The organism is Nonomuraea sp. K271, assembly GCF_009908215.1.
GTDB lineage: Bacteria > Actinomycetota > Actinomycetes > Streptosporangiales > Streptosporangiaceae > Nonomuraea > Nonomuraea longispora.
In genome coordinates this window covers 1-48,277 of the sequence record NZ_JAAAHR010000057.1, presented here as the reverse complement: position 1 = coordinate 48,277, position 48,277 = coordinate 1, and the positions used below count along the sequence as shown (strand labels likewise).

45 protein-coding genes are annotated in these 48,277 nt (G+C 71.9%); 22 read left to right on the top strand and 23 right to left on the bottom strand.

The features are described 5' to 3' along the window. The 5 genes from GUY59_RS20905 to GUY59_RS20885 form a co-directional block, all read left to right on the top strand. On the top strand, positions 1–707 hold a 707-nt coding region (locus tag GUY59_RS20905; protein WP_201761129.1), incomplete at its 5' end, for a hypothetical protein. A 59-nt stretch (positions 708–766) separates the two neighbouring features. Beyond that, a complete protein-coding gene (locus GUY59_RS20900; protein ID WP_138201643.1) occupies positions 767–1,876 on the top strand; it encodes a DUF5925 domain-containing protein in 1,110 nt (369 codons plus the stop codon). A 138-nt stretch (positions 1,877–2,014) separates the two neighbouring features. Further along, the gene (locus tag GUY59_RS20895; RefSeq protein ID WP_252374981.1) at positions 2,015–3,064 is read left to right on the top strand and encodes a C39 family peptidase; all 1,050 of its coding nucleotides are present in this window, start codon (positions 2,015–2,017) and stop codon (positions 3,062–3,064) included. 4 nt (positions 3,065–3,068) lie between these two features. Continuing rightward, positions 3,069–4,925 carry a dipeptidyl-peptidase 5 gene (locus GUY59_RS20890; RefSeq protein ID WP_138201644.1) on the top strand — a complete coding sequence of 619 codons (1,857 nt, stop codon included), beginning with the start codon at positions 3,069–3,071 and terminating at the stop codon, positions 4,923–4,925. Further along, positions 4,922–6,184, top strand: coding sequence for a M20/M25/M40 family metallo-hydrolase (locus GUY59_RS20885; protein WP_138201645.1), 1,263 nt, complete (start codon positions 4,922–4,924; stop codon positions 6,182–6,184). The genes GUY59_RS20890 and GUY59_RS20885 overlap by 4 nt, the downstream gene beginning before the upstream one ends. A 53-nt stretch (positions 6,185–6,237) precedes the next feature. On the opposite strand, the gene GUY59_RS20880 is transcribed toward GUY59_RS20885, so the two are convergent. The 3 genes from GUY59_RS20880 to GUY59_RS20870 all read right to left on the bottom strand — a co-directional run bounded on the left by GUY59_RS20880 (position 6,238) and on the right by GUY59_RS20870 (position 8,281). Beyond that, positions 6,238–6,981 carry a DUF427 domain-containing protein gene (locus GUY59_RS20880; protein ID WP_138201646.1) on the bottom strand — a complete coding sequence of 248 codons (744 nt, stop codon included), beginning with the start codon at positions 6,979–6,981 and terminating at the stop codon, positions 6,238–6,240. A 51-nt stretch (positions 6,982–7,032) separates the two neighbouring features. Continuing rightward, on the bottom strand, positions 7,033–7,632 hold the full coding sequence (locus tag GUY59_RS20875; RefSeq protein ID WP_138201647.1) for a hypothetical protein: 600 nt from the start codon (positions 7,630–7,632) through the stop codon (positions 7,033–7,035). Positions 7,633–7,813: 181 nt separating this feature from the next. Further along, on the bottom strand, positions 7,814–8,281 hold the full coding sequence (locus GUY59_RS20870) for an adenylyltransferase/cytidyltransferase family protein (protein WP_132329703.1): 468 nt from the start codon (positions 8,279–8,281) through the stop codon (positions 7,814–7,816). 183 nt (positions 8,282–8,464) lie between these two features. On the opposite strand from GUY59_RS20870, the gene GUY59_RS20865 reads away from it, so the two are divergent. Further along, positions 8,465–8,926, top strand: coding sequence for an ATP-binding protein (locus GUY59_RS20865; protein WP_132329705.1), 462 nt, complete (start codon positions 8,465–8,467; stop codon positions 8,924–8,926). A 22-nt stretch (positions 8,927–8,948) separates the two neighbouring features. Here GUY59_RS20865 and GUY59_RS20860 read toward each other — a convergent pair whose 3' ends face one another. Both GUY59_RS20860 and GUY59_RS20855 read right to left on the bottom strand, forming a co-directional pair. Then, complete coding sequence (locus GUY59_RS20860) at positions 8,949–9,755, bottom strand: class I SAM-dependent methyltransferase (RefSeq protein ID WP_138201648.1); 807 nt, start codon at positions 9,753–9,755, stop codon at positions 8,949–8,951. 5 nt (positions 9,756–9,760) lie between these two features. Continuing rightward, entirely contained in the window at positions 9,761–10,786 is a 1,026-nt protein-coding gene (locus GUY59_RS20855) for a helix-turn-helix transcriptional regulator (RefSeq protein ID WP_138201649.1), read from the bottom strand. Positions 10,787–10,921: 135 nt separating this feature from the next. Here GUY59_RS20855 and thrS point away from each other — a divergent pair, with 135 nt between their 5' ends. From thrS to GUY59_RS20835, 4 genes are all read left to right on the top strand, one after another. Next, a complete protein-coding gene (thrS, locus tag GUY59_RS20850) occupies positions 10,922–12,157 on the top strand; it encodes a threonine--tRNA ligase (protein WP_138201650.1) in 1,236 nt (411 codons plus the stop codon). Positions 12,158–12,245: 88 nt separating this feature from the next. Further along, positions 12,246–14,366 (top strand): TRAP transporter permease, encoded by a 2,121-nt coding sequence (locus GUY59_RS20845; protein ID WP_201761127.1) that lies wholly within the window; start codon positions 12,246–12,248, stop codon positions 14,364–14,366. Beyond that, positions 14,363–15,310, top strand: coding sequence for a TAXI family TRAP transporter solute-binding subunit (locus tag GUY59_RS20840; protein WP_138201651.1), 948 nt, complete (start codon positions 14,363–14,365; stop codon positions 15,308–15,310). Before GUY59_RS20845 ends, GUY59_RS20840 begins: the two co-directional genes overlap by 4 nt. A 26-nt stretch (positions 15,311–15,336) precedes the next feature. Then, on the top strand, positions 15,337–15,804 hold the full coding sequence (locus GUY59_RS20835; RefSeq protein ID WP_161714634.1) for a DUF1850 domain-containing protein: 468 nt from the start codon (positions 15,337–15,339) through the stop codon (positions 15,802–15,804). Here GUY59_RS20835 and GUY59_RS20830 read toward each other — a convergent pair. Both GUY59_RS20830 and GUY59_RS20825 read right to left on the bottom strand, forming a co-directional pair. Beyond that, positions 15,782–16,750 (bottom strand): magnesium transporter CorA family protein, encoded by a 969-nt coding sequence (locus tag GUY59_RS20830; RefSeq protein ID WP_138201653.1) that lies wholly within the window; start codon positions 16,748–16,750, stop codon positions 15,782–15,784. The two genes, GUY59_RS20835 and GUY59_RS20830, sit on opposite strands and share 23 nt — an antisense overlap. Beyond that, positions 16,750–17,445 carry a DUF72 domain-containing protein gene (locus tag GUY59_RS20825; protein WP_252374982.1) on the bottom strand — a complete coding sequence of 232 codons (696 nt, stop codon included), beginning with the start codon at positions 17,443–17,445 and terminating at the stop codon, positions 16,750–16,752. Before GUY59_RS20825 ends, GUY59_RS20830 begins: the two co-directional genes overlap by 1 nt. A gap of 99 nt (positions 17,446–17,544) precedes the next feature. Here GUY59_RS20825 and GUY59_RS20820 point away from each other — a divergent pair, with 99 nt between their 5' ends. Next, complete coding sequence (locus tag GUY59_RS20820) at positions 17,545–18,948, top strand: YibE/F family protein (RefSeq protein ID WP_138201655.1); 1,404 nt, start codon at positions 17,545–17,547, stop codon at positions 18,946–18,948. A gap of 87 nt (positions 18,949–19,035) precedes the next feature. Here the strand turns inward: GUY59_RS20820 and GUY59_RS20815 are convergent, their stop codons facing one another. The 4 genes from GUY59_RS20815 to GUY59_RS20800 form a co-directional block, all read right to left on the bottom strand. Next, positions 19,036–19,893, bottom strand: a complete 858-nt coding sequence (locus GUY59_RS20815) for an NAD(+)/NADH kinase (RefSeq protein WP_138201656.1) — start codon at positions 19,891–19,893, stop codon at positions 19,036–19,038. 14 nt (positions 19,894–19,907) lie between these two features. Then, positions 19,908–21,254, bottom strand: coding sequence for an enolase C-terminal domain-like protein (locus GUY59_RS20810; RefSeq protein WP_252374983.1), 1,347 nt, complete (start codon positions 21,252–21,254; stop codon positions 19,908–19,910). Positions 21,255–21,268: 14 nt separating this feature from the next. Then, a complete protein-coding gene (kdgD, locus tag GUY59_RS20805; RefSeq protein WP_138201657.1) occupies positions 21,269–22,183 on the bottom strand; it encodes a 5-dehydro-4-deoxyglucarate dehydratase in 915 nt (304 codons plus the stop codon). 123 nt (positions 22,184–22,306) lie between these two features. After that, the gene (locus GUY59_RS20800) at positions 22,307–23,245 is read right to left on the bottom strand and encodes a LysR family transcriptional regulator (RefSeq protein WP_138201658.1); all 939 of its coding nucleotides are present in this window, start codon (positions 23,243–23,245) and stop codon (positions 22,307–22,309) included. A gap of 180 nt (positions 23,246–23,425) precedes the next feature. On the opposite strand from GUY59_RS20800, the gene GUY59_RS20795 reads away from it, so the two are divergent. Genes GUY59_RS20795 through GUY59_RS20780 form a run of 4 tightly spaced genes read left to right on the top strand, consistent with a single transcriptional unit; the run spans position 23,426 to position 27,874 of the window. Then, entirely contained in the window at positions 23,426–24,433 is a 1,008-nt protein-coding gene (locus GUY59_RS20795) for a Bug family tripartite tricarboxylate transporter substrate binding protein (RefSeq protein ID WP_138201659.1), read from the top strand. 58 nt (positions 24,434–24,491) lie between these two features. Further along, complete coding sequence (locus GUY59_RS20790) at positions 24,492–25,028, top strand: tripartite tricarboxylate transporter TctB family protein (RefSeq protein ID WP_138201660.1); 537 nt, start codon at positions 24,492–24,494, stop codon at positions 25,026–25,028. A gap of 9 nt (positions 25,029–25,037) precedes the next feature. Continuing rightward, the gene (locus GUY59_RS20785; RefSeq protein WP_138201661.1) at positions 25,038–26,573 is read left to right on the top strand and encodes a tripartite tricarboxylate transporter permease; all 1,536 of its coding nucleotides are present in this window, start codon (positions 25,038–25,040) and stop codon (positions 26,571–26,573) included. After that, complete coding sequence (locus GUY59_RS20780; protein WP_236667343.1) at positions 26,570–27,874, top strand: enolase C-terminal domain-like protein; 1,305 nt, start codon at positions 26,570–26,572, stop codon at positions 27,872–27,874. The genes GUY59_RS20785 and GUY59_RS20780 overlap by 4 nt, the downstream gene beginning before the upstream one ends. On the opposite strand, the gene GUY59_RS20775 is transcribed toward GUY59_RS20780, so the two are convergent. The 3 genes from GUY59_RS20775 to GUY59_RS20765 are packed head-to-tail and all read right to left on the bottom strand — an operon-like array spanning position 27,875 to position 30,913. Next, positions 27,875–28,591: a FadR/GntR family transcriptional regulator gene (locus GUY59_RS20775; RefSeq protein WP_138201662.1), complete on the bottom strand. Its 717-nt coding sequence runs from the start codon at positions 28,589–28,591 to the stop codon at positions 27,875–27,877. 10 nt (positions 28,592–28,601) lie between these two features. Continuing rightward, complete coding sequence (locus GUY59_RS20770) at positions 28,602–29,747, bottom strand: L-talarate/galactarate dehydratase (RefSeq protein ID WP_161714633.1); 1,146 nt, start codon at positions 29,745–29,747, stop codon at positions 28,602–28,604. Beyond that, on the bottom strand, positions 29,744–30,913 hold the full coding sequence (locus GUY59_RS20765; RefSeq protein ID WP_236667342.1) for an L-talarate/galactarate dehydratase: 1,170 nt from the start codon (positions 30,911–30,913) through the stop codon (positions 29,744–29,746). Before GUY59_RS20765 ends, GUY59_RS20770 begins: the two co-directional genes overlap by 4 nt. A 63-nt stretch (positions 30,914–30,976) precedes the next feature. Here GUY59_RS20765 and GUY59_RS20760 point away from each other — a divergent pair, with 63 nt between their 5' ends. After that, a complete protein-coding gene (locus GUY59_RS20760) occupies positions 30,977–31,828 on the top strand; it encodes a DUF72 domain-containing protein (RefSeq protein ID WP_138201664.1) in 852 nt (283 codons plus the stop codon). A gap of 28 nt (positions 31,829–31,856) precedes the next feature. On the opposite strand, the gene GUY59_RS20755 is transcribed toward GUY59_RS20760, so the two are convergent. Further along, entirely contained in the window at positions 31,857–32,111 is a 255-nt protein-coding gene (locus GUY59_RS20755) for a hypothetical protein (RefSeq protein WP_201761124.1), read from the bottom strand. After that, entirely contained in the window at positions 32,104–32,244 is a 141-nt protein-coding gene (locus tag GUY59_RS20750) for a hypothetical protein (RefSeq protein ID WP_161714632.1), read from the bottom strand. Before GUY59_RS20750 ends, GUY59_RS20755 begins: the two co-directional genes overlap by 8 nt. A gap of 151 nt (positions 32,245–32,395) precedes the next feature. Between GUY59_RS20750 and GUY59_RS20745 the strand changes: the two genes are divergently transcribed. Further along, complete coding sequence (locus GUY59_RS20745; RefSeq protein WP_138201665.1) at positions 32,396–33,169, top strand: IclR family transcriptional regulator; 774 nt, start codon at positions 32,396–32,398, stop codon at positions 33,167–33,169. An 11-nt stretch (positions 33,170–33,180) separates the two neighbouring features. On the opposite strand, the gene GUY59_RS20740 is transcribed toward GUY59_RS20745, so the two are convergent. The 6 genes from GUY59_RS20740 to GUY59_RS20715 all read right to left on the bottom strand — a co-directional run bounded on the left by GUY59_RS20740 (position 33,181) and on the right by GUY59_RS20715 (position 39,646). Beyond that, positions 33,181–33,888 carry an alpha/beta fold hydrolase gene (locus tag GUY59_RS20740; RefSeq protein WP_138201666.1) on the bottom strand — a complete coding sequence of 236 codons (708 nt, stop codon included), beginning with the start codon at positions 33,886–33,888 and terminating at the stop codon, positions 33,181–33,183. A 327-nt stretch (positions 33,889–34,215) separates the two neighbouring features. Next, entirely contained in the window at positions 34,216–35,058 is an 843-nt protein-coding gene (locus tag GUY59_RS20735) for a class III extradiol dioxygenase family protein (protein WP_132329747.1), read from the bottom strand. A gap of 3 nt (positions 35,059–35,061) precedes the next feature. Next, positions 35,062–35,409, bottom strand: a complete 348-nt coding sequence (locus GUY59_RS20730; RefSeq protein ID WP_132329749.1) for an extradiol ring-cleavage dioxygenase — start codon at positions 35,407–35,409, stop codon at positions 35,062–35,064. 81 nt (positions 35,410–35,490) lie between these two features. Beyond that, complete coding sequence (gene desA / locus GUY59_RS20725; RefSeq protein WP_138201667.1) at positions 35,491–36,891, bottom strand: syringate O-demethylase; 1,401 nt, start codon at positions 36,889–36,891, stop codon at positions 35,491–35,493. A gap of 274 nt (positions 36,892–37,165) precedes the next feature. Continuing rightward, a complete protein-coding gene (locus GUY59_RS20720) occupies positions 37,166–37,843 on the bottom strand; it encodes a response regulator (RefSeq protein WP_132329753.1) in 678 nt (225 codons plus the stop codon). A gap of 6 nt (positions 37,844–37,849) precedes the next feature. After that, complete coding sequence (locus tag GUY59_RS20715; RefSeq protein ID WP_201761123.1) at positions 37,850–39,646, bottom strand: sensor histidine kinase; 1,797 nt, start codon at positions 39,644–39,646, stop codon at positions 37,850–37,852. Between the two features lie 465 nt (positions 39,647–40,111). Between GUY59_RS20715 and GUY59_RS20710 the strand changes: the two genes are divergently transcribed. Both GUY59_RS20710 and purU read left to right on the top strand, forming a co-directional pair. Then, positions 40,112–40,993 (top strand): methylenetetrahydrofolate reductase, encoded by an 882-nt coding sequence (locus GUY59_RS20710; RefSeq protein WP_201761122.1) that lies wholly within the window; start codon positions 40,112–40,114, stop codon positions 40,991–40,993. A gap of 58 nt (positions 40,994–41,051) precedes the next feature. Next, the gene (purU, locus tag GUY59_RS20705) at positions 41,052–41,933 is read left to right on the top strand and encodes a formyltetrahydrofolate deformylase (protein WP_138201668.1); all 882 of its coding nucleotides are present in this window, start codon (positions 41,052–41,054) and stop codon (positions 41,931–41,933) included. A 31-nt stretch (positions 41,934–41,964) separates the two neighbouring features. Here purU and GUY59_RS20700 read toward each other — a convergent pair whose 3' ends face one another. Further along, positions 41,965–42,945 (bottom strand): acyl-CoA desaturase, encoded by a 981-nt coding sequence (locus tag GUY59_RS20700; protein WP_252374984.1) that lies wholly within the window; start codon positions 42,943–42,945, stop codon positions 41,965–41,967. 205 nt (positions 42,946–43,150) lie between these two features. On the opposite strand from GUY59_RS20700, the gene GUY59_RS20695 reads away from it, so the two are divergent. From GUY59_RS20695 to GUY59_RS20685, 3 genes are all read left to right on the top strand, one after another. Further along, a complete protein-coding gene (locus tag GUY59_RS20695; RefSeq protein ID WP_138201670.1) occupies positions 43,151–44,452 on the top strand; it encodes a cytochrome P450 in 1,302 nt (433 codons plus the stop codon). A 2-nt stretch (positions 44,453–44,454) separates the two neighbouring features. After that, positions 44,455–46,059 (top strand): peroxidase family protein, encoded by a 1,605-nt coding sequence (locus GUY59_RS20690; RefSeq protein WP_138201671.1) that lies wholly within the window; start codon positions 44,455–44,457, stop codon positions 46,057–46,059. Then, positions 46,056–48,277, top strand: a 2,222-nt coding sequence (locus GUY59_RS20685; RefSeq protein WP_201761121.1) for a hypothetical protein, incomplete at its 3' end; no start/stop codon positions are given. The genes GUY59_RS20690 and GUY59_RS20685, both read left to right, overlap by 4 nt.

Genomic DNA, 48,277 nt, shown 5'->3' with positions numbered 1-48,277 from the left:
GCCCCGGACCCTCCGCGGCGTCCGGAGCGCCGTCCGCCGGCCTGGGGCGCGCGGCGCCGTCCGCCGGCTCCACGGGGTCGCGGGGCGGCGAGGAGGAAACCCGCGAGACGCGAGGCACCCGTAAACGCGGGTGGCTGATCGGCGCGACGGCGGTCGTGGTCGCCCTGGCCGCGGGCGCGGCCACGGCCCTGTTCATCGAGGGCGCCCCGTTCGTGACGGGTGACCGCTCGCCCACGGCCGTCCCTCCCACGCGGTCGCAGGCCGCCGGCACACCGTCGCCGACCGGGCAGCCGGACTCGGCGTCGCCGTCCGTTTCCGGCACCGCGTCCGCCGACGCCTCCCCCGCCGGGTCCGAGCCGTCCGCCCGGGAAATGCGGATCCCGGCCCGCTTCGAGGGTGACTGGAGGGGCCGTACCACCAGCACCAACCCGATGGACCCCGACGACAACGAGAACAGGGTGGAGCTGAAGGAGGGCGAGTCCACCGCCAAGTGGTCGGAACGCGACGGCGACGACGACTGCAGGGGCACCATCACGCTGACCGAGGTGGCGCAGACCCGGCTGACGTTCGCCCTCGGCCAGAACGAGGGCGGTTGCGTCCCCGGCACCATCGTGCTGGAGCTGCAGGGCGACTCGCTCACCTATACCTGGCGCGACGTGCCCGGCCTCGGTCTCATCACGCAGACGGGTACCCTCGACAAGGAATGAGCACTGTACCTCCAGGAAACCCTTCGACATCCGACGACCCCGCGGAGATCATTACCGATATGTCTGTGATCAGGGAGGTGCCGTTCCCCAGCCCGGACGCCTCGGCGCTGCCGATGAACATCTGCATCGACGACGCCGACTCCGCCATCGACCTCATCGACGCCCTGGCGCTGTCGCCGTTCGCGACCGGCGCGCAGCCGTGGTCCCGGCTGGCCAACCTGGAGCGCGTACGCCCCGAGGCCACGCTCAGCCCCGCCGAAGGCCGGGTGGTGCGCACGGCGCGGGTCGAGGACGGCCCGGAGTCGCGGCTCATCAGCGGTGACGGCTGGACCCTGCGCGTCGTGCGCCACCGCGACCGCACGGCCACGGTCAGCGTGACGGCGGTGAGCGAGGAACTGGCCAAGTCGGTGCTCCACGAGGCCATCGAGGGCGCGGAAGAGGCCGTGCCGGACGTCGACCACGTCGAGATGGGCTTCTGGTGGCGCGGCACGCACGGCGGCACCCGTTCGGAGCGGCCGATCACGGCCCAGTCGTGGGACGAGATCAGCGGCAACTACTCCGGCCAGGTGCGCGGGTCCCTCGGCAAGCTGATGTCCGTCACGCCCTCCGACGTGAACGGCCGGCTCATCCTCCTGCACGGCCGGCCGGGCACCGGCAAGACCACGCTGCTGCGCACCCTGGCCAAGCAGTGGCGCGACTGGTGCCAGGTCGACTGCGTGCTCGACCCCGAGCGGCTGTTCAACGAGCCCGGCTATCTCATGGAGGTGGCGGTGGGCTACGACACCGACGAGGACGCCCAGCGCTGGCGGCTGCTCGTCCTGGAGGACTGCGACGAGCTGATCAGCGCCGGAGCCAAGGCCCAGGCGGGCCAGGGGCTGTCGCGCCTGCTCAACCTGACGGACGGCCTGCTCGGCCAGGGCCGCGACGTGCTCGTGGCGATCACCACGAACGAGGACCTCGCCCGCCTCCACCCCGCCGTCGTGCGCCCGGGCCGCTGTCTGGCGCAGCTCGAGGTGGGGCCGCTGAGCAGGGACGAGGCGATCGCGTGGCTCGGCACCTCGCAGGGCGTTGGCCCGTCGGGCACGACGCTCGCGGAGCTGTACGCGCTCCGCTCGGGCCGCGAGATTCCCCACTCCTTCGGCAACGACTCGACCGGCCTGTATCTCTGACCACCGGGGCCGCGCGCGCCTGCTCGGCACGGGCGGGCGGCGGGCGTCCCCGGCGCGGATGCCGCCCGTCGTGACGACCCGGGCGGGTACGTAAACCATCCGATGTGCGACACGGGGTGCGAAAGCACAATATGGGTGGTGCTCACCGTCGACCTGTCCCCCGTGGCCTTCGCCCGCTTCGCGGTGCCCGGCGACGGCCCGGGCACCTGGACCGGCGAGGAGCACCCGATCGGCTTCGCCGCCACGCAACTCGTCCCCTCGTGGACGGCCCGCACCCCGCCCGGCGCCTGGATCGAGATCGCGCTGCGCGCCAGGACGGCGTCCGGCGCCCGCACCAAGTGGTACGTCATGGGCCGCTGGTCCGAGCACGGCGATCCGCGCACATCCGTCCCCGGCCAGGGCGACGGGGACGGCGACGTGGCGGTGGACACGTTCGTCGCCCGGCGTCCCGTCGTGACGTGCCAGCTCCGGATCACCCGCCACGGCGAGGGCGCCCGCGTCACCGGCGTGGGCGTGATGGCCTCGGCCCTCCCCCGTCACCCGGCCGCGCCGAGCGCCGCGCGTGCCACCGCGCACGTGGTTGCCGTCGAGCTGGCGGTGCCCCGGTACTCGCAGTACGCGCACACCGGCCACCACCCCCGCTGGGACGGTGGCGGGGCGAACTGGTGCGGCCCCGCTTCGGTGGCCATGGTGCTCGGCTTCTGGGGCCGCGGTCCTGGCCCGGACGAGCTGGCCTGGGTCGGGGCGGACGATCCCGCTCCGATGGTGGATCACGCGGCCATGGGCGTGTACGACGAGAGCTACCAGGGCACCGGCAACTGGCCGTTCAACGTCGCCTACGCGGGCCGGTACGGCCTGGCCGGCTTCGTCACGCGGCTGCGGTCGGCGGCGGAGTTGGAGCGGTTCGTACGGGCCGGCATCCCCGTGATCACGTCGCAGTCGTTCAAGGCGGGCGAGCTGGCCGGCGCCGGCTACTCGACGAACGGGCACATCCTGGTCGTGACGGGTTTCACCGCCGGGGGCGACGTCGTCGTGAACGATCCGGCCACGCCGGTCGGGGCGGAGGTCCGCCGGGTCTATCCGCGGGCGGCGTTCGAGCGTGTGTGGCTCCGGAGCAGCGGCGGGATCGTGTACATCCTTCACCCACCCGAACATCCCCTTCCTCCCTGTACGAATGGCAATTGGTGAATTGATGAGTATTCGACCGATCGACGTAGCCCGTACCGACGGCGGCCCTCAGTGGGTGGAGGCCGTGGCAACGCCCTCAGGCACCGAGGTCTGGTGGGACGAGCCGCGCCCGCACGAGGGCGGCCGGCGCTGCGTGGTGCGCCGCCTCCCCGGCGGCTCCCGCGTGGACGTCCTGCCGCCCGGCTGGAACGCGCGCAACCGGGTGGTCGAGTACGGCGGCCGCTCCTGGCGCCCCCTGCCCGGCGGCGGTCTCGTCTTCACCAACTGGGCCGACCAGCGCCTTTACCGTCTCGACGCGGGAGGCGACCCGGTGGGGATCACTCCTGTGGGTACGTACCGATACGCGGACCTGTACCTGCCCCCGGGACGTGAGGAGGTGTGGGCGGTCAGGGAGACGGACGACGTGCGGGACCTGGTGGCGGTGCCCCTGGACGGCGGCCAGGTCAGGGTCATCGTCAAGGCGCACCATTTCCTGATGAACCCGCGGATCTCACCCGACGGCCGCTCCGTCGCGTGGATCGGCTGGGACCACCCCAACATGCCCTGGGACGGCACCGAGCTGTGCGTGGCCGAGCTGCGGCCGGACGGCACGGCCGGCCCCCACCGGGTGGTGGCGGGCGGCCCGCGCGAGTCGGTCGCCCAGGCCGAGTGGCGCGACGACACCGCGCTGTACGCGGTCACCGACCCCACCGGCTGGTGGAACGTGCACCTCGTGCCCGCCGGCGGCGGGCCGGGCCGCAACCTCACCCCGATGGAGCTGGAGTTCGGCAGCGCGGCGTGGAAACCCGGCATGACGTACATGGCGCTCGCGGACGACGATGACCTGGTCGTCGTGTACGGCACCGCCGACCGCCGCCGCCTCGGCGTGCTGGACCCCGAGACCGGCGACCTGCGCGAGATCGGCGGCACGGCCACCCACTGGTCCTCGACCGTGTCGGTGGCGGACGGCCGGGTGGCGGCGGTGCGCGCGACGCCGTACACACCGCTGGAGGTCGCGCTGGTCGGGCTCGACGGCGCATACGAGATCGTGTCGGAGCCCAAGCCGCTGCCGGACCGGGCCCTGCTGCCCACGCCGGAGGCGATGACCATCGAGGACGTGCACGCGCACCTCTACCCGCCGTCGGGGGCCACCGGCCCGAGCCCATACGTGATCTTCGTGCACGGCGGGCCGACCGGGCACATGCCGATCGTGCTCGACCTGGAGATCGCCTACTTCACCAGCAGGGGCATCGGCGTGGCCGTGGTGAACTACGGCGGCTCGACCGGCTACGGCCGGGCCTACCGGGAACGGCTGCGCCACCAGTGGGGCGTGGTCGACGTGCAGGACTGCGCAAAGGTCGCCCGCGGCCTGGTGGAGCTGGGCCGGGCCGACGCGTCGAGGATCGCCGTGCGCGGCGGCAGCGCCGGGGGCTGGACGACGGTGGCGGCGCTCGTCCACAGCGACGTGTTCGCGGGCGGGGTCGCGCACTACGCGATCACCGATCCGGAGAGCTGGGCCGCGGAGACGCACGACTTCGAGTCCCGCTACCTCGACGGCCTGGTGGGGCCGCTGCCCGAGACGCGGCAGCGCTACACCGAGCGTTCGCCGCTGCTGAACGCCGCCCGCGCGTCGGGCCCGTGCCTGATGCTGCACGGCCTGGAGGACGCGATCGTGGACGTCGGGCAGGCCGAGCGGTTCACCGCCGAGCTGGACCGGCACGGCAGACCGTGGGCCCTGCTGACGTTCCCTGGCGAGCAGCACGGCTGGCGCAGGGAGGAGACCATCGTCGCGGTGCTGGAGGCCGAGCTGGCCTTCTACGGGCTGATCTTCGACATGGAGACGCCCGAGGTGCCGCCGTTGACGCTTAAGGGGAGAGCATGAAGAGCGTTGCCGAGATCTGCTCGGATCTGATCAGGTTCGACACCACCAACCCGGGCTCGGGTGAGCGGCCAGCCGCCGAGTACGTCGCCACCCTGCTGGCCGACGCCGGGCTGGAACCCGTGGTGTTCGAGTCGGCGCCGAAACGGACCACCGTCGTCGCCAGGATCGCCGGCGACTCCCCCGACGCGCTGCTCATCCACGGCCACCTCGACGTCGTGCCCGCCGACCCGGCCGAGTGGCGGATGCACCCGTTCTCCGGGGAGATCGTGGACGGATGCGTGTACGGACGGGGCGCGGTCGACATGAAGGGCTCGTGCGCGATGACCCTCGCGACCGTGCTCCACCTGGCGGCCCGGGGGGCGCGTCCGAAGCGGGACCTCGTGCTGGCGTTCCTCGCGGACGAGGAGGCCACGGGCGACTTCGGCTCGCGGCACGCCGTGACCGAGCACCGTGAGCTGTTCGACGGCGTCACGGAGGCGATCAGCGAGTCGGGCGGCTTCAGCGTGGCCTCCGGCGAGCACCGCGTCTACCCGATCGCGGTGGGCGAGCGCGGCACCGCCTGGATGACGCTGACCGCGCACGGCGTGGCCGGCCACGGCTCCCGCCCCGCCGTGGACAACCCCGTCGCGACGCTCGCGCACGCCCTGTCGCGGGTGGCCTCGCACCAGTGGCCGGTACGCCTGACGCCGCCGGTCGCGGCGCTCATCGAGCACCTGTCGGAGATCACCGGGCAGCGTATCGACCTCGACCGCCTGGACGAGGAGGCCGCCCGCCTGGGACCGCTCGGCAGCCTGTTCAAGGGCCAGATCCGCAACTCCTCGAACCCGACGATGCTGGACGCCGGCTACAAGGTCAACGTGGTGCCCTCGACCGCCGGGGCGCACGTGGACGGGCGGTACCTTCCGGGGCTGCGCGAGGAGTTCCTGGAGACCATCGACGCGCTGCTCGGGCCCAAGATCACCCGCGAGTTCGTCAACCTGGAGGACGCGCCCGCCGCGCCGTACCCGTCGGTGTTCTTCGACGAGCTGGCGGGCTCCCTCATGGCCGAGGACCCGCTCGCACGGCCGGTGCCGTACGTGATGGCGGGGGGCACGGACGCGAAGTCGTTCGCGCGGATCGGCATCAAGGGGTACGGCTTCGCGCCGCTCATGCTCCGGCCGGACCTCGACTACTTCGGGATGTTCCACGGCAAGGACGAGCGGGTGCCGGTGGAGGGGCTGGAGTTCGGCACCCGGGTGCTCGCCCGCCTGATCGCCTGAGCCGCCCGGCGCGCCCCTCCCCTGAGCCCAGGCGGCGTGACGGAGCCGCCGGCTCAGGCGAACTTGGTCTTGGGACGCTCCTGCAGCTCACCGTCGAGGTAGACGTCGAGCTTCTCGTCGTAGAAGGCGACCAGCCCGGCGATCCGCTCGCTCTCGGGCAGCGGTGTCCGGTAGGACCAGGCGAGGTCCTCCTTGCCGTTGACCGACCAGTATTCGGCCGACCCCTTGTACGGGCAGTGCGTGACCGTGCCGGTGGGCTCCAGCAGGTCGAGCCGCACGTCCGGCTTCGGCAGGTAGTAACGGGCCGGCAGCCCCGTCTCGAAGAGGATGTGCGGGCTGCGGGAGTCGGCCACGGTCACCCCGTCGACCTCGACGCGCACGTGCCGCGAGCTCGGCAGGATGTCCACCCGCGTGTACGGGTCGCGCGGGTGGAAGAAGACCTCCTCGTCCTCCTCGAACCAGGCGTCCATGGCGTCCCACTCGAAGCGCACGTGGCCGCGGATCTCCTCCAGCGGAGAGTCGCGGTAGACCAGCGCCGCGCCGGGAGCCTCCTTGGCGCCCGCGGTGACCGTGTGCACAAGGCCGTCGCCCCTGCTCGGCGAGTGCCCGACCGTGCCGGCCGGCTTGAGCGCCGACTCGTCGACGTCCGCCAGCGGGAAGTAGTAGGCCGGATAGTAGGGAACCTCCCACACCAGCAGGGCGGAGGTGGTGTCGGCCACCGCCCGGCCTCCGAGGTAGGTCCGCACCCGTTTGGCCGTGCGCTCGACGCGTACCCGGCCGCGTTTCGTGGCATCCATGCTCGCGGCAACCGCCGCGCGCACGCCCCTATTCCGTGCTCATGCCATTGGTCACCCCAGTGGGAATCCCAGCCCGAACGCGGCCAGCGTGGCCCACGTCACCAGCACCCCCACCGCCGTGCCCGCCACCACCTGCGCCCAGGTGTGGTGCGTCAGGCGCACCCTGGCCCAGCACACCAGCGCCACGACGGCGGCCCCGGCGACGGCGGCCGGCCAAAAGGGCAGCACGTGCGCGACCACCACCACCGTGCCCGCGCAGACGGCGGCGTGGAAGGAGATCTTCCAGCGCAGCGTGATCGGCACGGTCACCGCCAGCGCGGCCAGCATCGCGGTCACGGTGGCGACGAGCAGCCTCGGCGCGCCCATGACGACCAGCAGCGCCAGCGCCACCAGCACCGCCGCCACCGCGGCCAGCAACGGGCGGGTACGGCGGGCGCGGTCGACGATGTGGTGCGAGTCGAGCCGCCCCGAGCGCACGCCGATCGCGATCACCGCCGCCGGCACGCCACCGCAGAACGCCGAGGCGACCAGGCCCCACGCCGCGCCGCTCCAACCCTGCGCGAGCGGGCCCACGACCGGCGGCATGACGATGACCAGCACCTGCGGTGCCAGCAGGTTGGTCACCTGTCTCGCCACGAGGTCACCCGTCATGACAGCCAAGGTTACGCGATCATGGCCCACGGCCCCCGCGACATGCCTGGACCAGCGCCCGGCCGAGCGCCCGCCGGACCCCAACGGTGTCCGGCCGAGCGGTGCCTGCGCCGCCCCGGACCTGTCCGGCACCGCCTCGTACGGCGTGCACGACAGGGTCCGGCGGCCCCGCGACCGGTGGTCAGCCCTTGCCCGCCGCGTTGACGATGCGGGTGGTCGAGCGGCCGGGGACGGCGTCCATCTCCCAGCACTCCGTCCCCAGGATCGCCGCCGCGGCCGCCCGAGCGCCCGCGTGCGGGTCGCCCTTCGTGTGCGCCAGCGCGCCCGGCCGCATCGGGGCGAGCAGGTCGATGTAGTCCTCAGGACCGTGGGCCTCGGGCGGCCCCGTCACGATGAACACCCCGGTCACGAAGCGCAGCGCCGCCAGCACCTCGGCGCGTTCGGCCGCCGGGTTGAGCGGCCGGCTCGGGCCTTTCCACGCCCGCACCCGCGGATCGTCCTCGACGCCGACGACCAGCGGCAGGCCGCGTTCGGCCACCGCCCCCAGATAGCGCACATGACCCACGTGCAGGATGTCGAAGACGCCGGTCACGACCGCCGCGCCCGGCCGGTCGAACGGCCGCACCCAGACGGCCTCCAGGCTGCTCACGCCACCTCCTCGCACGCTCCCGCTCCCCCCGGGGTCTGGACGACTCGTCGATCGCAGCGTACTCGGTCGCCGCGGGACACAGCGCAGGCGACCTTGGGAAAGCCCATTCCTACCTTTTCGCGATAATCTCCAGCACCCCTCTGGCGCGTCTCATAAGGTCACCGGATTTTGGGGGAGGTCGCCGTGGCACCGCCGGACTTGCACCGCGTCGATGGGACCGAGGATCGCGATCCGCCCGCCGGGCACGATCTCGTGGCCAGGCTGCCGGGAAGCCCCTCCCAGGTGTCCAGGGCCAGAAGCCTCGTGACGGACGCGCTCGGCCGCGACCACCCGCTCCACGACGACGTCGTGCTGCTCACCAGCGAGCTGGCCACGAACGCGGTGCTGCACAGCCGGTCCGGCGCCGGAGGTTCGTTCACGGTGACCGTGACGCGCTCGGACACGCTGGTGCGGGTGTTCGTGGCGGACGCGGGGTCGGAGGGACCTCCGTGCGTGTGCCGTACGAGTGCGCAGGCGACCAGCGGCCGGGGGCTGCCGCTGATCGAGGCGCTCAGCCACCGCTGGGGCTTCACCCGCGAGGACGGATCGACGACCGTCTGGTTCGAGCTGCTCCAGGGCCGCGTGGCTGCGGGGCTCGCCGTCTAGGCCCGCTTTTGGAACGATCCCCTCAGTCTCCGGGGAGGCCGGGGTGGAGCTGCCAGACGAATTCGAGCCAGGGCGGCGCCACCGTCATGAAGTGCTGCCAGCTCCCCGGTTCCGCGTCGCGGTCGTCACCGCGGACCTCGGAGAGGAGCCTCAGCACGAAGCCCTCCCCGGTCAGGCCGCCGACGATCCGGCCCAACGTCTGTGTGTACTCCCTCGGCGCGGGGACGGCACGGCCCGGCGGTGTGCGGTCGTAGACCCACTCCTGGTCGGGATAGCTGGTCATGACCTCGTCGGCGTAGGGCTGCCACAGCGTGTAGCCCTCGCCGTTCCACGACTCGTGGGTGAGCCCGGCGAAGAACGGGTTGGCGCACATCAGGTAGTAGTGGCCGCCCGCGGCGACGACGCGCGCGACCTCGCGGAAGACGATCCGGGAGTCGGGGACGAACGTCAGCGAGTACGGGTGCCAGACCAGGTCGAACGACGCGTCACCGAGGACCGACAGGTCCCGCATGTCCCCCTGGACGGTGCTGATGTCGACGCCGTGGTGCTCGGCGGCCGAGCGATCACGCGCCAGTTGCCCCGAGGAGATGTCGAGCACCGTCACGTCGGCTCCGAGCAGGGCGAAGGCCGCGGACTGCTGCCCGCCTCCCCCCGCCAGGCAGAGCACCTTCCTGCCCGCGAGGTCGCCGGGAAGGCCCAGCCGCTCCAGGCCCAGATAGGCGCGGGCCTTCTCCGCGTCCAGGCCGAGCATGGGCCGGGTGAACAAGGCATCCGCCTCCACCAGGGCTTCCCAGCGTTCCCGGTTGTAGCGGTGGACGTCGTCCTGCACGGCGATCAGTCTTCCACGGCGCCTCGGCGATCGCCACGTTTCCACCGCCCGTCCGCGCCCCGCACGTCGAGGCGGCACAACCCCTCGGCGAGTGCCTTGGTGGTGAGCCGGGTGCGGCTGTCACAACCCAGCTTGGCGAAGATGTGCTCCAGGTGGGTGGTGACCGTGCGGACGCTGAGCACGAGCGCGGCGGCGATCTGCGGATTGGAGTCGCCCGCGGCCACCCTGGTGAGCACGTCCACCTCCCGGCCCGTGAGGTCGTAGGGCAGCGGGCACGGGCGCTCGGCGGCGACGGCGCCCTGGAGCGCTCCCTGGAACCCGACGCCCGCCCTGAGCAGGCGCAGCTCGTGCCACCCACCGGCGCCGTCGAGCCAGAGCCCGTGCCGGCTCAGCTCGCGCGAGTCGATGAACGCGCGGGCGAATGCGGCCATCGCCGGGTCGCCCCACAGCGCGGGCGAGATCTCCCGCCCCGGCACCTCGCGGCGGGTGCCGAGCCGGTCGAAGGCGACCGCGCGGAAGCCGGAAGGCAGCCCCACCGGGTCGATGACGCAGCGGGTCAGGTCGGTGACGTGGGCCAGCATGGGGCTCGCGGCGGCGACGAGCGCCTTCGCACGGCGCGGGAAGTCGCCGCGGGAGACCAGGTGCAGCAGCCCGGTGTAGCGGCCACCGCCGAGGAACAGCGGCGTGGTCAGCCCGGCCCGCCATCCGTAGGGGGCCAGATGGCGCCGGAAATAGCGCTCGGTGCCCGGCTCCGGCATGCCGACCGGCGCCCTGGTGGCCAGCGCCCTGCGGTAGGCCTCCAGCCCGGCGTACTCCTCCGCCGCGTCGCGGTCGATGCGCGGGTGCCCGTCGGACACGACACTCCGGTGCCGCCCGGTGGCGGGGTCGTAGGCGACAAACTCGTAGGCGTCGAGCGGGACCAAGCGGCGCAGCGCCGCCATCGCGGCGTACGCGCCGCCACCTCCGGCGACCTGGTAGCCGACCTCCGCGAACGCCTGCAGCTGGCGGACGTCCAGGGTGATCTCGGCCACCGGCTCTTTATATCATTTGCCATTCTTGAGGTCGGCTTGAAGGATTTCTTCGCGCCGCCCCCGGATGTTACGGTGATCGCATGCAGCGCGCACTCGTCACGACGACGCCGGACCTCGTCCAGGCGCGCTGACTCCATGCTCCCGGGCGAACGCCCGGGAACACGGTCGTTCGCCCTTTCCACGCAAAGGACGATCATGAACGACCACCGCAGGCTCGGCCGCGAGCTGGGCATCTTCGACACCGACCCGCTGATCGGCTCCGGCCTGCCCTGCTGGCTGCCGGCGGGCGCGGCCGTGCGCAAGGCCATCGAGGACTACGTGTACGAGCTCGAACGCCGCAACGGCTACCAGCACGTCAACTCCCCCGTGCTCGGCAAGCGGGAGCTGTACGAACGATCAGGGCACTGGGCCCACTACGCCGACGACATGTTCCCGCCCATGAACGTCGGCGGCGAGGAGTTCGTGCTGCGGCCCAGCCTGTGCCCGCACCACGCGCTCATCTACCGTTCGCGCGGGCGCAGCCGCCGGGAGCTGCCGCTGCGCCTGGCGGAGCTGGGCGGGATGTACCGCTCGGAGTTGTCCGGCGTGCTCGGCGGGCTGACCAGGGTGCGCGCCATCCAGCTCAATGACGGCCACATCTTCTGCGCTCCCGAGCAGGCTGCCGCCGAGGTGTCGGCCTCGCTCGACCTGATCGAGGCCGCGCACGCCCAGCTCGGCATCCGGGCCGCCCGCTACCGGCTGTCGCTGCGCGGCGACGGCGACAAGTTCGTGGACGACCCCGCCATGTGGGCCCGGTCGGAGGCGGTGCTGCGCGAGGTGCTGAAGGAGCGCGGGCGCGACTACGACGAGGAGCGGGGCGAGGGCGCCTTCTACGGGCCGAAGATCGACATACAGATCACCGACCCGGCGGGCCGCGAGTCCACCCTGTCCACCGTCCAGGTCGACTACTTCCAACCCGGGCGCTTCGACCTGAGCTACGCCGGCGGCGAGCGGCCCGTCATGGTGCACCGCAGCGTCGTGGGCGGCATCGAGCGCCTGGTCGCGCACCTCATCGAGGTGCACGGCGGCGCGTTCCCCGCCTGGCTGGCGCCCGTGCAGGCGGTGGTGCTGCCGCTGTCCGACACCGAACTGCCCGCCGCCGAGTCGGTGCTGCGGCGCTGCCTGGCAGCCGGGCTGCGGGCGGAGCTGGCGCCGGCCGGCCGGGGCAGTCTCGGGGCGCGGATCCGGGCGCACCGGCTGGTGCCGTACCAGCTCGTCGTGGGGCCGCGGGAGGCGGCCGGCGGCGGGGTCGCGGTGCGGCGGCGGGACGGCAGCCAGGCCGGTGACGTGCCCGTCGAGCAGCTCGCGGCGGGTTCGCGCCCCTTGTACTGATAACGGAAACCAAATAGGTAACGGCCTCTTCCCAGATCAACTAAGGGGCTCGTAAAGTCCCTGCAACACGCCGTGTCGGGAGGACGACTTGACCGAGCTGAGCGATCGCGAGGCCGACCTGGTCTCCGCGCACGAACAGGAACGCCCGGCGCGTCAGCTCGGCGGCGTCCTGCGGCTCGTCGTGTGGATCCTCGGCGGGCTGTTGTCGGCCTATGCGCTGATGGTGGTGTTCCGGCCGGTCGAGGCGCTGCAGCACCGGATGACGTTCCTGGCCGTGGCGCTGCCGCTGGTGTTCGTCTGCTACCGCTCGGGCTGGACGGAGTTCCTGCGGCGGAAGATGTGGCTGCCGCGAATGGAGTGGCGGACGCGCCGCCGCCGGGCCGACGACCGCCTGGCCGCGATCGGCGGCACCTCCACCGAAGAGGCGCCCGCCGGCGACACGCCGCGCGAGCCTGGCACCGGCGCGCACCCGCCCGAAGCCCCCGAGGTGCCGCCGTCCGAGGCCAAGGCGGGCGCGCTGCGGACGGAGCGGCCGAGCGTCATGGACTGGCTGCTGGCCGCGGCCTCGCTCGCCGTGCTGGTCTATCCGCTGGCCGCCATCGACGACTTCCGCGACCGGGGCTCGGGCGCGGCGCTGACCGAGCTCGACATCACGGCCGGGCTGGCGCTGACGGTGCTGCTGCTGGAGGCGGTACGCCGGACCGTCGGCATGACGTTGAGCATCATCTGCGTCATCTTCCTGTTCTACGCCTATTACGGGTCATGGCTGCCGATCGACTGGACCATCGGTCACCGGGGCTTCGATCTCGGCCAGATCGTCTCGCAGCTCTACACCGGCACGGAGGGTTTCTTCGGCGTCCCGATGCAGGTGGCCGCGAGTTACATCATCCTGTTCACCATCTACGGCGCGGTGCTGGACTATTCGGGCGCGAGCCGGTTCTTCATCGACCTGAGCTTCGCCGCCTTCCGCAGGTCACGCTCCGCCCCCGGCCGCACCGTCGCCACCGCGGGCTTCCTGCTCGGCACCGTGTCGGGCTCGGGCGTGGCCACCACGGTCAGCCTCGGCAGCGTCGCCTGGCCGGTGCTCAGGCGGGCCGGCTACCCGCAGGAGCCGGCCGGCGGCATCCTGGCCGCCAGCGGCATCGGCGCCATTCTGTCGCCGCCCACGCTTGGCGCGGCGGCGTTCATCATCGCCGAATACCTCCGGGTCAGCTACCTCGAGGTGCTGCTGTACGCGACGATCCCGACCCTGCTCTACTACCTGGGCGTCTTCCTGGCCATCGAGATCGACTCACGCCGCTTCGGCACCCACGCCGTGCAGATCGACGCGCCCCGGGCGGGCCGGCTGCTGCTGCGTTTCGGCTACCACTTCAGCTCGCTGATCCTCATCGTCGTGCTGATGGCGCTCGACCGGTCGGCGTACCAGGCGGTGGTGATCGCCACGGCGGTCGCGTTCGGGCTGTCGTTCCTCGACCCCCGGCACCGGATGGGCCCGAAGCGCCTCGGTCAGGCGCTGGCCAACGGCGCGCTGGGGGTGCTGCCTGTGACCGCCGTGTGCGCGGCGGCGGGCATCATCGTCGGCGTCATCACCCAGACCGGCCTGGGCCTCAACCTCAGCGCGATCATCGTGGACCTCGCGGCGGGCAACCTGATCCTTACCACGCTCATGTCCGCCGTCGCGGTCATGCTGCTGGGCCTGGCCGTGCCGGTGACCGCGAGCTTCATCATCGCGGCGGTCATCATCGGCCCGGCGCTCACCGCGCTCGGGGTGACGCAGGCCGAGGCGTACATGTTCGTCTTCTACTACGCGGTGTTGTCGGAGGTGAGCCCGCCCACCGCGCTGTCGGCGGTCGCGGCGGCGGCGATCACCGGCGGCAACACGTACCGCACGATGATGATGGCCTGGCGCTACACGCTGCCGGCCTTCCTGGTGCCGTTCGCCTTCGTGCTGACGCCCAACGGGCAGGCGCTGCTCGGGCAGGGGCCGTTCGGCACCGTGCTGCTGATGGCCGCCGTCTCGGCCGTCGCCGTGGCCGCCCTGGCCATGGCGACGGGCGGCCTGGCCGGCTGGTTCGAGCGGGTGCTGGCGTGCGTGGCCGCGGTGCTGCTGCTGTTCCTCGAGCCCGTCCCCATCGTCGCCGGTCTGGCCGTGCTGGCCGTGGCCGCCGCCGTGCATCTGGTCAGAAGAAGGAGAAGGGACCCAGCGTGAAGCGGATTCTTGCGATAGTCGCAACGACCGTCCTGACCGTGGCGGGCTGCGGCGGGGGCGCGGGCGGCGGCTCGGGCAACCGGCTGTCGATCGCCACAGGCGGCACGACGGGCGTCTACTACGTCTACGGCGGCGGCCTGGCCAAGCAGTTGTCGTCCAACATCGCCAACACCCAAGCCACCGCGTCCGTCACCTCGGCGTCGGTCGAGAACATCAAGCTCCTCGCCGGCGGCAAGGCCGACATCGGCTTCTCCCAGGCCGACACCGCGGCCGACGCGGTCAACGCCAAGGACGCCTTCACCGCGAAGCAGCCCATCAAGGCGATCGCCCGCATCTACGACAACTACGCCCACGTCGTGACGGCCCCGGGCACCGAGGCGGACAAGGTCGCCGACCTGAAGGGCAAGCGCGTCTCGCTCGGGCCCGCCAACTCCGGCACCCAGGTCGTGGCCAGGCGCATCCTGGAGGCGGCCGGCATCGACCCCGACTCCGACATCACCAAGCAGCAGCTGTCCATCAACGAGTCGGTGCAGGCCGCCAAGGACGGCACCATCGACGCCTTCTTCTGGGTCGGCGGCCTGCCCACGGCCGGCATCACCGACCTGGCGACGAGCAAGCCCGACATGAAGCTGCTCGACACCGGTGACGTCCTGGAGAAGATGCGCGCCACCTACGGCGAGCAGTACGTCCCGCTCGACGTGGACCTGTCCGTCTACAAGCTGTCCGGCGCCATCAAGACCGTCGGCATCGCCAACCTGCTGCTGGTGCCCGACTCGATGGACGAGCAGCTCGCGTACGACATCACCAAGACCCTGTTCGCCAAGAAGGCCGAGCTGACGGCCGTGCACCCCGAGGCGGACAAGCTCGACGTCACGCTGGGCCGGCAGGTGGCGCCGGTCGAGCTGCACCCGGGCGCCGCCCGCTACTACCAGGAACAGACCTGACCCGGCCGCTCCTGGCCCTCGCCCTGGTGGCGGCCCTCGGCTGCGGCGGCGCCGAGCGCCTCACCGTGAACGGCCTGCCCGTCCCCGGCGGCTTCGCGATCGCCTACGTGCACTCGGTCTACCAGGCGCCCTCGGCGGAGGTGTTCACCGTCGAGGGCCGGCGGTTCACCATGCGGGCGGTCGTCTCGTCGAGCGACAGCGTGCTCGACTACTACGCCCTCGACGGCACACGGTCCCGCACCTCCGGCGGTCTGTGGGTGCTGCGCCTGGCGGCGCCCGCGACGTACGACGGGCTGTCGCTGCTCACCACCTCGATCGGCCGCAGGACCCTGATCGCGGGCGGCCGCTGCCTGCCGCTCTATCCGGCCTCCGGCGCCGCCGAGGTGCGGGTCGCGGTGCGGCTCACGCCGGGCGTGCGCGGGCGGCTCTGCCCGGCGCCGTACGACAGGCTGGCCGCGGCCGGGGCGGCGCTCACAACCAGTCGTTCTTCTTGAACACCGAGTACAACACCACCGAGGTGAGCGCGACGAGGATCGTGGACGCCCACAACCCCCAGCTCTGCCCGGTGCCGGGAACGGGCACGTTCTGCCCGTAGAAGCCGGTTATCAGGGTGGGCACCGCGATGATGGCGGCCCAGCTGGTGATCCGTTTCATGATCTCGTCCAGCCTGAATCCCTGCTGCGCGAGGCGGGTCTCGCGGACGTTCGCCAGCATCTCGCGGATGCCCTCTACCCACTCCGTCGCCCGCAGCACGTGGTCGTAGACGTCCGCGTAGTAGGGGGCCATCACGGGATCGGCCACGATGTCCTGGTCGCGGTGGAGCAGGGTGCCGATCACCTCCCGCATCGGCATCGTGATCTTGCGTACCCTGGTGGTGTCCTGGCGCAGCTCGAACATCGTGCGCTGCAGCCGCCTGCCGTCGCCCGGATCGCCGTCGTACAGGGACTCCTCCAGGGTCTCCGCCTTCGCGTCGAGCTCTTCCACCAGATCGAGCTGGCCGTCCACCACGTAGTCGAGCAGGCCGTGCAGCAGGAACGTCACCCCGTGCCCGGCCAGGCGCGACAGGGTGTCCCAGCGTCTGACGACCTCCTCCATGTCGAAGGCGTCGCTGTCGCGCACGGTGACCAGGGCGTTGGCGGTGACGAAGACGTTGACCTCGACGGGACGCAGCCGCCCCTCCTCCATGTGCACCCCGTAGACCGTGATGAACAGGTGGTTGTCGTAGACGTCGACCTTCGGCCGCTGCCGGGCGGAGAGTGCGTCCTCCATCGCCAGCTCGTGCAGCCCCAGCTCGGAACCGACCGCGGTGAGCTGGGCGGCCGAAGGGCCGCACAGGTCGAGCCAGACGACGTTGCCCCGACCCGACACGTGCCCGGGCAGCTCCTCAAGAGGGAAATCCTGCTTCTCGAGGACGCCGTTCCGGTAGAGACGCGTACGCACTAGCGGAGTCCGGCGAACCGTCTCGCGTTGCGCACCGCGGCTGCGCCCGGGTCGTTGTTGAAGTAGACGTAGGCGTCCCGCCAGCCCGCCTCGCGCACCCGCCGGGCCCACGTCCGCAGCGCGGTGTCGCCGTAGGCGATTCCGGCCCGTCCCTGGTGCAGGCGCACGTACCCCCACCCCGCGGTACGCCAGAACGGGCTCTGTGGCCGGCCGCGGCGGTCCGCCCAGCACAGCGCGGCGCCCCTCGCGCGCAGGATGTCGCGCACCTCGCCGGTCCACCACGAGTCGTGACGCGGTTCCACGGCCACCCTGACGTGCGCGGGGAAGCATGCCAGGCACCGGTCGAGGCGGCCGGGATCGGACTGGAGGGTGGGCGGGAGCTGCAGCAGGATCGGCCCCAGCTTGTCCTTCAGCTCCGCCACGGCGCCCATCAGCCGCCGCACCGGCTCCTCCGGCTCGGCCAGCCGCTTGATGTGGGTCAGGAACCTGCTGGCCTTGACGGCCATCACGAAGTACGGGGGCGTCCTGTCGCGCCAGGCGGCGAACAACTCGGGGCTCGGCAGCCGGTAGAAGGCGTTGTTGCTCTCGACCGTGGGGAACTCCGCCGCGTACGTCTCCAGCCAGAGCCGCTGCGGCACACCCGGCGGGTACAGCACGCCCCGCCAGTCCTTGTACTGCCACCCCGAGGTGCCCACCAGGCAAGTCATGCCGTTGCAACTACCCCAGCCCGTCGTGTGCAGTACTGTCCTTGTTCGTCAGCCGAGGAGGACCATTCACCCGATGGGCGTTACCTGATGGGCGCCGGGCACGCGCACGGCGCGTCCGCACCCCGCTCGCGACGCACGATGATGGCGAGCCTGGCCGTCCTGGTGCCGGTGGCCGTCGTCACGCTGGGGGCCCTGCTGTGGCTCTGGCCCGACGGCCGGCCCGGGACGGGCGCGCAGCCGTCCGCCGTCGAACGGCTCACGGGCACGATCACGGCCGTCACGCTCAAGCGTTGCCCCGCCGCGCCGGAGGGCGCGCCCCGGCCCGACCCCGCCACGTGCGGCACGGCCACGGTCAAGCTCGGTGAGGGGCGCGACGCCGGCCGCGACGTCACGCTCCGCCTGCCCGCAGGCCCGGGGGCGCAGCACTTCGCCCCGGGCGACGGCGTGATCCTGCTGCGCGACGCCGACGGCGCCTACCAGCTCTCCGACCATGACCGGGCGACGCCGCTGTGGCTGTTCGGCCTGGCCTTCGCCGCCGCGGTGATCGCGTTCGGCCGCTGGCGCGGGGTGACGGCGCTGATCGGCCTGGCGGTGACGTTCGTGCTGCTGCTGACGTTCGTCATCCCCGGCATCCTGGAGGGCAGGTCCCCGATGCTGGTGGCGATCGTCGGCGCGGCGGCGATCATGCTGACGGTGCTCTACCTCACGCACGGCTTCTCCCTGCCGACGTCCATGGCGGTGCTCGGCACGCTCGCCAGCCTGGCGCTGACGGGCGCGCTGTCGTACGCGGCGCTCGGGTTCGCCCGGCTCAACGGGGTCACCGACGACAGCGCGCTGACGCTGGGCATGAGCCTGTCGATCGACACACAGGGGCTGCTGCTGGCCGGAATCATCATCGGCGCGCTCGGAGTGCTGGACGACGTGACCGTCACGCAGGCGGTGACGGTGGCCGAGCTGGCCCACGCCAACCCGTCGTACGGCTTCGCCCGCCTCTACCAGGCGGCCGGTCGCATCGGGCGGGCCCACATCGCCTCGGTGATCAACACGATCATCCTGGCGTACGCGGGGGCGTCGCTGCCGCTGCTGCTGCTGTTCAGCATCGGGGAGCAGCCCTTGGGGCAGGTGCTGACGACGCCGGTCATCGCCCAGGAGATCGTGCGCAGCGTGGCGGGCACGCTCGGCCTCATCGCCGCCGTACCCATCACCACGGCCCTGGCCGCCCTGGCGGCCACCCGCCACCGGCCGGCCGCCGGGGAGCCCGGGTCGCGCCGCAGCGCGGACGCCGGGGCCGCCGCGCGCTGGCGCGCCGGTTCCGAGGAGCACCGCGCGGAGCCCGAGCAGCCCGCTTCACGTCGTCGGGTGAGCCGCGCGGGGGAGGACTTCTTCGCCCCGCACCCGTCCCAGGACCGCGACGCGTCCCCCGGCGAGGAGCCGGAGCCCCGCCGGGCGCCCGATCGCCCGGCCCGCCACCGCCGCCGCGCGAGCACCTGACGCCGCTCCCCGGCCGGTACGCGGGGGCCATGCGGTCACTCTCCGACGGCGGCCGTCAAGCCGTACGGCGGTCAGGCCGTACGGCGGTCAGTAGGCCTCGGCGCTGCCGTCCACGCGCAGCTTGCGCCGGGCCCGGTCGTAGAAGGTGGTGCCGAGCCGCACCACCTGAGCCGCCCCCGGCCAGGCGGCGACCGTGATGCTGTCACCCGGGCACAGGTGGCCGAGCACGGCCCCGTCGACCTCGACCGCGAGCCGCCCGCTGGTGGGCAGCACCTGGAGCGTCACCTTCTCGTCGGCGGGCAGCACCAGGGCCCGGTTGAAGGCCGAGTGGGCGGCGGCGGGCACGACGAGCACGGCCTCGACCCGGGGCGACACGATGGGCCCGCCGGCGGAGAAGCTGTAGGCCGTGGATCCGGTGGAGGTCGACACGATCACGGCGTCGGCGGCGAAGCGGACGAAGTCGCTGCCCGCCGCGCTCACCGCGACGCCCGCCAGCCCCTCTCCGGGGATCCGCACGAGGGCGATGTCGTTGAACGCGGTCACGTCCGCACCCTGGACCTCGGCCTGGATCGCCATCCGCGGCTCGATCGTGTAGCGGTGCTCGTCGATCGCGGAGAGCGTGCCGGCCAGGTCGTCCACGTCGATCTCCGCGAGGAACCCGAGCCGCCCCAGGTTGACGCCGAGGATGGGCGTGCGCCGCCCGGCGAGCAGCCGCATCGTGCGCAGCATCGTCCCGTCGCCGCCGAGCCCGACCAGCAGGTCGGACCGTTCGACGAGCGTCTCGGTGTCTACGGGCACGGCGCTGCAGTCGATGCGGCCCACCTCCTCGGGCAGGCCGAGCACGGTGACGTCGTTGCCGGCCGCCCAGCGCAGGATGGTGTCGATCGCCTTCCTGGAGTCGCGCTGGGGGTGCAGCACCAGCCCGACCGTCCCGACCATGCCCATGCGCCCACCTTAGGTCAGCGGTCGAGGCAGGGGCGTTTCGGGTCGAACACCCAGTCCTTCACGAGATAGCGCATGGCCACGGCGTCGTCGCGGGCGCCGAGCCCGTGGCGGAGGTAGAGCTCGTGGGCCTCGTCCAGGGCCGCGCGGTCGAGCTCGACGCCGAGCCCGGGTGCGGTGGGCACGTCGACGGCGCCGTCCGTGATCCGCGGCGGCCTGGTGGTGAGGGCCTGGCCGTCCTGCCAGATCCAGTGCGTGTCCAGGGCGGTGATCTCACCAGGGGCGGCGGCCCCGACGTGCGTGAACATCGCCAGCGAGATGTCGAAGTGGTTGTTGGAGTGGGAACCCCAGGTCAGGCCGAAGTCGTGGCAGAGCTGGGCGACCCTGACGGAGCCGGACATGGTCCAGAAGTGCGGGTCGGCGAGCGGGATGTCGACGGCGTTCGCGCGTACGGCGTGCGCCATCTCCCGCCAGTCGGTAGCGATCATGTTGGTGGCGGTGCGCAGGCCGGTCGCGCGCCGGAACTCCGCCATCGTCTCCCGGCCGGAGAAGCGGCCCTCGGCCCCGCACGGGTCCTCGGCGTAGGCGAGCACGTCGCCGAGCCCCGCGCACAGCCGGACGGCGTCGGCCAGCAGCCAGCCGCCGTTGGGGTCGACGGTGATGCGCGCGCCGGGGAACCTGCCGGCCAGCGCCCTGACCGTCTCGATCTCCTGCTCGCCGGGCAGCACCCCGCCCTTGAGCTTGAAGTCGGCGAACCCGTACCGCTCCTGGGCGGCCTCGGCCAGCGCGACCACCGCGTCCGGGGTCAGGGCCTCGCGGCGGCGCAGCCGCGACCAGCGGTCGCCGCCGCCTTCCTCGCCGCCTTCCTCGCCGCCGTCGTCGACCCGGTAGGGCAGGTCCGTCTTGCCCGGGTCGCCGATGTAGAACAGGTAGCCCAGCATCGGCACCCGGTCGCGCTGCTGCCCGTCACCGAGCAGCTCCGCCACCGGGACGCCGAGGTACCGGCCGTGCAGGTCGAGCAGGCTGGACTCCAGCCCGGTGACCGCGTGCACCGTGGTGCGCAGGTCGAAGGTCTGCGCGCCCCGCCCGGCGGCGTCCCGGTCGGCGAACCGGGCCGCCACCGAGCGCAGCAGGCTGCGGTGGCGTGCCACGGGCTCGCCGGTCAGCAGCGTCGCGGCCTCCTCGACGGTACGCCGGATCGCCTCGCCACCCGGCACCTCGCCGAGGCCCGTACGCCCGTCGGAGTCGGTGGTGATGACGACGTTGCGGGTGAAGAACGGCCCGTGGGCGCCGCTGAGGTTGAGCAGCATGCTGTCGTACCCGGCCACGGGGACGACCTCGACGCGCTGGATGGTGGGAGACACGGGCGGGGACCCTCTCAGCTGATCTTGTTGACGAGGGCGGTCAGCTCGGCGAGCTCGTCCTCGGTGAGATTCTGCAGCGGCGGCCGCACGGGCCCGCCGTGACGTCCGACAGCGGTCAGCCCGGCCTTGATGACGGACACGGCGTACCCCTTCTCGCGGTCGCGGATGTCCAGGTAGGGGACCACGAACTCCCTGATGCGACGGTAGACCGCCTCCCGGTCCTGGGCGCGGACATCGGCGTAGAAGTCGAGCGCGAACTGCGGGACGAAGTTGAAGATGGCCGACGAGTACGTGCTCATGCCGAGCTGGAGCAGCGGCAGCGCGAAGGTCTCCGCAGTGGGGAGGCCGCCGATGTAGGCCAGGCGGTCGCCGACGCCGGCGTAGATGCGGGCGAGGTTCTCGATGTTGCCGACGCCGTCCTTGAAGCCGACGAGGTTCGCGTTCCTGTCGGCCAGGATCTCGACGGAGCGGTCGGTGAGGACGGCGTTGGCGCGGCTGTAGACGACCACGCCGAGCCCCGTGCCGCGGCAGACCGCGCTGACGTGCTCGATCAGACCCGCCTGACCGGCCTCGGTGAGGTAGGGCGGCATGAGGAGCAGCCCGTCGGCGCCCGCGGCCTCGGCGGCCTGGGCCTGCGCGACGGCGTTGGCGGTGCCGCCGGTGGCGGGCGCCACGACCGGCAGCCTGCCGCCGACCTCGTCGACCGCCGCGCGGACCACCTGGTCGATCTCGGCGGAGGTCAGCGAGAAGCCCTCGCCGGTGCCCCCGGCGGTGAACAGGCCTGCCACGGGAAAGCTGCTCAGCCAGGCGAGGTGCTCGCGGTAGCGCGCCTCGTCGAAGCGGAGGTCCTCGGTGAAGTGGGTGACGGGGAAGGACAGCAGGCCGCTCTTGAGCTGGGTCGCGAGCTCGTGCGGGGAGAAGCTGGGCATGGCGGTCCTTTGCTTACACGCGGCAGTGGGGTCCCCCGTGCGCCGCAGGTCAGGTCTGATGCCGCCAGGCTAGGGAGCTGGGGCGATTCCTGTCCAAGTGCATTTTCGTATCCGGCGATGCTGTCAGGGCATCATCAGCGACGGGGGTGCCTCGAGGTCGGGAAGCAGGTCGAGCACCCTCCGGAGCGCGGGGTTGGTGGAGCCGCGGTCCCAGATCACGTGCAGCTCGACCGGCTCTCCGGTGGCGTTCTCCTCGCTCTCCAGCGGATCGCCGCCGCCGGGGGCCAGTTCGCAGAAGGTGACGCCGTCGATGCCGAGCGAGCGGGCGCTGGCGGGCGCCAGCGCGACGCCCCGCCCGGCCGCCACGAGCAGCACCGCGGTGAGGATCTGGTGCACCTGCTGCTCGATCCGGGGGTGGGCGTTGGTGAGGAAGTGCACGGTCAGTTCGTGGAAGTACCGCGACTGCACGGGGTTGTAGCTGATCACCGGCAGGCCGTCGAAGTCGTCGGGCACGAGCGGCCGGCCGAGACCGGCGAGCGGATGCCCGAGGGGCACGACCGCGCACAGCGGCTCGCGGAAGACGACCCGCGAGTCGAGCGTGGCGATGTCGAACGGCGGGCGCGCGAGCCCCACGTCGAGCTCGCCGCGGAGCAGGCCGTCGACCTGCCCGGCGGTGACCCGTTCGTGCAGGATGACGTCGATCTCCGGCAGTTGCTCCGACAACCTGCGCAGCAGCGCGCCCAGCATGCTGATGGCGGAGACGGCCGTGAAGCCGAGCCGTACGGTCCCGGCGGCGCCGCTGGCGATCCTGCGCGCACGGTCGCCCGCGGTGTCGACGAGCGTGAGCATGCGCCGGGCGTCGTCCAGGAAGGCGCGGCCGGCGTCGGTGAGGACCACGCGCCGGTTGTCGCGTTCCAGCAGGGTCACGCCGACCACCCGCTCCAGCTTCTGGATGTGCCGGCTGAGCGGGGGCTGGGTCATGCGCAGCCGATCAGCGGCCCGACCGAAGTGGAGCTCCTCGGCAACTGCGACGAATGCCCGGATCTGATCAAGTGTTAGCATGATGCGGAAATAGTATCACTTGATACCGAAATGAGCCTGGACAGGCATCGCAGCAGGTCCCTACGCTCCGGAGACTACAGAAAACGGATGAAAACCGCCCTTGACGCCCGTCCGAAACTCCGCATCACGCACACCACGCGCACCCCACCGAGGGGCACCGCCCGCACGAAGGAGAAGTCCATGCCGGCATCCCGGACAGCCCCCCGCCGCGTTCTCGCGGGAGTCCTCGGCACCGTCGCCGCCATCGCGCTGACCGCATGCGGCGGGGTCAAGACGACGTCCACCGGCGGTGACGGCGGCGAATATCCGTCGGGCAACATCGAGTTCAGCGTCGGCGCCTCGCCCGGCGGCTCGACCGACCTCATCACCCGGGCGCTGGCCCAGGGCATGGCCAAGGAGCTCGGCGTCTCCGCGCCGGTGCTCAACAAGCCGGGTGCCAACGGCGCGCTCAACGCCAAGGAGTTGCAGTCGGCGGCCCCCGACGGCTACAAGCTCGCCGTCCAGAACGCCTCCCTGTTCACCATCACGCCGCTCACGGTGTCGCCCGCCGAGGCCACGAAGATCGACTCGTTCGACGTCGTCACCGGCGTCTCGCGCGACGACTACGTCATGGCGACCAACCCCAAGTCCGGCTACAAGTCGATCGAGGACATGAAGAAGGCCGGCAAGCCGATCCGGTACGGCACGACCGGCGTCGGCACCGGCGCGCAGCTGGCCTCCGCGCTGACCTTCAAGACGGCCGGCATCAAGGCCACGGCCGTGCCCTTCGACGGCGGCGCCCCCGCGCTGACCGCGCTGCTCGGCAACCAGGTCGACGTCTCCACCATGCAGATCGGCGAGGCCATCGAGAACGTCAAGGCCGGCAAGCTCGTGCCGCTCGCGGTCTTCTCCAAGGAGCGCATCCCCTACATGCCCGACGTGCCGACGGCCACGGAGCAGGGCTTCGACGTGCAGGTGACGCAGTACCGCTTCCTCACCGCGCCCAAGGGCACGCCGCAGGACGTCAAGGCCAAGCTGCTCGAAGCGGCCAAGAAGACGTTCGCCACGCCGGAGTACAAGAAGTTCAACGAGCAGAACTCGCTCACCCCGATGGAGGTCACCCCCGACGAGGTCCTCAGCTCGCTGCAGAGCGACACCGCCACCTACAAGAAGCAGCTCGACGAGTTCGGGATCAGCCTGGCCGGCTGACCGGGGACCCGGCAGGCCACCCCCTCTCCGCTCGTCCGCCCGCCACCAAGGAGTGAGCATGTCCATGTCCGAGCCCGCGAGCTCGCCAGAACCGCTCGACGACGTCGCCGCCGAGGCCGAGCGGCTCCAGGCCGAGCTGGACGAGTCACGGCCGCCGCACGCGGGCCCCCTCTCGCAGGTCGCGGCGGCCCTGGCCGGACTCGCCGCCGGGATCTTCGGGGCGGTCGGATCGTACGCGCTCGGGCTCGGCAGCCTCACCCAGCCGGGCCCCGGCCTGTGGCCGTTCGCCATCAGCGTCGTCATCGTCGCGCTGTCGGCGGCGCTCGTCGTCACGGGCCGCCGGCTGGAGGACGCCGAACGTTTCTCCAAGGCCGGCCTGCTCACCCTGGTCGCGCTGGTGACGCTCGTGCTGCTCGCCGTGCTCCTCCCCCTGATCGGCTTCGAGATCCCGTCGCTGCTGCTGGTGTTCGTCTGGCTGCGCTGGCTGGGCAAGGAGTCGTGGCGATCGTCCATCGTGATCAGCATCTGCACCGTGGCCGCGTTCTACGTGATCTTCGTCCTGCTGCTGCAGGTCCCGCTCCCGCGCCTCATCTGAGAAAGTCACATGGACATCTCCCCGATCATCAACGGCTTCGGCGTCGTCCTGGAGCCGGGCAACCTGCTCTACTGCCTCGTCGGCGTCATCATCGGCATGCTCATCGGCGTGCTCCCCGGGCTGGGCCCCGGCGCGACGATCGCCATCCTGCTGCCCCTCACGTACGGCGTCGGGCCCGTTCCGGCGATCATCATGCTGGCGGGCATCTTCTACGGCGCCCAGTACGGCGGGACCATCACCTCCGTGCTGCTGCGCCTGCCGGGCGAGGCGTCCTCGGTGGTGACCGTCTTCGACGGCTTCGCGCTGGCCAAGCAGGGCAGGGCGGGCACCGCGCTCGGCATCGCGGCCATCGGCTCCTTCATCGGGGGCACCGTCTCGATCCTCGGCCTGACGCTGCTGGCCCCGATCGTCGCCGGCTTCGCGCTCGACTTCGGGCCTCCCGAGTACGCGGCGCTGGGCGTGCTCGGCGTGCTGCTGATCTCGTCGGTGGGCAACGGCCACAAGCTCAAGGCCATCATCGCCGCCTGCGTCGGCCTGCTGCTCGCGACCGTGGGCCGCGACACCTTCACGGGCGCGGAGCGCTTCACCTTCGACAGCCTCAACCTGGCCGAGGGCATCGACTTCGTGCCGCTCGCCATGGGCCTGTTCGGGCTCAGCGAGATCCTCTACAACATCGAGGAACGCCACAACCAGGTCCACTCCCCCGCCAAGGTCGGCAACGTGTGGCCGTCCCGCAAGGACCTCGGCCGGTCGAAAGGCGCGATCGGGCGGGGCTCGCTCATCGGGTTCTTCCTCGGCGTGCTGCCGGGCGGCGGCGCCACGTTGTCCTCCCTGGCCGCGTACGCGTTCGAGAAGCGGCGCGCGAAGCAGCCGGAACGGTTCGGCCGGGGCGCCGTCGAGGGCGTGGCCGCGCCGGAGACCGCCAACAACGCGGCCGCCACCTCGTCGTTCATCCCGCTGCTGACCCTCGGCATCCCGGCCAACGCCACGATGGCCCTCATCTTCGGCGCGCTGCTCATCCAGGGCATCCAGCCGGGCCCGCAGCTCGTCGCCCAGCACCCCGACGTCTTCTGGGGCGTCATCAACTCGATGTACATCGGCAATATCCTGCTGCTCATCATGAGCATCCCGATGGTCGGCGTCTTCGTGCGGATCCTGCGCGTGCGGCCGGCCATCCTGGCGCCGATCACGGTGCTCATCACGCTGCTCGGCGCGTACACGGTGAACAACCAGGTTTACGACATCTTCCTGGTGATCGCCTTCGGCCTGCTCGGCTACCTGATGAAGAAGCTCGGCTTCGAGCCGGGGCCGCTCGTGCTGGCGTTCGTGCTCGGCTCGATGATCGAGAACTCCTCGCGGCAGTCGCTGCTCATCTTCGGCGGCGACCCGACCGGCTTCTTCACCCGCCCGATCTCGGGCACGGTGCTCGCGCTGGTCCTGCTGGTCGCCGTCCTGCCCCTCATCCGCAAGGCCCTGCGCCGCCGCAGGCCCGCCGAGGAACCGGCCGGGCGCGCGGACGAACCCGTCGAGGAGAACACGCCATGACCATGCGCGCCGGACATCGGCCCACGCCTGAATCGCAGGCGGGCGGCCGGGTCAGCCGGGTGTCCGTCACCCCCGTCGCCTTCCGCGACCCGCCCCTGCTCAACGTCGTCGGCGTGCACCAGCCGTACGTGCTGCGCGCCATCGTCCAGGTGCACACGGACGCCGGGCTGGTCGGGCTCGGGGAGACGTACGCCGACCAGGCCCACCTGCAGCGCCTCGAAGCCGTCGCCGCCGCCCTGCCCGGCCTCGACGCGTTCGACCTGAACGGGCTGCGCCGCGTGGTCGTGACGGCGCTGGGCGCGTCCACCGGCGGCGCGGGAGCCAGTTTCGGCGGCATGCTCGACCTGTCGAGCGCGGTCGACACCGTGGCGGCGCCGTTCGAGGTGGCGCTGCTCGACCTGCAGGGCAGGGCGCTCGGCCGGCCGGTCAGCGACCTGCTCGGCGGCGCCGTACGCGAGCGTGTGCCGTACTCGGCGTACCTGTTCTACAAGTGGGCCGCTCACCCGGGCCAGGACGACGACACGTGGGGCGAGGGCCGCACGCCCGAGCAGATGGTCGCCCAGGCGCGGCGCATGGTCGACGAGTACGGCTTCGGCGCGATCAAGCTCAAGGGCGGCGTGTACGAGCCCCGCCACGAGGTCGAGACCGTCGAGGCGCTGGCCGCGGCCTTTCCCGGGCACGCGCTGCGCATCGACCCCAACGGCGCCTGGACCGTCGAGACGTCGGTCGAGGTGGCGGACCGGCTCTCCGGCGTGCTCGAATATCTTGAGGACCCCACGCCCGGCATCGACGGCATGGCCGCCGTCGCCGGGCGGAGCGTCCTGCCACTGGCGACCAACATGTGCGTCATCGCCTTCGAGCATCTCAAGCCGGCCGTCGCCGCCGACGCCGTGCAGGTCGTGTTGTCGGACCACCACCTGTGGGGCGGCCTGCGGCGCTCGGCCCTGCTCGGCGGCATCTGCGAGACGTTCGGCATGGGGCTGTCGATGCACTCCAACTCACATCTCGGCGTGAGCCTGGCGGCGATGACGCACCTGGCGGCGGCGACCCCCAACCTCACCTACGCCTGCGACACGCACTATCCGTGGAAGTCGGAGGACGTCGTCAGGCCGGGGGTGCTGGAGTTCCGCGACGGGAGCGTGGCCGTGCCGGCCGGGCCCGGCCTCGGCGTGGAACTGGACGAGGACGCGCTCGCGGCCCTGCACGAGCAGTACGTCACGTGCGGGCAGCGCGGCCGCGAGGACACCGCGTACATGCGCACGGTGGTGCCGGGCTTCACGCCCAACACGGCCCGCTGGTAGTCAGGGCGCCTGCAGCCGGGCGCGCGAGTTGGACAGGTGCAGCCGCATCGCGGCCCGCGCCGCCGCCGCGTCCTGGTCGGCGACGGCGCGGTAGACGTTCTCGTGTTCGAGCGTCACCCGGGTGAGGTGGGTGGCGTCGGAGACCGTGTAGCCGTGCGCCAGCCGCGTGCGCGGCAACATGATCATCATGGGGCCGATCGAGGCGAGCAGGTCGGAGTAGAAGCGGTTGCCGGAGGCCAGCGCGACCTTGAGGTGGAAGCGGAAGTCGGCCTCGACGGCGTGGCCGGGATGCTCAGCGGAGCTCCCGGGGTCGACGAGGGCACGTTCGATGGCCTTGAGCTGCAGGTCGGTACGGCGCTGCGCGGCCAGCCCCGCCGACTCCGACTCGACCCCGATGCGGAAGTCGATCATGTCGAGGACGTCGCGGTGCGTGCGGACCCGCGAGGTCTCCACGGAGAACGGCGCGGGAGCGGGCACGTCGAGCACGAACGAGCCACGGCCCTGGAAGGTCTCGACGAGCCCCGCCGCCTGCAGCCGCGAGATGGCCTCGCGGACCACCGTGCGGCTCACGCCGAACTCCTCGACCAGCGAGGACTCGGTCGGCAGCTTCTGGCCGGGGGCGATCTCGCCGGCCAGGATGCGGGATTTGAGCCGCTCGACCAACTCGTGGGCGAGGCCACGCCCGGTGTCGCGATCGAGTTTCCTGTCCGGCGGCACGGGTGACAATTTACCCGCCCGGCGCGCGGAACTCGACGGCGTCGAGGCACCAGGCGGCGGCCTCGTCCGCGACGCTGAGCCCGAGGCCGGGCCGCTCGGGCACCCGCATGCGGCCGTCCTCGATCGTGAGGCGCTCGTCGAACAGCGGTGACAGCCACTCGATGTGCTCGACCCAGGACTCGCGCGGGTGCGCGGCGGCCAGGTGCACGTGGATCTCCATCACGAAGTGCGGCGCGACCTGGAGGCCGGCGTGGTCGGCCAGCGCGGCGACCTTGAGGTAGGGGGTGATGCCGCCGGCGCGGGGCACGTCGGGCTGCAGGACGTCGCAGGCGCGCAGGTCGATCAGGCGTATCAGGTCGGGGACGCTGGAGAGCATCTCGCCGGTGGCGATCGGGGTGTCCAGAGCGTCGGCCAGGCGGGCGTGGCCCTCGGCGTCGTACGCGTCGAGCGGCTCCTCGATCCACACCAACCCCACCTCCTCCACCGCCCGCCCGAACCTCAACGCGGAATGCCGGTCCCACTGCTGATTGGCATCCACCATGAGCGGCACATCCTCCCCCAGATGCTCACGCACCGCCGCCAGCCTGCGCAGATCCTCCCTCATGTCCGGCTGACCCACCTTGATCTTGATCCCGCCGATCCCGCTCGCGAGCGACTCCGCGGCCCGCGCCTTCACCTCCTCGACCGGAGCGTGCAGAAAACCGCCGGAGGTGTTGTACGTCCGCACCGCGTCACGATACGAACCCAGCAACTTCGCCAGCGGCAACCCCGCCCGCCTCGCCTTCAGATCCCACAGCGCGACGTCCACCGCGGCAAGCGCCTGCGTCGCCACACCGGAACGCCCGACCGACGCCCCCGCCCACAACAACATGTCGTAGACCCTGCCGATGTCGGACGGATCCTGACCGAGCAGGCGTTCCCCGATCTCCGCGGCGTGGGCGTACTGCGCGGCGGTGCCGGCGCGGGTGGTGTAGGAGAAGCCCAGCCCTCCCAGGCCGTCGGTCGTGGTGACCTCGCAGGTCAGCACGTCGATCCTGGTGAGCGGGCGCTGGCGTCCGGTGGCGACCTTGGCGTCGCTCACCGGGGCCGGGAGGGGCACGGCGTAGCGGCGGAACCGTACGGACCCGACGCGGTCGCCCGGCGCTGTCACGCTCATCTCCGGCCGAACTCGACGCTGTCGGAAACCCATGCGCGGCACTGATCGCTGAGGGTGAAGCCGAGGCCGGGCCGGTCGGGCACGATCATGCGGCCGTCACGGGTCTCCAGGCGCTCGTTGAACAGGGGGTTGAGCCACTCGAAGTGCTCGACCCACGGCTCGCGCGGGTAGGCGGCGGCAAGGTGGAGGTGGATCTCCATGGCGAAGTGCGGCGCGAGTTCCAGGCCCGCGTGGTCGGCGAGGGTGGCCAGGCGCAGGAAGGGGGTGATGCCGCCCACGCGCGGGGCGTCGGGCTGGATGACGTCGGCGGCGCGGGCCTCGATGAGTCGGACGTGCTCGGCGACGCTGGAGAGCATCTCGCCGGTGGCGATCGGGGTGTCCAGAGCGTCGGCCAGGCGGGCGTGGCCCTCGGCGTCGTACGCGTCGAGCGGCTCCTCGATCCACACCAACCCCACCTCCTCCACCGCCCGCCCGAACCTCAACGCGGAATGCCGGTCCCACTGCTGATTGGCATCCACCATGAGCGGCACATCCTCCCCCAGATGCTCACGCACCGCCGCCAGCCTGCGCAGATCCTCCCTCATGTCCGGCTGACCCACCTTGATCTTGATCCCGCCGATCCCGCTCGCGAGCGACTCCGCGGCCCGCGCCTTCACCTCCTCGACCGGAGCGTGCAGAAAACCGCCGGAGGTGTTGTACGTCCGCACCGCGTCACGATACGAACCCAGCAACTTCGCCAGCGGCAACCCCGCCCGCCTCGCCTTCAGATCCCACAGCGCGACGTCCACCGCGGCAAGCGCCTGCGTCGCCACACCGGAACGCCCGACCGACGCCCCCGCCCACAACAACATGTCGTAGACCCTGCCGATGTCGGACGGATCCTGACCGAGCAGGTTCTGCGCGACCTCCTTGGCGTGGGCGTACTGCGCGGGGCCGCCCGCCCGCTTGGAGTAGCTGAAACCGGTGCCGTGGCGGCCCTCGTCCGTCGTGATCTCGGCGAACAGGAACACGACCTCGGTCATCGGCTTCTGCCGGCCGGTGAGGACCTTGGCGTCGCTGACAGGCACGTCGAGCGGGAGCGTGACGGAGGAGAGCGTGACGTGGCGGATGCGGTCGGCGGCCATGGCGGTCCCAAGGGTCGGCGTGCTGGAGGTCGCCGTCATCATATGAGTACTTAGGTCGTATGACAACTTCTCCGGTTCCCGCCGGTCTTCGATAGCGTCGCGTTCATGCGGCTTCATGTGGGATGCGCGATGTGGACCCACGCGCGCTGGCAGGGACGCCTCCTGCCCGCCGGGCTCCCTCCCGGCGAGCGGCTGCGCGCGTACGCGACCTGGTGCGAGGCGGTGGAGGGCAACACGACCTTCTACGCCACGCCGTCGAGGAGCACCGTCGAGTCGTGGGCCAGGCAGACCGGCCCCGGCTTCCGCTTCGTTGTCAAGCTGCCCAAGACGATCACCCACGAGCGCCGCCTCACCGGCGCCGGCGACGACCTGCGCACGTTCCTGGAGGCGATGGAACCGCTGGAGTCGCGGATCCACGCCCTCTGGCTGCAGTTGCCCGGCTCGTTCTCGCCTGCCGACCTCGGCGCCCTCGCGGCCTTCCTGCACCGGCTGCCCCGCTCGCACAGGTACGCCGTCGAGGTGCGGCACCGCGCGTTCTTCGAGGACGAGCGGTCACGAGGCGTCCTCGAACGGCTCCTCACCGGCTTCGACGCCGAGTGGGTGCCCTTCGACACCACTGTGCTCTTCGAGAGCCCACCGACAAGTGACGCCGAACGGGACGCGTGGACGAAGAAGCCGCGCCTGCCGCGCCGCACGCACGCCCTCACCGACCGCCCGATCGTGCGCTACCTCGGCAGGGACGACGAGGCGCGCACGATCGGCGGCTGGCGTCCGTGGGCCGACACCGTGGCGGACTGGCTGCGCGAGGGCCGCTCGCCGACCGTGTTCGTCCACACGCCGGACAACGCGGACGCGCCGGTGCTCGCCCGCCGCTTTCATGACGACGTACGCGCCCGCGTGCCCGAGCTGGAACCCCTGCCAGAGCCGCTGCCCAGCGAACCGCTGACCCTCTTCTGACCCGGATGGCCGGATGGACACGGGCGCGCTACGTCCCGTCCGGCAGCACGACGCGGTCCAGCGTGTACGGCGTCGGCTCCAGCGCGTCGGACATGATCGCCTCCATCACCGGCAGCGGGACGAGACAGTCGGCGCAGGCGTCCGCGCCCGCCACGATCTCGACCACCACCCGGTTCCCGCCGGTCAGCGTCCAGCTCAGCGCGTAGCCGTCGGACGCCATCAGCTCGCGGAACTTATCGAACGCGCGGTCCAGGACCGCGCCCTCCTCCGCCGGGCTAGACATCGAGGTCCTTGACCTGGGCGATCGACGGGGTGTCCCCGCGCATGCCGAACGTCTCGATGACGGTGGAGACGCCCGCGTTGCCGGCCCCGGCGACCATCACCACGATCGAGGACGGCGTCTTCAGCGCGGGCACCCTGTCCGGGGTGTCCGAGGCGCTCGCCTGGTCGGGAACGGCGTCCGGGTGACCGGCCGGGAGCCTCCAGCGGGTGCGCCGCGACAGCGCGTCCTTGCCAAGGCCAGCTACCTTTCCGCATACCGGAAGCCCGGATCGGGAGGAGCGCGACATGGCGGACGAGCGGCGTTCGGTCCTCCGGCGCGCGCTGCGCGTCCTCGAGACGGTGAGGGACGCGGGAGGCGGTCTCAACCTGTCCGGCATCAGCCGCCGTTCCGGCGTGCCGCTCACCACCACGCACCGGATCGTCGCCGAGCTGCACGAGTGGGGCGCGCTCGAACGCGACGACGCCGGCGGCTACCGGATCGGGCTGCGGCTGTGGGAGGTGGCGGCGGGCACCCCCCGGTCGGTGTGGCTGCAGCGAGTCGCCCTGCCGTTCATGCTGGACCTGTTCGAGACCACCCACCGCGGCGTGCACCTGGCGGTCAGGGAGAAGGACCAGGTCGTGTTCGTCGAGCGGTTCCTGAGCTCCGAGACGGCCACCGACCGCACCTGGGTGGGCGGGCGCTACGAGCTGCACTCCACCGCGATCGGGCTGGTCCTGCTCGCCCACGCGCCGCGGGAGTTGCAGGAGGAGATCGTGACCGGGCCGTTGACGATGCCGGGCTGGAGCTCCCCGATCACCGAGCACGAGCTTCGCCGGACGCTGGCCGGCATCCGCCGTACGGGTTACGCGACCACCCCGATCCGCCAGGAGCACCGGTCCGTGGCCGCGCCCATCCACGGCTCCGGCGGCACGGTGGTGGCCGCGTTGTCGCTGATCCTGCCGCTGACGGAGTCGTACGGACCGCGACTCGCCCACCTACAGGGCACGGCCAGGGGCGTCTCGCGGGCACTGGGCGCCCCGCAGGCCCGCTCCTGTTCCTCTGCCGGCGTGCGGAAATAGGCCCGCCCGCGTCACGCGGCGGCGACACTCAGCAGCAGCTCAGCCAGCTCACCCGGCGCGGTCACCATCGCCTCGTGGCCGGTGGCGATCTCGTGGACCGGCCAGCCGCGGGCGGCGGCCCGCTCGGCCTGCGGCGTGAACACCCGCATCCAGTCGGTGCACTCGACGAACGCCGCCGGGACCTGCTCCCCCTTGCCGCTCAACCGCAGCGGCTCGGTGTAGGTGAGCCACGGGTGCGGGGTGAGCCGCGGGGTGAGCCAGTCGAGATCGGCCTGCTCGGTGACGCCCAGGACGCTCAGCGAGCGCACGGGGATCAGCCAGCCGAACCCCGGCCCGGCCACCGACTCCCGGTAGTGCCCGGCAACGGTGGCGGGTAGCAGGTCGATCGCGGCCTCGCCGTCCTCGCCCACGAAGGCGTCGAGGTGCACGCGTCTGGCCAGGCGCTCACCGACGCGGTCGGCCACGCCCGAGACGACCTGCCCGGCGTAACTGTGGCCGACGAGCACCACGTCGCGGGCGTCGTACGCCTCGATGAGCGCCACGACGTCCTGGACGTGGGTGGCGAGCCCGACCTGCGGGTGCAGCACGTGCGCGCGGTCGCTGAGGCCGGTCAGGGTGGGGGTGTGGACGTCGTGGCCGGCGGCGCGCAGCAGCGGGGCCACCCGCTGCCACGCCCAGCCGCCGTGCCAGGCCCCGTGGACCAGCACGAAGGTGCTCACTGGTGCACCATCCTCTTGTCGGTAGTTGAGAGACTGCTGATGCACCCGAGGTGCCGGGTCACCGCCCTGCTCGCTCGATCCCGAGGTCCAGCATGAGTTCTGCGGGATCCGGCGGTCCTCCGGGGCGTGCCGACCGTCGACAGGGCTGAGCGCCACTGAGCGCCGAACAGTGAGCTGACCGGCTGCCACGTCCTGGTACCGAAAAGAGGGTGCCTCCCCACTGGGCTAGCAGCCAGGAGGCTGTTGTGCAGTATGCCCCCATCACGTGCCTGCCCGCGAGCGCGCCGAACGGTGTGACTGCGGGTGTCGACTGGGCGGCCGACCTGGTCATGCGTTCTCCAAGACGATCATCCCGGCTCCGGTCATCGAGGCGGGTACGAAGTAGTGCCGGTGCCTGACGACGACCTCCGGGTCGAGCGCGCCCCGCATGACCAGCCACATGATCAGCTCGGCCCCCTCCCCGCCGAAGGTCTCGACGTACTGCTCCCTGCTCCAGCCGGCGAGCTTGCCGGGGTCGTGGGCGATGTCCTGGAGGAAACGCCGGTCGGCATCCGGGTTGACGAACCCGGCGCGGGCGCCCTGCAGCTGGTGGGACAGGCCGCCGGTGCCGAGCACCACGAATCTCTCGTCGCTGTCGTAGTCCGCGATCGCCCGGCCCAGCACCTCGCCGAGCGCGTAGAGGCGGTCCGGCCGCGGGATCGGGTACTGCAGCACGTTGACGAAGATCGGCACGACCTTCACCGGCCACGCCTCCGGCGGCCTCCCCCAGAAGAGCTCCATGGGCACCTGCAGGCCGTGGTCGACCTTGATCTCCTGAATGATCTCCGGGTCGAAGTGGTTGTCCACCAGGGTGTCGACCAGGTGCCAGGCGAAGTCGGCCGCCCCCTCGAACGGAGGGATGGCCCGCGGCCCCCAACCCTCGTCCACCGGGTGGTACTCGGCGGCGCAGCCGACCGCGAACGTGGGCACCCGATCCAGGAACAGGGCGTTGAAGTGGTCGTTGAAGACGACGACCGCGACGTCCGGCCGCTGCTCGCGCACCCACTCCTGGGCGGGCACGTAACCGTCGAAGAACGGTTTCCACTCGGGCGTGTCGCGCAGGCCCTTGTCCAGCGCCGCCCCGATCGAGGGAACGTGCGAGGTTCCCAGCCCCCCGACGATTCTTGCCACGACTCACACCTTCTTCCCGAGCCTGTCCCGCAGGAACGACTCGTGGTCCATGCCGGCCTGGTGGGCGCCGATCTCGGTGATCCGCACGGGATCGACCGCAGAGATCTTCAGGATGAAGAACAGATTGCCGCCGAGGCGCACCATCTCCTTCCAGTCGCGCGACAACACCGCGGCCTTCTCCTCCTCGTTCAGGCCGAACCGGTCCAGGTAGGCCGGCTCGTCGGCCTTGAACGCCGCGCGGTTGGCCGGGTCGCCCAGTCCCATGGCCATCTTGTTCATCCGGTAACCGCGAAGCTGCCGTTCGCGGTCGAGGAGGGGCGTGTCGGGTATCCGGTCCGGTTCCCCGCCCATGGGCTTCTCCCTTGTCTTGACAGCGCCGGTTTGACAGTGCCGGTTTGACAGTGCCGGCTCGGCACGTCGGCTCAGAACGGCTCAGGCTCGGGCCGCCCGCCAGCCGCCGTCCGCATAGATCTTCCGGGCGACCTCCGCGTACGGGACGGGGCTCACGGTGGCGCTGATCTCGACCTGACCGTGACCCTCGACGGTGAGCTTGTTCGAGCCGCCGTCGGGCTCGCCCCACACCAGCGACACCTGGGCGCCGGGCTCGGCGTGCTCCTCGTCGAGCATCGCCAGGGTCAGCATCTTGCGCTCGTTGGCGCTGTAGCCGATCCACGTCGAGATCCCGCCCGGCTCGCCGTGCGCCTTCACCAGGTCGTACGGGTGCATCGAGTACACCGCGGAGGGGAACTCGAACCACTTCGCCGGCAGCCCGCGTTCGAGCTGGGTGTTGACGGCCTCGAGGAAGTCGGCGTTGTCCAGCGCCAGGGTGACCTTCTTGCGGTGCGGGCCGGCCGCCTTGGCCTCCAGCGCCCCACGCCCGACGAAGTCGTGGTCGTACTTCACGAACGAGCCGTAACCGAGGTCCCACGGCGTCAGGTAGTAGTCCTCGATGTCGTCCGAGACGAAGCTGCCGCCGATGGAGGCCGCGGCCTCGTATGAGGCGCCCGGCAGCCACTGGCGGTACGCCTTGAGCGCCTCACCGGTGTAGATCGCCGGCAGGGGCGACGGGATCCAGCCGGACTCCAGCGTGTTGGTGGAGTAGGCGCGCCCGCCGACCAGCCGCATGCCGTACTCCTCGCCGGCCTCGACCAGCGCCTGGTGCACCTCCTCGCCCTCCGCCCACGGCCCGAACAGTTCGTACCCGGGCTGCCCCGCCATGCCGTGACGCAGCGCGCGGACCTGCCGGCCCGCGATCGTCATCGTCGTCATGTGGAAGAACTTCAGCTCGGGCGCGGGCCCGCCGGTCGCCTTCTCGATCACCTTGACCGCGTTCGGCCCCTGGATCTGGTACCGGTAGTGGGTACGGTTGAACGGGTCGGGGCGGGCCGCCGAGCGCTCGTCGAGCGTGACCGTGACGTCATGGCCGCCGGTCTCGGCGTGGTAGCGCACCCAGTTGAGTGCGGGGATGCGTCCGACCAGGTTGAAGGTGTTCTCCGCCAGGTGGAAGAGGATGCCGTCGCCGATGACGTAGCCGTCGGGGGTGCACGGCACGAACTGCTTGGCGGTGTCGACGGGGAACCTCGCGAAGCTGTTGACCCCCAGGTAGGACAGCAGCTTCAGCGCGTCGGGCCCCTCGACCAGCAGCTCGGCCATGTGGAACGACTGGTTGAACAGCACGCACGTCTGCTGCCAGGCCAGTTGCTCGTCACGCCAGTTCGTGTACTCCGGCGGAACCCCGGGATAGACGTTCGGCCCGGCCGGGAGGTTGCGCAGATGATCCGCCACGTTGGTCGAAACGCCGTTGAGGATGTCTTGGAGGCTCTTGCCGGACATGGGGTGTCTCCTTAACTGGGGGCTGCTCGCGAGGCGTCTCCGCGCCCGGGAAGAGGCGCGCGGGGCGACGCGCGTGCGCTGAGCTCCGTGCACGTGGGCGTTCGCTGGGGGCCTGGTCATGGCGGCCTGACCTGGATGTTACGCAGCGCCTGCCGGGGCACGGATTGCGCAATTGACGGCTCTTGAGGGGGTGCCGGTCCTAGGCCGCCTACGACAAGTGACGTAGTCCGCGGCCAGGCGTGACCCGCCCGTCCCGACGGGAGGGACACGACGCTCAGCGCGGGGGGTCGACCAGCCCTTCACGCATGGCGACGAGCACCGCCTGCGTCCGCGAGTGCAGCCCCAGCTTGCCCAGCAGGTTGCTCACATGGGTACGCGCCGTCCGTTCGCTGATCACCAGCTTGGCGGCGATCTCACGGTTGGAGCGGCCCTCCGCGATGAGGACGAGCACGTCGCGCTCCCGGCTGGTCAGTCCCGCGACGCCGCTGTGCGGGGCGCGCATCTTCTGGGCCAGCCGCCGCGCCACGGCGGCGTCCAGATAGACGTCGCCGTTGGCCGCGGCGTGGATCGCGGCGGCGACCTCGGACGGACCCGCGTCCTTGAGCAGGTAGCCGGCGGCGCCGTTGGCCAGCGCGGCGTGGATGCGCTCGACCTCCCCGAAGCTGGTCAGGATGACCACGCGGACGGCGGGGAACCGCTTGACGATCTCGGCGGTCGCCTCGACGCCGTCCATCTTCGGCATCATGAGGTCCATCAGCGCCACCCGGGGCAGCGGCTGCTGCCTCACCTTGAGCGACTCCAGCAGGTCGACCGCCTCGCGGCCGTTGGCCGCCTCACCGGCGACCTCGACGTTCTCCAGAGCGTCGAGATAGGCGACGACGCCGCGCCGGACCACGGCGTGGTCGTCCACCACCAGGACTCCGATGGTGCTGTTCTCCGAGGGGGATGTCATGGCTCCTCAGCGGTTCTCATGAGCGGCATCGTGAACGGGGTCGTCGGCGGGGTCGTCGGCGGGCACGTCAGCGGCGTCCTGGGAGACGTCCTCGGCTGCGTTCTCGCCTGTGTTCTCGCCTGTGTTCTCGGCTGGGTCCTTGGCTGGGACGAACACGTCCCGGTGCAGCCCCGTCGGCAGCGAGGGCGGCAGCGGGAGCACGAAGCGCACAGTGGTTCCCTCGTCCCGGCTGGACAGGATGGACAGGTGCCCGGCCCACCGGCCGGCGCGCTCCTTCATCGCCGTCATGCCGAAGCCGCCCTCCTCCCCCGGCAGGTCCGCGTTCTGCGCCGGCAGACCGCACCCGTCGTCGGCGATCTCGCCCTTCAGCCACCGCTGGGAGCGGCGCCCGGTCACCCCCAGGCTGATCGTGACGAGGGAGCCCTGCGCGTGCTTGACGCTGTTGTGCAGCGCCTCGGCGATCATGCGGTAGACGTCCTCGCGGAGCTCGGCCTCCAGGTCGTCAAGCTCATGCTGCCGGTCGGCGATGGCGACCCGCACGTCGAGGCCGGTCCTGCCCATCGTCGACTCGGCGAGCGCGTCGAGGGCCGCCGACAGCCCCTGATCGGCGAGCGGCATGGGGTGCAGGTCGGTCACCATGGCCCGCAGATCGCTCAGCACCGCCTTGGAGACGTGCCCGAGCTCCCCCGCCACGCGCATCACGTACGCCGAGTCGACGACCGTGTCACGCCCGGAGAGCATGCTGAGCGACTCCGCCTGCATGCCCATCGAGAAGACCTGCTGCACCACGGAGTCGTGCAGGTCGCGGGCCAGGCGGTGGCGTTCCTCGCGCCGCGCGACCTCCCGCTCGCGCTCCAGCAGGGCGGCGTAGTCGACGGCCTGCGCCGCCTGCTCGGCCATGGCCAGCAGGAAGTCGAGGGCGGTCCTGCCGATCTCCTGGTCAGGGGCGAAGAAGGCGTTGAGGATGCCGACGGGCTCGCCGCGTACCATGAGCGGCACGCTGGCGAACCAGTCCCACACCGGCGAGCGCATGTAGTCCTTCAGCGCCCGCCACGCGGGGTCCGACATGATCGTGGCGTACCGGTTGGGCACGACGACCGGCTGCCGCGAGGTGAACGCGTCGATCATGCGCAGGTCCGCGCCGGACTCCCGGCATTCGAGCAGCATGTCGAAGAAGTTGTCCGCCTGGCTGAACCCGGCGGTGCCCATGACCTGGAAACGTTCCCTGGTGGCGTTGACCGTCAGGATCTGCACCCCTGCCAGGGCGTCGGCCTCCAGCACCTCCTTCGCCAGGGCCTCCAGCGTGCTGCCGAGCGAGCGTTTGGCGGCCACCCGGCTGGCCGCGCTGGCGATCGCGGCGAGCCTGCGCTGGTGCCGCCGGCTCTCCGTCACGTCGCGGAACGCGACGATGCGCTCGTCGCGGCCGGGCAGCCGGCTCATCCGGTACGCGAACTCGCGGCGGGGCCCCGGCTCCGTCTCCCACACGGTGACCGTCTCGGCCCCCGGGTCCTCGCCGTCCTCGTCCGCGTGCCGCGGCGGGAACGGGGACGCGGCGCCGGCGACGTACGCCGCGTCGAGCCCGCAGAGCGACAGCGCCGCCGGGTTGGCCTGCACGAACCGCCCGTCCGCGTCGATCACCGCGAGACCGTCGGGCATCTGTTCGAGCAGCGCCTCCGCGCAGAGCGGCCGGCGCCCGCGCGGCACCGGCCCGGCGGGCCGCCCGGACCTGACGTCGTCCACCATCGCGGGCGCCCTCCTCGCTGGCTCCGGCCGGTCCTGGTACGCCACGTCACCGATCCCCATGATGCCCCCGTTCCAGGGCAACGGCACTATTTCCACCGGTACGGCCTGCGGGGATACACCATTTGACGTAGACGCCGGCACCGCGGCCGACACCGCGGCCGACACAGCGGCCGACACAGCGCGAAGCACCCTCGACCCGCTTCGGGGACGCCGCGTGCCGCACGCGCCTTCCGCCGGTCATCCGCCCTACGTCACTTGTCGCGTTCCGGCTAGGACGACCGCAGGCGCAAGTGCCGTCATCCGCGTCATTCCCTGGACCGCGCCGGAATCTACTGTCGGTTGCGGATGCCGGTGCCCGGTGTCCCTCCCGGCGCCCGCGTACGGCGGCCCGGGCACGCGCACGATCGCGCTTCCCGGTCGGCGGCCTGCCCTGACGAAAGGTCCCCTCACCATGCCTCCTGCACCTCAGGCCCCCGCTGCCGGCTCCTCCACGGCGCGGGCCGCGCGTGAGAAGAGCCGGGCACGATGAGCAGCCTGCGGGTCGGCGGCCCCGGCCCGGCGCCCGCGCACCGGCAGGCGCTCGCCCAGGCGCTGAACACCGTCAGCTACGAGGTCATGCCGTTCCGCGGCACCGAGGACGCGGTGCTCGCCTACGTGCCGCGTACCATTCCGGTGACCGTCACCACGACCGAGGCCAAGGGCCTGGCGGCCACCGTCGACCTGGCCAGGCGGCTGGCCGGGCACGGCTACTCGGTCGCCCCCCACCTGGCCGCCCGCCAGGTGAGGGACGGGCGGCAGCTGACCGACCTCGTCACCGAGCTGCGTGAGGCGGGGATCGACGGCATCTTCGTGATCGCGGGTGACGTCGCCCGGCCCGCGGGCGGCTTCCCCGACGCCCTCTCCCTCCTGGAGGCGCTCGACGCGAACGGCCATCACTTCCGGCGGATCGGGATCGGCGGCTACCCCGAGGGCCACGGCAGCATCCGCCAGGAGCTCATCGACCGCGCCATCGAGCTGAAGGCCAGGTACGCCACCCACGTCATCACCCAGCTGTGCTTCGATGCGGCGACCATCTCCGGCTGGGCCCGGCGGCTCAAGGAACGCGGCGTCGGACTGCCGATCCACGTCGGCCTGCCCGGGGCCGTCAGCCGGCAGAAGCTCATCCGCATCTCCGCCGGCCTCGGGCTCGGGCAGTCGGCCCGTTTCCTGAACAAGCAGCAGAGCCTGTTGTGGCGCTTCTTCCTGCCCGGCGGGTACAGCCCGGACCGGCTGGTCGAGCGGCTCGCCCCCCGCGTCTGCGACCCGGAGGGCAACCTCGCGGGCTTCCACCTCTTCACGTTCAACGAGCTCGAGAAGACCGAGTCGTGGCGTCGCGGCATGCTGCTCAGGGCCGGGTACCACACATGACCACCCGCTGGCACCGCGCCGACGGCACCGACCCACCAGTGAGGAGCCGACCCCGACCATGACCGCCGCAGCCGCAGCCCGCTCCGCCGGGCAGTGCGTCCTCATGTTGTCCTGCCCGGACACGCCGGGCATCGTGTACGCCGTCGCCGGGTTCCTCTTCGACCGGCAGTGCACCATCGTGCAGAGCCGGCAGTTCCACGATCCGGACAGCCACACCTTCTTCATGCGCGTGCAGTTCGCCCACACCGACGGTCTCACCCTGCCGGTGCCCGGCCTGCGGCGCGACTTCGCGCACGTCGCGTCGCGCTTCGGGATGACCTGGCGCCTGGGGGACGCCGACGAGAGGCAGCGGGTACTGATCATGGTGAGCAGGTTCGGGCACTGCCTCAACGACCTGCTCTACCGCACCTCCGTCGGAGAGCTCAACCTGGACGTCGCCGCCGTCGTTTCCAACCATCCCGACCTCGCGCCCCTGGCCGACAACTACAACGTGCCGTTCCATCACCTCCCGGTCACGCCCGCGACCAAGCCGGAAGCCGAGGCCCGGCTGCTGGAGCTCGTCCAGAACGAGCGTGTCGACCTGGTCGTGCTGGCCCGCTACATGCAGATCCTCTCCCCCGAGCTGTGCAAGCACCTTGAGGGCAGGGCCATCAACATCCACCACTCGATGTTGCCCAGCTTCAAGGGCGCGCGTCCCTACCAGCAGGCGTACGAGCGCGGCGTCAAGCTCGTCGGCGCCACCGCGCACTACGTCACGCCCGACCTCGACGAGGGGCCGATCATCGACCAGCAGATCACGCGCGTGGACCACTCGCTCAGCGCCGGCGAGTTCGTCGCGTTGGGGCGGGAGGTGGAGTGCCGGGCGCTGGCCAGGGCGGTGCGCTGGCACACCGAGAACCGGGTGGCGCTCAACGGCCACAAGACCGTGGTCCTGCACTGACCGGCGCCGGCGCCTTCGCGTCTCCCGCCGCTCAGCGGCGGTCGGCGCGGCGCGCGGCCAGGCGGGCGTCCAGGCGGGCGTCCAGGCGGGCGTCCAAACGGGCGGGGTCGGGCCAGCGCACGGCGTACGCCCAGCCGGCGCGCTCGAACCAGCGGATCAGCCGCGCGCTCGGGTCGAGCTGGCCCTTGAGCACCCCGTGCCGGGCGCAGGCCGGCTCGACGTGGTGCCAGTTGTGCCAGCCCTCGCCCAGCGTCAGCATCGCCACCCACCACACGTTCGACGAGCGGTCCCTGGTGAGGAACGGCCGCTCGCCGAACGTGTGCGCGATCGAGTTGACCGACCACGTGACGTGGTGGACCACGGCGTAGCGGACCAGTCCGCCCCAGAACAACGCCGACCAGGCGCCCTCCCACGACATGGACCACAACCCGCCCGCCGCGGCGGGCAGCGCGAACGACAGAACGACGACGGCCGGGTAGGCGGCGTCGAAGCGCCGGACGTCCGGATCGGCCAGCAGGTCCGGCACCCAGTGGCGCCGGCTGGAGCGCAGGCGCGCGGTGCAGAACCAGCCCACGTGGGCGTGCGCCATGCCGCGCAGCAGGGCCCAGCCGTCGTCGCCGTGGCGCCACGGGGAGTGGGGGTCGCCCTCGCGGTCGGCGTACTTGTGGTGGCGCCGGTGCTCGGCCGCCCACAGGGAGACGGGGCCCTCGACCGCCATGCCGCCGGCCAGCATCAGCGCGATCCGCAGCGGCCTGCGGCACCTGAAGGCGCGATGGGTGAACAACCGGTGGTAGCCGATGGCGATGCCGAAGATGCTCACGAGGTACATCACGACGGCGATGACCAGGTCGCGCGGGCCGATGCCCCATCCCCACACGGCGGGCACGGCGAGGAGCAGGAGCAGGATGGGGAGCACCACGAGGACGACCAGGTAGGCCGCGCGGCGGCCGGTGGTGAGCGTCACCGTCTCCGCCGTGCCCGAGCCAGACCGCGGGGTGGGTGACGCGTTCACAGTGCCTCCGTGATCGGTGAGGACGACAGGCCTCCCCATTGATGACCGGGCCGCGGGCCTGCGGCTATGGCCTGGGAGTGACGAGCACATCACCAAGTGGAGTCAAAACACTCCGGACGGTAGCAGCCACATCCTGTCTAGATTGTGGCTACACAACGTGATGATCTCTGTGCGTTCCGGCTTCAGCGGAAGGTGGGCAAACGGCATGGGTGCTGCCGATCAGGCGACGACGAGCGGCCATCTGGAGAGATACGACGAGGCGCTGGCCCGCGATCCGATGGCGGCGTTCGGGCTCGTCCAGCAGTGGATGCGCACCGAGTGGCGCAGCCTGTTCGCCGAGCTGCGCGAGCGGCGGCCGATCTTCGTCACGCCCGCCTTCACGGTCGTGACGCGCTTCGCCGACGTGAGCGAGGTGCTCTCGCACGAGTCGGTGTTCTCCGTACGCGCCTTCGGGCCGCGCCTCGACGCCGCCCTCAACGGCCCCTACATGCTGGGCAGGGACGCCACCCCGACGAACTGGCGGGAGAAGGGCCTGATGCGGGTCATGCTCGACCCGGGCGACGCCGTGCGCGTGCGCGCTCTCGCGGGGCGGCTGGCCGACGAAGCCCTCGACGCCGCGCTGCCGGACGGCCGGATCGAAGCCGTTCACGCGCTGTTCCGCCACGTCGCCCTCGGCGTGTGCGCGCACTACTTCGGCCTGCCCGGCCCCGGTCCCGGCACCCTGTCGCGGTGGACGCGGGCGATCGTCACCGACGGCTTCGCCAACTACGCGGGCGACCCCGCGATCCAGGAGGAGTCGGTGCGCGCGGGCGCGGAGCTGACGGCCTACCTGCGCGACCGGCTCGCCGGGCTCCGGGCCGCGCTGCGGGCCGGGCACGACCTGCCCGACGACGTCTTCACCCGGCTCACCCGCACGAGCCTGCCTCCCGGGCTCGGCCTCGACGACGAGCGCATCGTCGTCAACATGGCCGGCCTGCCGCTCGGCTTCGTCGAGAGCGGGCCTGGAGCCATGGCCGAGGCGGTCGAGCAGTTGCTTCTGCGCCCGCAGGTGCTGGCGCGGGCCGTCGAGGCCGCCGACGATCCCGCCCGCTTCGACCCCTACGTGTGGGAGGCGCTGCGGTTCAACCCGTTCTTCAAGCTGCTGCCCCGCATGTGCGAGCGGGACCACGTCCTGGCCGCCGGCACCCCGCGCAGCACGCTCATCCCCGCGGGCACGTTCGTGCTCGCCGCGCCGGCCTCGGCCATGTTCGACGCGGACGTGGTGCCCGAGCCCGGCGAATTCCGCATCGACCGGCCGCGCCACCACCGGCTGTTCTTCGGCCACGGCCACCACTCCTGCCTGGGCGTGCACCTCGCGGCCGTGGTGATCTGCGAGGTCGTACGCCGCCTGCTGCTGCGCCCCGGCGTACGCCCTGTCCCGCCGCCGGAGGGCGTCCTCACCAGATCGGCCGGGATCTTCCCCGACCGGTACGTTCTCGCGTTCGGCCCCGCGGGCCAGGAAGGGTGACGATGACGACGAGCAGGACGACGAGCAGGACGACGAGCAGTGCGCGCAGCGCCGCCACCGACGGGGTCGTCAACCGGCTCAGGTTCCTGGCGCTGACCGGTGGCAGGCCGTTCTGGGACGCCGTGCAGTCCGTGCCGTCGCTGCGGCGGCGCCTCAACGCGGCGCTGATCGACAGCGCGATCCGCGAGATGCCGCCCCGGCCCGAGCCGCTCAGCACGATGGCCGGGTACACCTCGTGGCTCTCGCTGACCGACCGCACCTACAGCGGCAGGCACCTGCCCCCGCTTCCCGTGCCCGAGGCGAACCGGCCGTCCCCCGAGCGGGCCGCCGACCTGTTCGCCCGCGGCGAGACCATGATCCCCTGCCCGCGTTCCACGGTGTTGTTCGCCTACTTCGCCCAGTGGTTCACCGACGGTTTCCTGCGCGGCGACACCAACGTCCCGCGTGATCCCCGCAAGAACACCTCCAACCATCACATCGACCTGAACCAGCTCTACGGCCTCGACGAGACGGCCGCGGCGGCGCTGCGCACGTTCGACGGGGGCCTGCTCAAGAGCCAGACCATCAACGGCGGGGAGTTCCCTCCCTTCCTGTGCGAGAACGGCAAGATCAAGCCGGAGTTCGCCCCGCTGAGCGTGATCCGCTTCGACGAGCTCACCGACGCGCAGCGTGACACCCTGTTCGCTACCGGGAGCGACCGGGGCAACATCCAGGTCGGGTTCACCATGCTCACGGTGTTGTTCCTGCGCGAGCACAACAGGGTGGCGCGGCTGCTCGCCGTACGCCATCCGCGCTGGGACGACGAGCGCCTGTTCCAGACGGCCCGCAACGTCCTCATCGTGCTGCTGATCAAGCTGGTGGTCGAGGAGTACATCAACCACATCACCCCCTACCACTTCCGGTTCACGCTGGATCCACGGCTGACGGCGATGCTGGCCCGCGCGCCCTGGCACCGCGAGAACTGGGCGTCGGTGGAGTTCAACCTGGTCTACCGCTGGCACAGCCTGATCCCCTCCCGGCTGGAGGTGGGCGGTCGCGAGCTGCCGATGGCGCAGACCCTGGCCGGCGGCGCGCTGATTCCCGGGCCCGGGCTCGGCCGGCTCTTCGAGGACGCCTCCCGCCAGCGCGCCGGGCGCATCGGCCTGTTCAACACCGATCCCCACCTGAGGGAGGTCGACGTGGCGAGCATCGCCGACTCGCGGGCGCTCGGCCTGGCGCCGTACAACAGCTACCGGCGGCACTGCCGCTTCCCCCGCGTACGCCGGTTCGAGCAGGTCTCAGGTGACGAGCGGGTCAGCGGCGCGCTGCGCGAGCTCTACCGCGGTGTCGACGACCTCGACCTGTACGTCGGCCTGTTCGCCGAGGAGCCCGGCTCCCCCGACGCCATCCTCCCGCCGCTGCTCACGAAGATCATCGCGATCGACGCGTTCTCCCAGGCGCTGACCAACCCCCTGCTGGCGCCGAGGGTGTTCAACGCCGCGACCTTCTCCCCCGAGGGCCTGCGGATCATCGCGGCCACGCGAACGTTGTCCGACGTCCTGCACCGCAACATCCCCGAGGACCCGCGCCCCCGTTTCATCAGCATGACCCGGCGGCCTGACCGGTGAGCGTGGCCAAGGACGGGCCGCCGGGCAGGACGGCGGACGAGCCGGCGGGCGGGGCTTCCGCAACGCCGAGCGGGCGGACGGGAGCCGCCGGGGCGTCGTTGCGGGAGGCGGCGCGCGAGCTCGTCGGCATCGCCGTCGCCATCAGGCAGGCCGGGGTCCACGCCACGGCCGCCCTGACCGACGGCGCCCTGCTCACGGCCCTGCCCCACGCCCCCGCGGCCGCCCTGCCGGCTCACCGCGCCCTGCTGCGCGCCCTCACCGACGGCGCAGGGCTCGGGTTCGCGCCCGACGGCGGCCGGCTGGGCACCCTGGCGGCGCGGCTGGGCTCTCTCGCCGGTCAGGAGAGCCTGGCCGTCCGGGTGCTCGCCACGTCCTTGCGGCTGCGGATCGCTGCCGTCGCCACCGACCATCCCGAGCTGGCCCGCGACCCGCTCATCGCGCGGCTCGTCGAGGCGGCCGCCGCCGACCGCGATCTGGAGTCCGTACGCGCGCTGCGCTCCCTGTTCAAGGACCGTGGCGCGGTACGCGCGCTCAGCCTGATCGCCCCGATCCTCGGCGAGGTCCTCGCGCTGCGGGCGCTCCTCGACGAGAACCCGCTGAACGACCGCACCGCCTGGCTGATCGCGACCGGCGAGGGCCGCGCCACCGCTGACCCGATCACCGGCATCAGCAACCGGGCCGTCGCCGCGCTCGACACGGGGGCGGGCGCGGCGCGGCGCACCGACCTGACCGCGGCCGAGAGCGCCCGGCTCGACTCCGAGGCGTCCCTGCTCGGCTTCCTGCGCAACATCAGCCTGGTCGGCACGACGGGCCGGGTGCTCGTCCAGAGCGTCGAAGGCCCCGACGGGGTCGTGCGGCACGTCGTCCAGGCGCCCGGTATGCGGGCCGGGCGGCCCGACCACGACTCACCACAGGACCTGCTCGGCGCCTTCAGCAGCTCCGTGCTGGACAGCAACCCGTACAGCCGCGCGCTGGCCGCCGCCGTCCGCGACTACGGCCTGCCGCCGGGCGCCGAGGTGGCCCTCGTCGGGCACAGCGCGGGCGGCGCGGCCATCATGAACCTGGCCCAGGACGCCGAGTTCTGCGCCCGCCACACCGTCACCCACGCCGTCGCCGTCGGCGCGCCCGTCGACTTCAAACGGCCCGCCGACCCCCGCACCTGGGTGGCCAGCGTCACCAACCAGCACGACATCGTCCCCACGCTCGACGGGCAGGGCGCCGGAGCCTGCGTCGACCCGCACCCCGGCTGGTACGTGGTGGACTACTCCGACGCCACGCACCTGTTCCCGCTCTGCCACGGCATCGAGCGCTACCTCGCCAACCTCGCCGACGACCTGCCCGAGGCCCGTGACGAGATGGAGGCGCGGCTCGCGGCGTACCGGGGGCCGGTGGTGCGCTCGCAGGCGTACCGGCTGTTCGACCACGCGCCCCGCCCCGACGGCTTTCCCTTCCTCTCCGTGCCGGCCCACGCCGTGGACGGCCCCGCCGGGCCGGTGGAGCTGCCGATCAGGTGCCTGGACGGCGGCGCTCTGACGTCGTACTTCGCCGTGGACGCCGCCGCGGCGGCCCGCCTGCTGCACGGGAGCGGTTTCGGCCCGGCCGCCGGGGTCGCGGGCCGCGCGCTCGTCACCGTGCACACCGCCTGGAACCGGCACACCAGCGCGGGCGGCTACCGCGAGCTGCACGTCGGCATCGCCGTACCGGACCCGTGGCGTCCCCCGTCAGCCCGCCCGCGCCCGCTCCTGGGCGCGGACCTGCTGCGGAGGGCCGACCGGCGGTGTTCCGGCTCCTTCCTGGCGGGCTCGGTGGTCGACGCCGCCGCCGTCCACGCCGTGGGTGCGCGATTGTGGGGCGGCGAGCCGTGGCTGGCCCCGCTGGAGTTCGGGCTCATGTCCGGGAGCGTGCGCGTCGCCGCCGGCGCTCCCGGCAACCGGCTGCTCACCCTGCACGGCCGGCTCGGCCCCGGCCTGCCCGCGCCCGCCCTCGACCTGGTCGGCTACGTGCCGGGGGCGGCGGGCGAGACGCTGCGGTCCTGCGTACGCAGCCGCGGGCGCGGCCGGCTGCACCCCCTCCCCCGCCTGCGGCTGGCCGTGGGGCCGGGGTCGGCGCACCCGCTGGCTCACCGGCTTCGCGAGCTGGGCCTCCACGGCGCCCGCCCGCTGCTGTGCCTGTCGGCGGGCACGCGCCAAATGCTTCAGTACGCCGCCGTGCCCCTGCC

Bases quoted from the DNA above. Each gene is read 5' to 3' on its own strand.
- GUY59_RS20885 (WP_138201645.1), top strand. From the start codon at position 4,922: ATGAAGAGCGTTGCCGAGATCTGCTCGGATCTGATCAGGTTCGACACC.
- GUY59_RS20875 (WP_138201647.1), bottom strand. From the start codon at position 7,632: ATGACGGGTGACCTCGTGGCGAGACAGGTGACCAACCTGCTGGCACCG.
- GUY59_RS20790 (WP_138201660.1), top strand. From the start codon at position 24,492: ATGTCCATGTCCGAGCCCGCGAGCTCGCCAGAACCGCTCGACGACGTC.
- kdgD (WP_138201657.1), bottom strand. From the start codon at position 22,183: ATGCCCAGCTTCTCCCCGCACGAGCTCGCGACCCAGCTCAAGAGCGGC.
- GUY59_RS20800 (WP_138201658.1), bottom strand. From the start codon at position 23,245: ATGCTAACACTTGATCAGATCCGGGCATTCGTCGCAGTTGCCGAGGAG.
- GUY59_RS20695 (WP_138201670.1), top strand. From the start codon at position 43,151: ATGGGTGCTGCCGATCAGGCGACGACGAGCGGCCATCTGGAGAGATAC.
- desA (WP_138201667.1), bottom strand. From the start codon at position 36,891: ATGTCCGGCAAGAGCCTCCAAGACATCCTCAACGGCGTTTCGACCAAC.
- GUY59_RS20785 (WP_138201661.1), top strand. From the start codon at position 25,038: ATGGACATCTCCCCGATCATCAACGGCTTCGGCGTCGTCCTGGAGCCG.
- GUY59_RS20815 (WP_138201656.1), bottom strand. From the start codon at position 19,893: ATGGGCATGGTCGGGACGGTCGGGCTGGTGCTGCACCCCCAGCGCGAC.
- thrS (WP_138201650.1), top strand. From the start codon at position 10,922: ATGCTCCCGGGCGAACGCCCGGGAACACGGTCGTTCGCCCTTTCCACG.
- GUY59_RS20745 (WP_138201665.1), top strand. From the start codon at position 32,396: ATGGCGGACGAGCGGCGTTCGGTCCTCCGGCGCGCGCTGCGCGTCCTC.
- GUY59_RS20820 (WP_138201655.1), top strand. From the start codon at position 17,545: ATGGGCGCCGGGCACGCGCACGGCGCGTCCGCACCCCGCTCGCGACGC.
- GUY59_RS20730 (WP_132329749.1), bottom strand. From the start codon at position 35,409: ATGGGCGGGGAACCGGACCGGATACCCGACACGCCCCTCCTCGACCGC.
- GUY59_RS20880 (WP_138201646.1), bottom strand. From the start codon at position 6,981: ATGGATGCCACGAAACGCGGCCGGGTACGCGTCGAGCGCACGGCCAAA.
- GUY59_RS20715 (WP_201761123.1), bottom strand. From the start codon at position 39,646: ATGGGGATCGGTGACGTGGCGTACCAGGACCGGCCGGAGCCAGCGAGG.
- GUY59_RS20770 (WP_161714633.1), bottom strand. From the start codon at position 29,747: ATGAGCGTGACAGCGCCGGGCGACCGCGTCGGGTCCGTACGGTTCCGC.
- GUY59_RS20760 (WP_138201664.1), top strand. From the start codon at position 30,977: ATGCGGCTTCATGTGGGATGCGCGATGTGGACCCACGCGCGCTGGCAG.
- GUY59_RS20780 (WP_236667343.1), top strand. From the start codon at position 26,570: ATGACCATGCGCGCCGGACATCGGCCCACGCCTGAATCGCAGGCGGGC.
- GUY59_RS20890 (WP_138201644.1), top strand. From the start codon at position 3,069: ATGAGTATTCGACCGATCGACGTAGCCCGTACCGACGGCGGCCCTCAG.
- purU (WP_138201668.1), top strand. From the start codon at position 41,052: ATGACCGCCGCAGCCGCAGCCCGCTCCGCCGGGCAGTGCGTCCTCATG.
- GUY59_RS20755 (WP_201761124.1), bottom strand. From the start codon at position 32,111: ATGTCTAGCCCGGCGGAGGAGGGCGCGGTCCTGGACCGCGCGTTCGAT.
- GUY59_RS20765 (WP_236667342.1), bottom strand. From the start codon at position 30,913: ATGATGACGGCGACCTCCAGCACGCCGACCCTTGGGACCGCCATGGCC.
- GUY59_RS20720 (WP_132329753.1), bottom strand. From the start codon at position 37,843: ATGACATCCCCCTCGGAGAACAGCACCATCGGAGTCCTGGTGGTGGAC.
- GUY59_RS20710 (WP_201761122.1), top strand. From the start codon at position 40,112: ATGAGCAGCCTGCGGGTCGGCGGCCCCGGCCCGGCGCCCGCGCACCGG.
- GUY59_RS20900 (WP_138201643.1), top strand. From the start codon at position 767: ATGTCTGTGATCAGGGAGGTGCCGTTCCCCAGCCCGGACGCCTCGGCG.
- GUY59_RS20690 (WP_138201671.1), top strand. From the start codon at position 44,455: ATGACGACGAGCAGGACGACGAGCAGGACGACGAGCAGTGCGCGCAGC.
- GUY59_RS20795 (WP_138201659.1), top strand. From the start codon at position 23,426: ATGCCGGCATCCCGGACAGCCCCCCGCCGCGTTCTCGCGGGAGTCCTC.